Consider the following 57,671-nt stretch of genomic DNA (forward strand, 5'->3'; position numbering starts at 1 on the left):
CCGCTGTCTCCACGAACCAGATACGAGGTTTCGGGAAACTGCTCGTTATAATGCTCGATAACCGGCCGGATGAAATCGACGACGCCATTCGACGTATAGACATTGCCAGGACGCAGCTTTGCTTTGAGAAAGTCGCCTGTCAAGCCGTCGAACGCGACGAGCGGATGAAACCCGACCGTCTGGTAATGCGCGTTGTATGCAGCCTCTTCCTGTTGACCATACGTATCGGCATGCGAGGAATCGAGGTCTACAATCAGCGCTTGCGCCTGCCGGGCGCGGTGAACCTGGTCAAGCATCGTTTGGTTTGCTGCCTGCAACTGATCCAGCGCATCCGAATCAAACCGGTGAAAAAATCGGGACAAAGACGGCTGGGAAGCCAGCGCAGGCTTGGCGAGGATCTGAGTGAAAACCGGATCGGTCGTCAAATAATCCGCCGCATCGTCTTCCTGATAGCCAGCAATCAACTGATAGATTTTCTGTTGAAGCAGTTCATGGTTTTCATGGACGCAAAATGTGCGTTCATCGACGAGTTGGAGATGAGCTGCGATGGTTTGAGAAAACCCCAGTTTATCGTCAAATTCACGGAAGATGACGTGGCCAGTGTCGGAAGATAGTTCTCCTCCGTCGTTGGATAATGTAATGGAACGGTTGAATTGTAGGGTATTTTGCGTTAAAGTAGGCATCAGAAGAATCCTTTCTGTGATGTTTTGTTTGGTCGCAATCATCCTACCAGAAACGGATTCTTTTTTCATCTTTTAGGTGAACAAAAGAATCCCACTCAAAAGCCGATATGGATGCTTTTGAGTGGGATTTTATATTGGTTCGTGAATAATCAGGGTTTAATGGAAAAAGGTTAAGAATTAAGATCGTATACATATAATACGAAAATAGCATTGAAATAAGGAATACAAAAACACGTGTTGCGGCTAATTTCGGAGTGTAAGAATAGGCAGCTACCAAGGAAAGAATAAATATCCATACGCCTAAGTTACTTCCAATCAACCCTAAGAATGAAAGTTCGTTAGGAATTAAAGTCGAATCAAGTATTTTAGCAATAAGGCCTGATGCAAATCCAAAAATGAAAGAAAATAAAACAGAATTTGCTTTCTGCTTTTTGCCCATTTCATTAGTGGGACGTATTCCATTAAATTTTAAAAATACACTCATAATTAACCTTCCCTCTGGATTTAGAAACATATTTTTACGTCTGTCAAAGTTAATGTTTTCCCTTGCCACTCATAAACAAAATGGCCTGATTATTGAATAAACTGTCACTTTAATAATCTATTTTAACACAAGATTCCCTGCTCCCCTTTGATTGACAATATTTAACGGCCTGCATATACTATATACATTAACATATGAACAAACTTTCATGTATTCATATAATAACACAAGAGGTGATGTAAATGACTGAAAAGGAAGAAGTAAGAGAGGCAGACATGCTGAGTGAGGATTTGGAACAGGATGTAGCGAGTTTATTCAGCGCGCTGTCCAACCCGACGCGAATTAAAATTCTTTATCTTTTGAAACAGCAATCACTGACGGTGACGCAAATCTGCGACAGGTTGGATGTCTCGCAAAGCGCAGTCTCGCATCAGCTCCGGGAATTAAAGTTTGCACGGCTTGTCAAAAACCACAAACATGGCAGGGAAATGATTTATCAGCTGGACGATGACCATGTCCACCAAATCTTTGATGTGGCGATAGAACACGTAAAGGAGATTTATCAATATGAGTGAGCATTCCACGAATCACCGTGCGAGCTCCTGCAGTCATAACCATGACCATAATCACGAACATGGCGGGAACTTGGCAATTGTTTTATATCTGATCGGGCTGGGAGCGTTTTTGATCGGTTTAGTTGTCGGCTCGGATCTGTGGCAAATGATTTTATACCTCACAGCGCTTGTGATCTCAGGTTACCATATCATCATTGAAGGATTCTCAGATACGTTCCGGCAGACGGCGAGGAAAAAGAAATTCACACCGAACGTGCATATATTGATGACGCTTGCGGCTATTGGGGCGGTCATTATCCGTGAATATCGGGAAGCAGCGCTGCTCATCCTCATTTTTGCGGGCGCGCATTTTTTAGAAGAGTATGCGGAAAAGAAGAGTAATAAAGAGATTACGAGCCTGTTAAAATTAAATCCGACGTCAGCGAGAAGAATTCAGTCGAACGGGGAAGTAGAAACCGTTGATGTCTCCGAATTACAAATTGGCGACCGGCTGTCTATTTTAAACGGAGATCAAATTCCGACAGACGGTGTCGTCCTTTCAGGAAGTTCCTCTGTAGACCAGGCATCCATCACAGGAGAGAGTATGCCGGTAGAGAAAAAAGAGGGAGATATGTTATTCGGCAGCACGATTAACGGGGCGGGAACAATGACGATGGAAGTGACGAAGGACAGTTCGGACACGGTCATTTCGAAGATCATCCAGCTGGTCAGTCAGACGCAGAATAATGTATCGAGAACGGCTGCTTTCATCAAGCGGATTGAGCCGGTCTATGTCAAGATTGTCATTTTGCTGACGCCGTTGTTTTATTTATTGGGCTATTATGTCTTCCAGTGGACAGCATATGAAAGTTTCTACCGGACGATGGTCTTTCTGATTGCGACATCGCCGTGTGCGCTTGCGGCAACGGATATACCTGCGACTCTTTCGTCGATCAGTAACTTGGCGAAGCGCGGGGTGCTGTTCAAGGGAGGATCCTACTTATCGAATCTGGCGGATCTAAAGGCAGTGGCATTTGATAAGACAGGGACACTGACAACAGGAAAGCCGGTGGTCACAAACACCTATTTCGGGGACGGAGTGACGGATGAAGAGCAACAAGCTTTCATTCAGACGATTGTTTCAATGGAAAGCAAGTCGAATCATCCGCTGGCACAGGCGATTTTACAGTATTTCGATGAGGTGGCACCGTTAGAGATGGAAGTAGAAAACCTGATCGGCGTGGGTCTTATTGCAAAGGCTGGAGATGCTACTTACAAAATCGGCAAGCCGTCATCTTACGGGACTATATCTGCTGCACTGCAGAAACAAACCGAGGTTTTTGAAGAAGAAGGAAAAACAGTGGTGTATTTCGGATCTGAAGAGGAAGTGCTTGGACTGCTGGCAATCCAGGATGTGCCGAAAGAAACTTCATTGGAAGCAATCCGTTACTTGAAAGAGCAGAATATCCATACGATCATGATTACTGGAGATGCGAAGCGCACGGGTGAAGCGATCGGCCGGACGCTCGGGATTGATGAAGTGCGGGGCAATGTCATGCCGGAAGAAAAGGCGGATATTATTACGGAATTGAAAAAGACCTATCCGGTGACGGCGATGGTCGGGGATGGCGTGAACGATGCGCCTGCACTTGTGGCGGCCGATGTTGGAGTGGCGATGGGCGAAGGAACGGATATTGCGATTGACGTGGCGGATGCTGTGTTGATGAAGAGTGATCTGACGAAGTTTTCCTATACTCACCAAGTGGCGAAAAAGCTGCGGAAAATCGTTATGCAGAATATTATCGCTGCACTGGCGGTTGTCGTCTTCCTGGTCATTGTAAATATGACCGGCAATATGGATATGACATCTGCCGTCATCATCCATGAAGGCAGTACGCTCGCGGTTATTTTGAATGGACTTCGGATGTTGAAGGAAGTGGAACGGTAAAAAGAAAGGTAAAGTGTTTTATAAGAGTAACTGCCCTGCATGCTTGATCAATTGCAGAGGGCAGTTACTTTTTTATAATCTCTATGAATTGTTTTCTCTTTACGATTAGTGAATAATACTACATACAAAGACATTTAAAAATCTATTTTCTAGCAATATGAACGGAGGAACCATGCGATGTTAAAGATTCTGAAAAACTTATCGGCATATAAATGGCTGGTGGCGGTCATCTTCGGCCTGGTATTCCTTCAGTCGATGTCTGAGCTATATTTGCCGACGCTTATGGCTGATATTATTGATCACGGGGTGGTCGTCGGTGATATCCCGTATATATGGAAGATCGGCGGTTTGATGCTTGGTGTTTCTGCACTCAGTGCGATTGCTTCCGTCTCTGTCAGTTACTTTTCTTCAAAAACGGCGATGGGGCTCGGCCGCGATATTCGGCGGAAAGTGTTTACACATGTCGAAAGCTTTTCGCAGCAGGATTTCGACAAAATAGGCACGGCTTCATTGATCACCAGAACGACGAATGATATTACACAAATTCAGCAAGTCGTCATCATGATTTTACGGATGGTGCTGAGCGCGCCGATCATGTTCATTGGCGGGCTGATTATGGCGTTGTCAAAAGACGTCAAACTGTCGCTGGTCATTGTGGCGGCGATGCCTGTTTTAGTCGCCCTCATCTTCTTTGTGTTCCGGAAAGGAATGCCGCTTTTTAAAGCTGTTCAGAAAAGGATCGACCGTTTGAACTTGGTGTTGCGGGAGAATTTGACCGGAATCCGTGTCGTCCGCGCATTTAATCGGGAAGAGGAAGAACAGAAACGTCTGCGTGAAGCGAATGAAAATTTGCGGGTCGTGTCGATAAATGTTAACCGGGTCATGGCCTTTTTGATGCCGGTCATGATGCTCATCATGAACCTGACTGTTGTCGGCATTATCTGGTTCGGCGGCATTCGGATTGATAACGGCTCCATGCAAATCGGTGACCTGATGGCGTATATCCAATACGTCATGCTCATCATGTCTTCACTCGTCATGGCATCGGTCATGTTCATCATGATTCCGCGTGCAGCGGTTTCTGCCAACCGGATTAACGAAGTGCTTGAAATGCAGCCGACGTTCTTGGACGAAGGGACCGACAAAGCAGATAAAGAGCCGGGGTCCCTGGAGTTCGAACATGTTTCATTCGGCTATCCGGGTGCTGAAGAACTGGCGCTTGAAGATATTAATTTCAAGACAAAAGCCGGTGAAGTGACGGCCATTATCGGCGGGACAGGCGCCGGGAAAACCACATTGGTCAATTTGATCCCGCGCTTTTACGAGGCGACGAGCGGTACGATTCGCATTAACGGTGTGGATATTAGAAAGTCCTCCCAAGAGGAAATTCGCTCTAAAATTGGCTTCGTTCCGCAAAAATCCTTGCTTTTTTCAGGCACGATTGCAGAAAACATCCGCTACGGGAAACCGGACGCCACTTCGAATGAAATCGAATATGCTGCAGAAGTTGCTCAGGCGAAGGATTTTGTCGAGAGAATGCCGGATGGCTTTGATTCGGTCATTTCCCAAGGTGGTTCCAATCTGTCTGGGGGACAGAAGCAGCGTTTGTCGATTGCCCGTGCACTCGTACGGAAGCCGGATATTTATGTATTTGACGACAGTTTTTCTGCACTCGATTATAAAACGGATGCCAGATTACGGGCTGCCCTGCATGAAGAAACGGAAGAGGCGACAGTGGTCATTGTAGCTCAGCGTGTCAGCTCCGTCATGGATGCAGACCGGATTATCGTGCTGGATCACGGAAAAATGGCCGGCATCGGCACGCATGAAGAACTTCTTGAAACCAATGCTGTCTACCAGGAAATTGTGGAATCGCAGCTTTCAGAGGAGGATATCGCATGAGTGAACGAAAACAGCATCCGCACAGCGGCGGAGGTCCCGGCCATGGAAATATGATGATGGCGGGGCAGAAACCGAAGAATTTTAAAAAGACGTTCCGCCGGCTCCTTGGTTATCTGAAACCGCATCGCGGAAAATTGCTCGCTGTATTTTTTGCGGCGGTTCTCAGTACCGTGTTCATGGTGCTCGGTCCGAAAATTATGGGGAACGCGATAACAGAACTGTTTGAAGGCGCGTATGGCAAGTTCAATGGTATTCCGGACGCTTCGATTGATTTTGGCGTCATCGCAAAATTATTATTGCTGCTCGGAGGATTGTATGTCGTGAGCAGTATTTTCAGCTATATTCAGCAGTACATCATGGCCGGTGTCTCTCAAAGAACGGTCTTCGATTTGCGTGAAGATGTCAATCATAAGCTCGAGAAGCTGCCTCTGAAATATTATGACGGGCATCCAGTCGGCGATACATTAAGCCGCATGACGAATGATATTGACACGATCGGCAGTACGCTGCAGCAGACGATCACGCAGTTCATTACAGCAGTCGTGACAATTATCGGGATCTTGGTGATGATGCTGTGGATCAGTCCAATGCTGACGATCATTGCGCTCGTCACGCTGCCGCTGTCCCTATTTGTCATCCGTCCTTTCTTGAAACGGTCGCAGCAGCATTTCAAAGATCAGCAGCGGACACTGGGGAATTTAAACGGTCATATTGAAGAAATGTACACAGGCCATCAGGTCGTTAAAGTGTTCGGCCATGAGAAAAAGGCGATTGCTGAATTCGAAGAGGTCAATGAGCAATTATACGATGCGGGCCGGCGTGCGCAGTTCATTTCAGGTATCATCATGCCGATGATGACGCTGATCGGAAACTTAAGCTATGTGCTCATTTGTGTCATCGGCGGAATTTTAGTTACACAGCGCGCGATTTCCATCGGGGACATCCAGGCTTTCATTACGTATATGAAGCAGTTTACACAGCCAATTACGCAGACAGCTAATATCGCCAACGTCATTCAATCGACAATTGCTGCCGCAGAGCGTGTATTCGAACTGCTCGATGAGGAAGAAGAAGTCGAAGAAGTCACCACGGTCAGCCTGAAACATGCGAAAGGGGAAGTGGACTTTGAGCATGTGGACTTCGGCTATGGAGATGATTTGCTGATCACGGACATGAATCTTCACGTCGAGCCGGGCCAGACAGTCGCAATTGTCGGACCGACCGGAGCAGGGAAGACAACGATTATCAATCTGCTCATGCGGTTCTATGAGCTGAATGGCGGCACGATCAAAATTGACGGACTCGACACGAGGGAAATGTCACGTGAAGATTTGCGGACCACATTCGGAATGGTGCTACAGGATACTTGGCTGTTCAACGGCACGATCCGTGACAATATTGCGTTCGGCAATAAAGAAGCAACGGAAGAACAAATTATCGAAGCGGCACAAGTGACCCGTGCAGACCAATTCATCCGGACACTTCCAGAAGGCTATGACACTGTCCTGAATGAAGACGCGTCCAACGTATCGGCCGGCCAGAAACAGCTCATCACCATCGCGCGTGCCATCCTGGCGAATCCGTCGATCATGATTCTGGACGAAGCAACATCCAGCGTCGACACACGGACCGAGCTACTGATCCAGCAGGCCATGAACCGCTTAATGGAAGGCAGAACCAGCTTCGTCATCGCCCACCGCCTATCGACTATACAAGGCGCAGACTTAATTCTCGTCATGGATCGTGGCGAAGTGATCGAGCAGGGAACTCACGCAGAACTGCTCGCGCAGGAAGGTTTCTATGCGGATCTTTACTATAGTCAGTTTTCGGATAAACCGGCAGTATAATTTACCTTATAAAAGGGCAGTTTGGGAATTTTATCATTCCAAACTGCCCTTTTTTCAATTAAAACTCTCTGACTTTTCGTGTACGCTCATAAACTGTCTGCAAGCGCTCATTAACCACGGTTACGCGCTCATAACATCTTCACAAGCGATCATTGCGTCCCGTCAAATGCTCATATAGCAGCCATTCACGCTCATAAACCCCGTCTACGCGCTCATAGAGCAAATTATTCCACCTGGATTTCAGCGCTTCGCTTCGCATACCAGACGAAAAACTGTTCGGCATCGTCAATCGGCACATCTTTTAGCGTTTCATGGCGGACCGGCTGCGCTCGGTTGATGAAACCGATTGTCGCCAAGCCTATCCATTGCTGAAATTTTGTTCGCTTCACCGACACTTCGATGATTTTATCGCGGCGAGACAAGTATGTCGTTGTCTCCAATGCCCCTACTCTCACTTGGATCAGTCCGTCTGTCACCGCATATTTTGTATTCCAGTAATCCGCAATACGGCTTAGAACAAGAACGAGCAACAATCCCAATGAAGCCGTCCACCATGCTGCCTGAAAACCGAATGGCTCAGGTTTTATAAATGCCAGTATGACCGTCACCACAAGCCAGAACCAGTAAGGCCTCACCAATCGGACAGCCAGTGATTTACGCGGCAGCCGTTTTAGCTCGCTGCTCACTTTATAATCCGGCAGCAGTTCAGAGATGATGGAATTGGCGCGGTTGACAGGCAGAAAAGGATACAGCATACTGATTTCCTGCTCACCTTCGCCTAAACCGCCTGCGCTGATCAGCTTCACTTCTGCCAGTCCAAGCAGCCGTTTCATGAAGGATTGGGTAATCTCCACAACTTGCACGCGCCGCTTCAAAATCGAAAAAGCCGATTCATTGAGCACGCCTTTTGAAATATAGATGCGCGAATCATCCGAAGCAATCTCATATTTTCCATACGTAATAAAAGTCCGAATGAAACCTGCAGCGAAAGAGACAATAATCAGCACGATAGTAGCCACTGCAATCACCCAACCGGACGTCAATACTGCCAGCAGCCAGCCTTCCACTCTTTCTTCCACGTTAAATACCGCATCCAGTTTGGAAAACAACGAACCCGCGATGGCAATCAGGAATAGAAAGCTGAGTGATGTAAATGTGGCTTTGATCAGATCTCCGCGCGTAGGCGTGAAGTGGATGACACGGTCAGGTATTCTGACTCCAGGAACTGTTTCATTCGCCGTTTCTGCCGATGCTCGTTCAGCAGTAGTCCCATCCACCAGTGCCTCGAGGCGGTCGGCTTCCTCTTTTGTCAACACCGCAAATTCCACAGAAGCATCCGCACTGCCGGCTCCCGTTTCAAATGTTATGGATGTCATACGGAACAATTTATGTAAAAAAGAGGTTTGCCTCTGCACATTTTGGATTTTCTCATAATACACGGTCCGTTCAATTTTCGAGAAGATTCCTGATTTGATGTGAAAACCTTGGTCGTCTGTGGCGTATCGATTGGCAAACCACTTCATGACCAATGTGATGAGTGTGAGGGCGGTAACAGCCAGGAACCCCCATTGGCCGATTTGGATCAGTACAGACGTCGAGCCAAACTTAACGACAAACAGAAGAAAAGCAAAAATTGCTGTACTTTTAATAAAACCTGCCACCTCGAAAAGAATGGTGAGCGGATGATAGCGCTGAAAAGACATCATTCATCCGCCTCTTTAATTTTTGCGAAGTGAGCAATTTGATTGCGCAGATCAATCGCTATCTGTTTCGGCAGACCTGAAATCCCGTGGGTCGAACCCATCGTTTCAACTGCTACTGTATACAAGTTGTATTTGCGTAAGATCGGTCCCTGATGAGTTGAAACGGCTTGTATTTTAGTCATCGGCACCAGTTCGTGCTGCTCAACGAACGCACCGGTTTTTAACTGCAGGAATTCTTTGTCCACTCCATAACGTGTGTTTTTATAAGTATAAAGCGGCCGTAATCCGATAGACCAGACAGCGGAGATAACTCCGCAAACTGCAAAAGCAAGCAGAATCCAGCGTGACCAGCTGCCCAGTGAAAAATAAATACTGACAGCATATAAAACAGCCAAGACGATAAAGCCGGTCAGATGGCTGATCACCGAACTCCATCGCAAAGCAGGAATAATTTCTTTAACGAGCCGATTGGCCGGTTCTTGAATTTCTGTATACATGAGCCTGCCTCCTATAGAAAATCTGGTTACTACCTGTACGCAACCGGCCAATAAAAGTTTCATTGTTGGCTTTTAGTTCATAAAAATACAGCACTCTCTCCAAAGAGAAAGTGCTGTATGGTTTATTTCCAACCTGTCACATCCTGAAAAAACTTAGACTGCTCTGCTTGTTCAATCGGATATGAAAGCGGGTCGTAGGTAATAGTGACAGTCGAAAACGGTTTAATTTGTTCAACAGAGCCAGCAACCTTAAACCGGGCGAATTGATTTGATGCCTCCAATTGTTCTGGTGACATGCTGTTCACTAATTCAGGGTCTAAATCATAGACAGCCGATACCGTGTCTTCTTCCACCGAGGTCACCAGGACTTCCCAATCTACATAATTTGTGTCCGTAGATGGAGTTGTAATTTGCTTCTTTTTCATAAAAGAAACAATCTCTTTATCATGTTCCTGCATAAAACTGTCTAGCACTTCACGATGAGTCGTCATGTTTTCAGGCGGATGCTTGACCAGCCAATTTACAGCTTGGTTATAGCGGATTGTTTGAGGAATAATGTGCTCGAAATATTCATTATACGTATAGCCGAATGTTTCTAATTGCGATTGTTCAAGCGACTGCAGCTCTTCCGCCGAGAAACCATCATAAAAAGTTTGCTGCTGTTCTTTCGCCTCTTCTTCAATTGCCTTTGCATCTTCCTTATACCCTTTAGTTTTTGCATACTCGATCAGTGAATCAGCGTAGAGGACTTGAAGTAATAAGTTATATCGCATGATGCTGCCGGGCGGGTGTTCAAGTCCTTCATTCAGCAAGAGAAGATCATAATAAGTTTCATCTATTTCATATGCACCGCTTTGTTTGTCTGAGAATTCTCCTGTAAATATATTGAACGCAAAGAACATAACGGCGGCCAGGACAATAGCTGTAGCAACGAATGGAAATGGATTTCTTCTCTTTGGCTCGCGTCTCCCAGAAAGTATCCGGTGTTTTACTTCTTCTTTATCACCCGATACATTCCCGGCAGCTGCCTCCAAACTTCTTTTTACTTCATTCATCGGACAGCACCTCCCAATTTTCGTCTGTCAGTTGATCTTTCAGTAATTTACGTGCTTTAATCATCCTCGTTTTTACTGTGTTTTCTGAGAGGTGCAGAAACGCTGCGATTTCTCTCATGTTATACTCCTCATAGTAATAAAAAATAATAATTTCTCGATACTTTATGGGAAGCCCCAGCACCGCAACCGCAAGCTCAGTTCGTTCTTCCTGCAAAATTAATGCATCCTGTTCGGTATGTATACTGTCGATCCAGTTTTTACTGAGCTTTAAATGGCGGAATGACCAGCTCCGTAAATAATCTTTGCAGCGATTGATCGTCATTTTCGTCAAATAGGCCCGCAGCTTTCCCTGCTCTTCATAGTTCGGGTTATTGTAATAGGAGATAAATACATCCTGCACGATATCTTTCGCCGCTTCCCGATCCCGCAAATAAAAGAATGCCATTTTGAGTAAGTGCTCCCCGTATTCATCTACGGCCTGTTCTAATTCCAATGAATCCATCATTCTCACCGCCTCTCTACTACTATAACGAAGCTCAAACTGGAAAGGTTTTAAAATTAGGCAGTTGTTTAATTCAGCAAGATACAGGGCATTTGACGAATGAGAGGCTTCTTTTTTTAAATCGATGAACAGTTCGATATAATAGGGAGAGAGGTGTTATGAAATGAAAATCGGTATATTGGGAACTGGCAATATTGCACAGTATTTATTGGAAACGATTAATGCGGACGGACAGCTGGATGGCGAGATTTCTGCTATTTTCGGAAGGAACAGAGAAGTGGGATCCCGGCTGGAATCACAGTATCAGGCTGTATTTTATACAAATATACAGGACTTTCTGGATTCATCGGTAGACATAATAGTGGAGGCAGCGACAATTGAGGTGGCCATACAACAAATGGAGACGGTGCTGAAAAACGGCAAGGACTTAATCCTCAGCAGCATTGGCGCTTTTAAAAACGTGGATTTTTTCAATGAAATGAAAGAACTTGCCCGCTCAACCGGACAGCACATCTATCTGCCGTCCGGTGCAGTCGGCGGTCTGGACTTACTGCAGTCAGCCAATTCAGTCGGCGGCTTGAAAGAAGTCAGCATCACGACGAGGAAATCGTATGCCTCACTGGGTATGGATATGAAGCATGTGGAGGAATGTGTTTTTGACGGAATCGCACTGGATGCCATTGAAAGATTTCCGAAAAATGTCAATGTCGCACTGCTGATTTCACTTGCGGGACTGGGAGCGGATAGAACAAGAGTGAAAGTCATAGCGGATCCGAAAATTACGCGAAACACCCACATGATTGAAGCAGCCGGAGAATTCGGAAAGATGAATCTGACTATAGAAAACGAACCCATGCCAAATAACCCGAAAACCAGTTATCTGGCCGCGTTGAGTATTTTATCCATCTTGCGGAATAAAGGAAATGCTATTACGATCGGCAGTTAAACCGTATAACAAAAGCTGCCTGAACTGTCGACGGACCATGACAATTCAGGCAGCTTTTTTTGTTTGATTAGGTAAAAAACTGTGTTTGATCATAAACTTGCTGCAGGTGCTCATGAAGTTATTCAAGTACTCATAGCCGGTATGCAGCCGCTCATAAGCAACCCGTGAGTGCTCATAACTGGACTGAATTTGATCATGAAAACTCCACGGGCGCTCATAGAGCAAAAAAACAGCGAAACATGAATCGGAAACGCCAATCGGTCCGTCTATAGTGTAAAGGCAGGTGTGGTCGCGTGGATATCGAAAAAGTGCTCGAAGAATATGGAGATTATTTGCTTCGGGTAGCCTACTTATATGTGAAAGATGAAAATACAGCTGAGGACATTGTCCAGGATGTTCTTTTGAAATTTTACCAAAACGAAACGCAGTTCAAAGGGCAGTCGTCTTTGAAAACTTATTTAGTGCGAATGACGGTCAACCGGAGCCATGATTATTTGCGAAGCTGGAAAAGTAAAGGATTCATTCTGATGGAGAAGCTGCGAATCACTTCTCCCAGGCAGACACCGGAAGAGCAAATGATTCACACGGAAGAAAATCGGGTTCTGGTCAATGCGCTGTTTTCGATGACGCTCATTTACCGGGAAGTATTGGTTCTGTATTATTACGAAGAGCTGTCCACAGTGGAAATTGCAGAAATGCTCGGCTGCCCCGAAGCGACGGTACGGACAAGATTGCAGCGGGCACGGAGACAGCTGAAAAAACGGCTGCAAAATAGAGACGGAGAGGTGATGGACGATGGATGGAATGAAAGATAAGTTGCATGCCGAACTGCAAGATATGAAATTGTCAGATCAGCGGAAGAAGCAGATGCTTCGTGCCGTAAAAGAATCGGGACGAAAAAAGGTAAAGCCGTGGAAGTGGCGGTATCGTACGGTGCTGGTGAGTTTTGTGCTGCTGGCATTAAGTTTTACGTATATCAGCCTGGACAGTCCGCAGGGAAATCAGCAAGGAGTGAATTCTGCCGTACCTGCTGAGGAAACTGCATTCAGCATGACCGCACGGTTGCAGTCAGATCTGTTGAAAATTGTTATACTGCTTCTGCTATCATTGGCTGCCTATACGGTTCTCAGACGAAATATCCGGAAAAAGAACAGGACATTCCCGGTCTGTTCAAACTGCGGGGAGCAGTGGACGCGGAAACAATCATTTATGTTTACCAATCGGAAAACTTGTCCTTATTGCGGGAAAACACAGTATCAGTCCATGAAGTCTACTAGACAAATGCTGAAATTAAATATGTTCATTCCTTTTTTCCTTGTGATGTCCCAAATATTTCACGGCGCATTTTATGGAATCCTGATTGCCATCCTTCCTATTGCGGTAATTTATATACCAATTTCACCTTATTATGTAGAACTGCAATCCGAAAACCCGGATAAAGAGCCGCTTTGGTGATCAGTCAGAAGTATAATTGTCAGTCAATTTATGCTATAATAGCTAGAAGGAATTAAAATGAGGTGATTGGATGGATATGGACTCAGATAAAAAAAAGATGTTCACATATCAGGATAATAATCAGGAAGATTCGTCGAGTATAGCTGAAAATAAGATTCAACTTAATAGAAACGTGTTACGTGATAAATTGCTTGAGGAATCAGTCAGAGACAACAAAGAGCTTCTAGAACGATTATCGAGGACATGAGATGATGAAAGAGCAGATCGTGTATTTGGATAAAGAGGATATTTTAATTGCCCACCGTACAGGCTTTTCGCAATTCGGGGGTACGATATATGGTTTTGATGATGCGTGTGTAGAGAAGCGTGTGATTGAACCGCAAACAATGTATTGGGGAGAGGAACAGTATACGGGAGTATTCAAAAAGGCCGCTGTTTATTTATATAAAATATCCATTTCACACTGCTTTGCAGACGGCAATAAAAGAGCAGCTTTTCTCTGCACGGATTTATTTTTACGGTATAATGGCTATAAGTTTTCAGCATCTACAGAGGAACTCTATAACTTCTGTCTAAACGTTGCCAATCATGAAACCAGGCCAGAACTTGGTGAAATTGAAGAATGGATACAATCTAATATTGTCCCTTACAACGTAAATGAGCCTTCAAACTGATGAAACAATTCTCAGGTTGAAGGTTCGTTTTCATGCTTATTTGCTCCGCACTTTCGAAATCAGCCGCAATATCTCCAAATACAGCCATACCAGTGTCACCATCAAACCGAATGCACCGTACCACTCCATATACTTCGGTGCCTGCTGTTTGGCGCCTTCCTCAATGAAATCAAAATCCAGTACCAGATTCAGTGCAGCAATGACTACAATGACGGCCGAAATGATAATGCCGACCAAGCCGGTTTCATGAATGAAGGGAACATTCATTCCAAAGAAGCGCAGGATCAAGTCTGCGATATAGACGAACATGACTGCTCCGGTTGCCGCGAAAACCCCGAGTTTGAAGTTTTGAGTCACCTTGATCCATCCAGATTTATAAATGAACAGCAGCGAAAACAATGTTCCGAATGTCAGCAGGATGGCCTGCGTGGTGATTCCTGAAAACTGTGTTTCATACATGGCGGAAATCCCGCCGATTGCCAGTCCTTCAAGCAATGCATATAACGGTGCCGTGTAGGCAGCCATTTTCTTCACGAATATTGTAATAAGCGCCATTGCGAAACCGCCAATCAAACCGATCAGCATGAGCGGCTGTATATCAATGCCTGCAAAGTACTGTGACCACGTAAATGCGGCGGTTGCGCATAAAAGTATAAACAGAAGAAAGGTCTTATTTACCGTACCGTTAATCGTCATGACTTGCTGACCGCTGCCAGTTCTCAGGCCGCGAAATGTATCTTTACCTAAACTTGGATTGGATGATCTCATATGAATTCATTCCTTTTTTGTTTTGATTATCTACATATACGTGAAGCATGCCGCTCAGGTTTCATTATATTTTGAAGCGCGTGAGTTGATTCAGTTGAAACGGGGTAAGATGAACAGTAAGAGAAAACTATGTACAGTTCGGCAAAATAGACTAAACGACAGAAAAATGTCCTGGAGAGGTTGTGCATGTGATGAACAGCAGCTTACTGAAATTACATGAGATAAAGCGGGCCCTGAATGAGAAGTTTTATGAGCGAGAAAGTGAAGTGGAGGGAATTTTAGTCGCTCTGCTCGCACGCCAGCATATGTTGATGATCGGACCTGCAGGGACCGCAAAATCTGCGCTGTCTGCAGAACTTGCGAAAATTGTACAGGGCACGGAATATTTCCAGTGGCTGCTGACCCGGTTCAGCACGCCGGAAGAAGTGTTCGGACCGCTTTCATTGAAAGACCTGGAAGAAGGAGTCTATAAACGGAATACCGCCACGAAAATGCCCGAAGCCCATCTTGTGTTTTTGGATGAGATCTTCAAAGCAAACTCTGCCATCCTGAACAGTCTGCTGACATTGATCAATGAAAGGCTGTTTTACAATGATGGTTCGCCGATTGAAGTCCCGCTCATGTCCGTCATCGGCGCGTCCAATGAATATCCGGAAGACGGGGAAGGACTGGAAGCGCTATTCGATCGTTTCCTTCTGCGGTTCGAGATCGATTTTATTGCGGATGAATCGAATTTCGTTTCGATGATGAAAGATGAAGGCGCGGCTGTAGAAATGCCTGCGATGCAGCTGGATGAGCTGGTTCAGCTTCAGGAGTTAACTGACCAGGTGAAAATCCCGGATGAAGTCTATGAAACACTGTCATTTATACGCCGTGAGCTTCAGGATGAAGGAATCCAGCCATCAGACCGTCGATTCAAGCAGTCACTGGGGATTTTGCAGGCGAAAGCGCTGATCAATCAAAGGGAAACCGTGCAGATTGCCGATTTGGCGATACTGGAAAACGCACTCTGGGAAACACTCGATCAGAAAGAGGCCGTCTCCAATATAGTACGCAAATATGCGAAAGACCATGCGGCCCAGACGCTCGCATCGATAGAAACCGAAGCAAATGAAGTCTTTGACGCGGCGAAACGCGATCAATCGACAGAAGCTGGCATGGAAGCAATACAGAAATTCCAGTCGCTGGCCGATGATTTACTGAAGCTGAAAGAAACGGCACCGAACCGGGCGGAAGAAATCGACAGACTGCAGACGCAAGTGAATACGATGAAAAATGAAGTGGAAAGCAGCAGGCTAGATGTAGAGTACCTGGGGGCGACCAATCAGAAGAAGAATGGAACAGATGATCAGCACGGAGTCTTTTTCAGAATGTAAGGGGGCAGATTTTGATGAGAAGAAGTAAAGTAATCAGAGATCAGCGCTCCGTATTAAACACAGATTCATTCGATAAGAGACGCTTCAAGGAACTGTTCGAAATGTCTGAAGGGCTTCAGAGAGTCAGGGAGGAAGGCGAGCTGCCGACGATGGAATGCCTGCTAGGCGATATATGGGCGGCTCTGTATAAAATGAAGCCCCATCTGCAGAAAGATTGTGATGGCGGGGCTTTAACACCCAACCGTACATTGATGGAACGCATCATGTCGGATGAACATTTCGAGAATACCCGCAGCTATACGAAGTTGGACGACCTGCAGTCTGCGGTCTGCACAGTGAAATTTGCGGAGGTCATTAATACGTGGATTGCAGAGGAAACAGCGCTCGACAAAGAATTTCAGCAGCAACTCGAAGCAGTAGAGGCATTGCAGGAGGAGTTTTCGGCGGAGCAGACAGACGAACAGGAACATGCGGAGAGCGGGACGTTGCAGGAGCTGGAAGAAGCGAGCCTGAAATTGAATGAAAAGCTGGAATTGACACTGGAAACCAACAGCGAGCGTTTCATGCAGGCAATGGATGAGGCAGTGGAAGAAACGATTAAGGTTAAAGACAGCGTCATTTCATTGATGGGCGCGGGGATAGGTAAAGGGACTGCGGATTTGAAGAAAGTGCCGCTGCGCGATCAGCTGGCAGTGGCGGAACAGGTGGCTCTTGATCCTAAAATGCAAGAGATTTCTGACTGGGCAGGACGTTTCAAAGAAGTGGCCAGGCAGAAGCAGAAGACGAAATATATGGACGCCATGGAGCGAAGAGGCGTAACGCTCGGCAATGAGATGGAAAAACTATTGCCAATGGAACTGGGGCTCTATACGCATGATGCCACTAAAAAAGATTTTCTGCGCCGCTTTGCAGAAGGCGAAACGATGCAGTTCGATCAGAAAAAGCGTGAAGATCTCGGAAAGGGACCGATTGTATTTTGCCTGGATCAGTCAGGCAGTATGAAGTTGCTCGACAATCAAGCGAAGGGTTTCATCCTGGCGCTGCTGACCATCGCGAAAAAACAACATCGGGATTTATGCGTGCTGCTGTTTTCGACGGAGCTGCAGAGCGACACATTTCCAAAAGGCAAAATCACCTCAAAAGAATTGATTCGCTTGGCAAGAACGTACTTAGGCGGCGGAACCAATTTCGCACTCCCGCTGGAAGGCGCACTGCAAGTCATTGGGAAAAGTGCATTTACTCAAGCAGATGTGATATTTGTAACGGACGGGGAAGACGAGTTGGGAGAAGAATTCCTCGAAGAATTCAACCAGAAGAAGAAGGAAAAAGAGTTTCAGTTGCTCACGCTAGTTATTGGAAATGAGACAGATGCAGCAGAAGCATTCTCGGACTGGGTAATCCATATTACGGACTTTGAAGATGAAGGAAGTTTTACGGCTTTTGAAATATAATCTGCCTAATAAATCTACACACTCATATCGCTAATGAGTGTTTTTTTGTGCCGAACGTTAGGAATGAATGAATTGGGCCGGACATAGGATGGATAGGAAATCGCGTACATAGCAGAGGGGGTACAAGTTCCCGTAGAAATTTATGTTGCAGTAAGGGAGTTAGTTCATATTTACATTATATGTGATTAATGACACAATTTTAAAAAACACTTACATCGGAGGGATATTTTGGTTACTATTAAAAAAATCAGTGCAATAGTCGCTTCTTCAGCTTTATCGATAGGCATGTTTTCGTCTTTTGCCGATGCTTCAACACTAGGGAATGGACAACCAGAAAAGACTAGGATTCAATTAGCGGCTTCAGAAAATATTTTTACAAAAGAAGAGTTAATCCGGAAATTCCATCAGACATTCCCTACTCAATTTGATTTTTTGAAAGCTGGAGATTTTCAGATGAATAGTGCACATATTTATCAAGACGACGAAACTGTGCGATACGATCTTCATTTTACGAAGATTATAAACGGCAAGCGCCTATCCGGCAATGTCGGTTTTGTTGGTGAAAAACTGGAGATTGAGTATTTCTACTACCAACCGGCAACTGTAACTGATGCTTTGTTCCCGGCAAAAGTATCAAAAGAGGAAGCTGGCAAAATAGCGAACGAATTTATTACAAAATTCCTTGACGGAAAAGACTATCAAATGGGACCAGACTCTTCTCATTATTATCCGAGAAAGATTTTGACAGAACCAATCCGGCATTCATTCTCTTTCACCCAAACCAAAAACCAGGTACCGATTGCTGACCGTCAGATTGAAGTAACTGTTCTTGGGAACGGAGAGATTGCAAGCTTTTATAAAATGATTGCCAATCCGAAAAAATCCACTTTCGATGATCTCGCAAAAGTTAAAGGTAAAGAAGAAATGATAAAGAAAGTCAAGAATCACCTAGCTGTAGAATTGAATTATCAAATTCATTTTGATTATGAAACGGGTGAGCGGGAAGTACGTCTTGGATACCAGCCGACTACAAATTTGCAGGGAATCCATGCAGTTTCAGGGGAATGGAAAACAGAAAAAGGATTTTCCGCAGGTTATCCATCCAACTCCCAAATTGAAATGCTGGCGGCTAAGCCTCTTCCGCCTCGGCAGGACGGTATAACAATAGATGCAGCCAAGAAAATTGCGGAACAATTGCTTGCGACTGATTCGGATCAAGTAAAATTGATGATCGAATCTATACAAGAAACGACAGATCATAATGGGCAAGACATCATCAGCGTTCAGTATATGTATCAATTGCCGAATGGCGGTTACGGTTCAAACTTGGAAATCAATAAGCAGACTGGTGAAGTCATGCAATTCCAGAGCCTCCAGGAACATGTATGGAAAGAGCTGGGGAAAGATACCGCCAATAAAGAGGCCATTTCCAAAAAAGAGGCACTCAAGAAAGCAATCACCTATGCTAAGGAGTGGGCATCATCCTACTTGCATCATTATGCTATGCCGGTAACAGAAGCATATACCGATGAAAAAACTGGCTTGACTTACTTCTCATTTCCGAGAGTAGTAAATGGAATTATCGTATCAGGTGATCAAATTATTGTGGAAATTGCTGCTGACGGTTCTTTAAACAGCTTGAATGTCAATTATCAGAACATCGAAAACTGGCCGGCAAGTGAGGACGCAATCCCTAATGAAAAAGCCCTGTCAATCTTCAAAGAGTCACTTGGGCTGCAACTGTTGTACATGAAGCAAAAGGAAACCGAAACTCACTATGAATTAGTATATACTCCTGTATTCAATGGCAATTCAAACAGTTATCTGGACGCAGGCACTGGAGAATGGAAAAGCTTTTATGGCGATGCTTCCTCCCTTCTCATTTCACATCCATGGGCAGAAGAGGAATTAAATTATTTGCTTCATGCCAAAGTGCTGGACGTGAAAGATGTTAAAAACTTCAACGCAGATGCTTCCGTCTCCAAAGGGGAAGCATTGAAGATTCTGATGAATTCACTCACATATTTCTATCAAGGCAGTTATCCTTACGGGCAAGAACAAGGGTCTCAAACCTTTGAAAATATCGGCAGTAAACACCCGCTGTATCACGTGGTTGAACGTGCTGCAGAATTAGGAGTCATTAAACCTGAAAAGAACTTTAGTGCAGAGTCTACTATCACCAAAGAAGAGCTGGCTGTTTGGTATACACGCGTGCTGGGACTTGAGCAGGCAGCAAAAAACGGCAGTATTTATAAGCTGAACTTTACCGATGCCAATGAAATCCACTCTGACTATATCGGGTATGTGGCAATCGCAAATTCACTGGGTATTTTGCATGCCGATAAAAATCTATTCCAACCGAAACAGAATGTGAATTATGCAGAGCTGGCAGCCTCTACAATTCGTTTGGCACATGCCATGGCTGAAAGTGGACGGGATTTACAATAGGAAGAACAGCTAAAAAACACGCTTACTAAAAAAGCGTGTTTTTTTGACGTGGATGAATCACTAATTTTCCCTATTGCTTTCATTTCATAAGAATTTCTTTTCTGGGCAAACTAATGAAAATGCAAGTTGAGGTGATGGTATGCAGATTGAAAGATCGACCGAATGGAAAGAAGGATTTAGTAAGCGATTAGAGGATCTTGAGACTTGGGATAATTGGACACTATATAAGATGAGTTATGATATCACGAAAACTAGTTTAATTACTGAATTCAAGGGTCTTCAATCTTTAAAATATTTACCTCATGTTACACCGCTTGCTCACCAATTAGAAGCGGCGGAGCGCGTCATTGAGGAAATGAATGGAAAAGCAATATTGGCGGATGAAGTGGGGCTTGGGAAAACGATTGAAGCGGGTCTGATCCTGAAAGAGTATCTGATCCGGGGACTGGTAAAGAAGGCACTCATCCTGGTTCCGGCTTCTCTTGCCAATCAATGGGTGGAGGAGCTGCATCTGAAATTCCATATTCCTGCGCTGCTGTACCGCAAAAATTATGAACTGGATCATGTGGATGTCGTCGTCATGAGTCTCGATACAGCGAAACGCAGCCCGCACCGGGAAAAAATCTATGCGCAGGATTACGACCTGATCATTGTGGATGAAGCGCATAAATTGAAAAATCATAAGACGGTCAGTTATACATTTGTGCAGAGTCTGAAGAAAAAGTTCTGTCTGCTTTTGACTGCCACACCGATTCAGAATGATGTGTTTGAATTATTTTATCTCGTAACACTGCTGAAACAAGGTCATCTTGGCAATTATGAGACGTTTTCATCAGTTTTTTCGAAAGGCAGACGGGATGCAGAGCAGGATGAATACCTGAAAGAATTGGTCAGTCAAGTGATGGTGCGAAACAGACGGCAGGACACAGGAATTGAATGGACGAATCGGAAAGTACAGGTAATGCCGATTGAATTTTCAACTGAAGAACGTACAGCTTATCAGATGCTGTCAGGCTTAAAAGATCAACATTCTTTATTTTCAGATGCTTTTACAATGATTACTTTGCAACGGGAAATGTGCAGCAGCGGGCAGGCGACTATCGGTACATTGAGCAAACTGCATGCAGAATGCGGTAATTTAGAAGCTGCCGCATCGATAAAAAAGTTAATTCTCCTGCTGGAACGCTTGCCTGACCACTCTAAAGCACAGAAAGCGGCGGAATTGATTCTGAAAGCGGACGATAAAGTGATTCTCTTTACGGAATATCGTGCCACGCAAAACTATTTACATGAATATTTTTATTCGAAAGGTATTTCCAGTGTGATTTTTAACGGGAAGATGAGTAAAAATAGCAGGGAATGGGCCAAGCATCTGTTTAAGCAAAATGCACAGGTGCTCATTGCGACGGAATCAGGTGCGGAAGGCATCAACTTACAATTTTGTCATCATGTCATCAATTATGATCTGCCCTGGAATCCGATGAAAGTGGAACAGAGAATCGGCAGGGTACACAGGCTGGGGCAGGAGCATGATGTGCAAATTTATAATTTGGCGATTCAGGACACGATAGAGGATCATATGCTTCATGTGCTGGAAGGAAAAATCGGTGTATTTGAAAAGGTGGTCGGAGAATTAGATGATATTCTGGCGGCCAAACTGAAGGAGGGCACGTATGTATCCGCAGCAGATTCACGAGTATCTCCGTCAATTTTTCAATGAAACCAATTGTCCGATCATCCATGAAAGCGAGCATTTTCTGCAGATTCAGTTAACAGTAGAAATGGATAAAAAAATCATGAACCGGCCATTTTACTGGCGTTATGTGGAAAGTATCCAGGAAACGCCAAAGCCCGCGCAACTTACACTTATCACAGATATCCGGCAGCTAACTAACGGGATGAAAGGCGAAGTCGTTCATATGGGGTCTCCGAGGCTTCATCAGCTGTTTCAAGTAACGAAGGAATTAGGCTCTTATGTGAAAATGTTTGAGCAAGTCAATCGAGAAGATGCCACGCAGACCGTTCTAACTCCTTGGCTGGGCGTCAATTATCAAATTTCATACAGCTGTCATCAAACAAAGGAAGAACTGTATTCATTGGGAATGAATCTGATGACCGGTGCGGTTTTTCAAAATTTTCACGAGACATTGACAGCACGTAATTTGCATAATACACCGCCTGATCATGTATTTCAGCTGCCTTATATCATATCGCCAGTACGTGCGCTTGACCGGCTGGAAGATGCGGTGGATGGATTGATTCAGAAACAGGATCCAAGCTGGGCGGAAGAGGCGAGAAGAAGATGGAAAAAAGATCAGGCAGTGCTCGATTACTTTTACGAAGGGCAAGACGATATGCCGGAGAGTTATGTTCTGGAAAAGCAGGCGATGGCAGAACGTTTTACCCCCCGGATTCGAGTAGATATTGTAAATGGCGGGTTGTTTTATTTACAATAGCGCGGGTCGGACAGGGAGAGCGAATTGTCTAAAGCAAAGCAAAGGCAGTCCCGAGAGTCAGCGGGACTGCCTTCTTACTTTTTAAAATACGTATACATATGACTGATTTGTTAAACAGGAAGCGGATCTCGAATTCAGCAGCAATTCATTTCGTGCTCTACCGTGAAACGGAATATACAAAATAACTAGACAGAGCAGATGGTCAAAGAAACGGTAACACAAAAAGAGCCTTTATTTTCTCCGGAGAACGATAAAAAGGGATCCACAAAAATCGTAAACTTGTGAGGGCAGGCTGTTTTGCTTATAGTGGTAAGTAACATAACTAAAAAAAGTGTGGTGAGACCGCTGTTTACAATCATGCTGATTGAAGACGATCAAACATTGTTCACTGAATTAAAAGAGCGCCTGGCGCAATGGTCATATGAGGTTGTTGGTGTGAAAGATTTTTCGAATGTGCTGCAGGAATTTACAGCGAATAAGCCGGATCTTGTCATTATTGACATTCAGCTGCCGAAATTTGATGGATTTCACTGGTGCCGTATGATCCGTTCGCATTCGAAGGTTCCGATTATTTTCTTGTCTTCGCGGGATCATCCGACTGATATGGTGATGTCCATGCAGCTCGGAGCGGATGACTTTGTTCAAAAACCGTTTCATTTCGAAGTGCTGCTCGCAAAAATCCAGGCGATATTGCGCCGTGTATATAATTACAACGCGGAACAACAGCTGGAATTGAAAACCTGGCGCGGTGCGGCCCTGGATCTGATGAAAGGAACTGTCTCCAATACGGAGACATCGATTGAACTGACGAAAAACGAACTGTACATCTTAAAGTTACTTGTCGAGCGTAAAAATGAAATTGTCACACGGGAGGAAATCATCACGAGCCTGTGGGATGATGAAAGTTTCGTCAGTGATAATACATTGACGGTCAATGTCAACCGGCTTCGTAAAAAGCTGGCGGATATCGGACTGGGGGACGCGATAGAAACGAAAGTCGGCCAGGGCTATATGGCGAAGGACGATACCGTATGAGTAAAGAATTTATAAGAGAAAGAGCGAGCTGGATTCTATTTTTTTTATTTCTGCAGTTTCTCGTGCTGCTGATGGGCTATTTAGACACCAGTATTCCGATGCAGTCTGTTTTCTACATCACATTTTTGTCCACACTCTCTTTTCTGGCTTTTCTCTTTATCCGCTATTCAAAAGAAACCAGGTTTTACCGGGAATTGAAAAATCATCAGGATGTGTTGGATCTGACAGCAGTTCCCGAAGCCAACAGCCCTTTTGAACATATTGCTTCTCATAGAATGACGGAACAAATAGAAGCGTACAAAGATCGATTGGATAAATTGGAGATCAGCGCTGAGCAGGAGAAGGATGAAATGCTCAACTGGATTCATGAAGTGAAAACTCCTTTGACGACCATGCAATTGATGATCGATCGCAGTGAGGACAAACCGCTTCGTGCACAAATTATGTACGAATGGCTTCGAATTCATTTGCTGCTCGATCAGCAGTTGCATTCAAAGCGTATTCCTTTCATTCAGAATGATTTATATATTGAAGAGACCGGTTTGCAGGAGCTGGTGTTTCAGGAAATTAAGTCACTGAAGTTATGGTGTGTGCAAAAAGGAATCGGATTTGATGTGGATCTGCAGACTGACGAAGTGCTGTCGGATGGAAAATGGCTAGGTTTTATTATCCGGCAGCTGCTGACGAATTCAGTGAAATACAGTGAAGCATCCGATATACAAATTTGCAGCAGGGCGGATGGCGAAGTGAAGAAATTATTCATAGAAGATCATGGACGCGGCATCGACGCGAAAGACCTCCTCCGTATATTTGATAAAGGCTTCACGGGTACGGTCCACCATCAAGATCATGCAGCGACAGGTATGGGTTTATATTTGGCCGGGCAAGTGGCGGAATCTCTGCATATTAAGATACAAGTCGAATCATCAGTTGGAACAGGCACGCGTTTCACTTTACTATTCCCGACGAAAAATGAAATGGTGCGTATTGCAGGCATGTGACGACAATGTCACATGCCTTTCTTCATTGTCATATCAAAGGCGGGAGAAATTCTGCCGGGTTGTTTATGATGGAGTTACTAAGGAGTGAGAGACATGGTCATTTTAGAAGCTTCAAAAATTTCTAAGACATATGGTAATAAATTAAATAGGCAAGAAGTATTGCGCGCACTCGACCTGCAAGTGAAAAAAGGTGAATTTGTCAGTATAATGGGGGCGTCTGGCTCAGGAAAAACGACGTTGCTGAATGTGCTTTCGTCGATTGACCGGGTAAGTCAGGGGGCAATCGAGATTGAAGGGCAGAACCTCAATCAGCTGAAAGAGAAGCAGCTGGCAGAATTTCGAAAGCAGCATCTAGGCTTCATATTCCAAGATTATAATCTGTTGGATACGCTGACAGTGAAAGAAAATATTTTATTGCCGCTGTCTGTGCAGAAAGTGAAGAAAAAAGTGGCGGATGATAGATTCAACGCTGTTGCGGCGGAGCTTGGTATTTTAGATATCCAGAACAAATATCCCAATGAAATCTCTGGAGGGCAAAAACAGCGGACTTCTGCTGCACGGGCATTCATTCATGAGCCGAGCATTATCTTTGCGGATGAACCGACAGGAGCGCTTGATTCGAAGGCGGCATCTGATTTGCTGAATAAGTTGAGTGATCTAAATATAAAACGGAACACTTCAATCGTCATGGTAACGCATGATCCGCTGGCCGCGAGCTTCAGTGAACGGGTCGTCTTCATCAAAGACGGACAGATTTATACCCAGCTCAATAAAGGCGATCAGACGAGGAATGAATTTTTCTCGGACATCATCAAAACGCAAGGTGTGCTGGGCGGGGTGCAGTATGACGCTTAATCAGCTGATTTTTAGAAACTTCAAGAAAAACTTCAAGCATTATTATGTGTATATCTTTGCACTGGTGTTCAGTGTCGGCTTGTACTTTTCCTTTGTCACACTGCAGTTCGATCCGGCAATGGATGAAACGAAAGGGACGTTAAAAGGGGCGGCTGCGATGAAAGCCGGTTCAGTGCTGCTGATTGCCATCGTGGCAGTATTTTTATTGTATGCCAATAGTCTGTTCATCAAGCGCCGCGGAAAAGAAATCGGTCTTTTCCAGCTGATCGGCATGACGAAAGGGACGGTTTTCCGCATCTTGAGCTTCGAGAATCTGCTGCTGTATATCGTATCGCTGCTGATGGGTGTACTGCTCGGATTTTCGATGTCCCGACTGCTCATGATGATTCTTTTTAATGTAACCGGAATTGAAGATGTGGCGACCTTGCATTTTTCATTTGCCGCGCTGACACAGACACTGATCGTATTTGCTGCGATTTACGTATTGATTTTACTGATGAATTTCATTTATATCAAAAGACAAAGCATACTTGCCTTGTTCCGGTCGACTTCGGTTGCACAGGAGCGTGTCCAGCGGATGTCGTGGTTCCAAATCGTGATCGGCATAAGCGGACTGTTGCTCATCGGACTCGGCTACTATCTATCGAGTATTCTTTTCAGTAAGGTACTGATGATGCAGCAATTATTCTTACTGATGATCGCGATTCTCGCCTCCGTCATCATCGGTACGTATTTATTCTATAAAGGCTCCGTCAGTTTCCTATTCCAGCTCGTACGCCGTCGGAAAGGGGGATATCTGAACGTCCGCGACGTCCTGTCACTGACATCGATCATGTTCCGGATGAAATCCAATTCGCTGCTGCTGACGATCATCACATCGCTGTCCGCACTGGCGATCGGATTGCTGTCCCTCAGCTATATTTCGTATTATTCAGCTGAGAAAAGCGTCGAGCAAAGTATCCCGGCAGATTTCTCTATCGCAAAAGACGAAAATATCCCTGAGTTCACAGATGAACTGCAGAAAGAGGGCATTGCGTATGAAATTGATAAAATTGCCTTGCAGACTCTTCAGGCAGACATAACCGGGGCGGTGTCATTTGGATCAGGAGCAGATAATCCATTCGCCGAACTTGCTGAAGAGACGGAAATGACTGTCATCAGCGACCGCGACGTACCTTCAATAAAAGTCGGAGAGAATGAAGTGTATTTCATGAATCGAATGACATTGCTCGACAGTTTCCTGAAATTCCAGACAAACGGGGAAGTTATCTTTTCAGGCAAAGAGGGAACGTATCCTTTATTGCTGAAAAGTATATCCGAAGAGACAGTGCTGCCGACCCGTATTTCATCCGGTTTCCCGATTGCAGTCGTCAGCCAGAATTTGTATGAGGAAATGAGCAGGGATCTCGATCCGTCACTTGAACCGGAATTCACTCAATATACGGGCATTCATATCAAGGACCGTTCACAAGTGAAACAAGCGGATGAAATCTTCAGGGAGACGGAACTTCGGGTATGGGCCGGAAATGAATCGAAGTATGAGGAATTTACAAAGCAGAAGCAGAATATGGGAATGATCCTGTTCATTGTCGGCTTCCTCGGCCTTGCATTCCTGGTGACGTCCGGCTGCATTATCTATTTCAAGCAGATGGATGAAAGTGAGGACGAAAAGCCGAATTACACAATTCTGCGCAAACTCGGCTTTACACAGAATGATCTGCTGCAGGGAGTTCAGCTGAAACAGCTGTTCAATTTCGGAATTCCGCTTGTTGTCGGCTTGTGCCACAGCTACTTTGCCGTTAAATCGGGCTGGTTTTTATTCGGAACAGAAATGGTGACGCCGATGCTTATTGTCATGCTGATCTATACCGTATTGTATTCAATATTCGGTGTGTTGTCGGTGCTGAATTATAAGCGGGTTATCAAAGACGCGCTATAAATATATAGGAAGGAAAAAGCTGTCCCGATTTTAATCTTGGGACAGCTTTTTCCTATGAGACTGGCGGAGATGGCGGTGGCGCGCGCCAAAAAGATGCCAGATCGCGCCAAAAAGCTACGCGAGCGAGCCAAAAACGATCATAACCGCGCGTTTACAAAGTCCACAACGCGCCAAACGGTGTATTGAACGAACCAAGACAGCTGTTCACCGGACCATTCCGCCTGTCGTCTTCTGGCTATCAGACTAGCCGAGCTGTTTTGGCAGCATTTCGCTGATATAAAAAGACCCCGGCAAACACCAAGAATTCAGACACAGGGATCGCCAGCCAGATCCCGTTCAGACCAAACAATCTCGGCAGGATCATCAGGAAAATCAGCATAACGATAATTTCACGTGAAGCAGTGATCCAAGTCGCCATCCTTACGTTCCCGACAGATTGATAAAACGTCATCATGACAAAGTTCGTGCCTGTAAACAAGTAGGCAATGAAGAACAGATTGATGCCGGTGCTTGCTAAATCACGCACATCCTGGGGGAAATCACCGAAAATCGAAACGATTGGTCCGGCAGCAAATTGTCCAATGAGGAAAAAAACGGCTCCCGCCAAGACAACTGTCCACGTGGCTTTTTTCATCGTTTCTTTCTGCCGCTGAAGATTGTGCGCTCCGTGGTAATAACTGATCAGCGGCTGAATTGCCCCACCCATTCCTAAAAACAGCATGAGCATGACACTGTGAACATAATTCAAAATGGAAAATGCCGCAACACCTTCAGTACCGGCCATTCTTTCAAATGCGATATTATGTGAAATAGTAAAGACAGAAATCCCCAGCTCAGATAGGAAACTCGGGAATCCAATGATGATGATTGCCGTAAAGAGCTTTTTATTAAATGAAAAACGAATGATTTTCAGATTATTTGTCTTCTTTAAGAAGTGCGTGACTAATACAAGCATTCCCAAGAAGGAGGCGATGATCGTCGCCATAGCCGCACCTGAAACGCCCCAATCAAAAATAAACAAAAATACGTAATTCAATAAGATATTGACTACTGAAGTAACGATCAATCCGATCATCGACAGATTAGGAGCCCCATCATTTCGGACAAAGACACTGAATGTATTTTCCACTGTGAAAATAAATCCAAACAGCAGGATGACAAATAAATAGTCAGATACATAGGGAAATGTATCTGTATTCGCACCAAGCGCATAAGCGAGCGGATTTCGAAAAATGAATGCCGTCAGACCGAGCAGCAGCGTGAAGAATGCAATTGAAAAGATTGCATGAGTAAATATTTCCCGTGCTTTTTTAACGTCTTTTGCACCCATTGCCATCGAGTATTTTGTGGCGGCACCGACCCCGATCCAAAGTGAAATCGCAAAGAAAATCGTATAGACAGGGGCAGCAATTCCTACACCCGCCAGCGCTTCTGAACCCAGTCGGTTACCGACCATGATCCCGTCAGCTACGATATTGATCGCCATCAGCAGCATGCCGACCGTGGACGGAATTAAATAACGCAAAAAAATGCGTCCAACTGGTTCTGTATCCAATTGATTCATTTTGGATGAAGAAGAACTCATGCTAAAGGGCTCCTTTTCAAATCAAGTTCCATGACAAGACAAGGGAATTCGCCGACATCATCTACTTTTCCGTTTAACACGAATCCGAACTTTTCATACAGATGCTGTGCTTTTTTATTGTCTGGGTAGATGCTTAAGAAAATCATGTCACAAGAATACTTTTGCTGCATTTCTTTGAGTAATAATCCTAGAAAACGACTGGCATAGCCTTTGCCCTGATAATTTTGATCAATCATAAAGCGGTCCAGCCACACATTATTACTCGTTTTGTCACGGCCGTGCATCGCATAGCCGATTAATTCTTCTTTGTCATATAAACCGACTGATTTCCATTCCGGCTCAAATTTAGACTGAGCCAGAGAAAATGAGTTGCTTTCAATAAAGTCTTTCTGATTGTCATTCACTGATAAATAGGCGATATCTTCCCAATTTTCAGCTGTTACCTCACGTATGTGGAGGCTCATAATTCCATCTCGCTTTCAAAGTTGTTGTAAAACATAAAAACTTATTTTGTTTTATTGGTTTTTTTACTTAATAAAAAATCATAAATTCGTACTTTTCTTAACGAATCCAAACAGTAAAATATCGACAATCGAGTCAAGCGCTTCTGTCACTGTGATACTGTTTTCATAAAAGAACTGTCGATCCATAGTGGAGTTGGTCGCATCGATGATCAGCTTCATCAGCAGCGAAACATTTTGGTCTGCAATGATACCTTCGCGGATCCCTTGCTCAATCAGTTCGCGCAGCTCATCCCACTCGTTCAGTGCAGCATGGACACGTTCCCATTGTGCCGGGTGTGATTTACGCATTTGGTCAAGAATCTGCCAATTATAAAAGTCATTATATTTTGGAATGACCGTAATGACTTTTTTTATCTTTTCAATTAATGTTAACTCTGTATCCTGCATAATGACTTCCGTTTTATCGTCAAACTCCTGTAATGTGGAATCGATAATCGCATCAAGGATCTCCGTTTTGGAAGAAAAATGTTCATACAGAGTTCGTTTACTGATACCAAGCCGTTTAGCCAAATCATCCATTGTGAACTTCATGCTTTTCTCATGAACCTCTTCCAAAAAAGCTTTCATAATTCGTGCTTTCATTTATCTATCTCCTTCTAATAAGGAAAACTTAAAAAACAAATTTAGTTTCCTTGGTTCATTTTAATTATATAGAAAGGAAAGGCGAAAAGCAAAGGAAGATACTTTTCAAAAACTAATCGATAGGACGTAAAAAAATCCGGATTGCTGAATTTGTTCAGCAATCCGGATTTTTTATCGTCTGGAATGAACTAATTCGCCCTGTACCCAAACATCTTGAATATTCTCGGGACGAACTAGATAGAGGATCTTCTCGAAAAGATCTTGAAGATTTATTTCATCATCGAACAGCGGCAGGCGGGCTGTTGGGACAGTCGTATTAACTCGCTGCACATCCCACGCATAACCTTCTTCCAAACGTCCAATCGGAAGACTCAGGCTTTCTCCGCCGCCAGCTGTCAGATAATAGAATGCTTCAGTTAAAGTGATGCGGGATTCGTTGACCCCCCGCTGATCAGCAGGCAGGCTTGTATCCACACCATCTTCAAGCATACGTGAAGAGATAACGGCCTGACGGGCATTGTCATACAGACTTGGAGAAAAACCACCCGCGATGTCGGAACCAAGACCGATATCTACACCCATCGAACTGAATCGTGCAGCTGGCAGTACGCTGTTGGCAAAATAGGCATTGGATATTGGGCAATGTGCAATGGCGCTGCCAGTTTCAGCAAATAACGCCGCATCTTCATCGGATAAGAAATTGCAGTGTGCCATAACCGACTTATCCTGCAGAAGTCCGAACTCATTCAGCGCCTGTGCATCATTTTTACCGAGTCGCTGCTGCACATGCTGATGAGCCCAGTCACTTTCACTGCAATGCGACTGGATATGCGTATCGTGCTTTTGCGCAAGTTCACCAAGACCTTGAAGCACTTCATCGGTACAGCTCGGAATGAAACGTGGCGTTACAACAGGATAAACCCCTTGCTTCGTTGTTTTCCCCAGCTCTTTAACAGCCAGAATAAATTCCTCCGTATCCTGCAACGCACTTTCTGTACTCTCATCGCGGTAGGAAGGGGAAGTTTCATCGGGGTGATCCATGACTACTTTGCCGACTAGCCCTCTCTGTCCTTTTTTCGCGCAGATTTCTGCTAACAGTATAGAAGCTTCCTTATGGACAGTGGCGAAATAAAGGGCAGTTGTCGTTCCGTTGGCAAGCAGAGTTTCAACAATATCTTCATACACATTCTCTGCGTATGCCAAATCAGAGAAACGAGCTTCTTCAGAAAACGTATACGTACTCAGCCAATCGTTCAGCGGAATATCAAGAGCTGTGCCGGCTTGTGCCCACTGTGATGCATGATTATGCAAATCAATGAAACCGGGCAGCAAGTAAGAACCTTTTTCGACGCGGCGAAACGAATCAGTTTGTTCATAGTCTTTCAGCACGATTTGGTAATCACTTTCATCGGGCCGGACGATGCGGGCAATTATCCCTTCATCATCTATACAGAACAAGCAATCTTGCAGAATTTCAATTTCTTGTCGGGAACGGCTTGTAAATGCGGTTGCGAGAAATACTTGTGTGTATCTGGTCATTTATCCAAGTCAGCCTCCATTATATGAGTTTGGTAAGTGGGTAACGATTCATCTAGCATATCCTCAGTATGACTCTTCTTTTTGTTCTATGCAAACTAAAAAAAATCGTAAATAAACAAAAAACTCTCCAAAAGATGCTGTAAGACAAATTTTCTTCAGAAATTTCAGCAGATCAGCCGTGTTGCGCACCAAAAAAGCATTTCACCGCGCCAAAATGCTTTAGAAACGAACCAAAAACCATAAATGCCGAACATTTGTCATGCTCACACCGCACCAATCTAGATGTTTGCCGCACCAAAGTACAATACGTTTTCTTAGAAACTCCCTTTACAAGTAAAAAAAACTGCCCGATGAAGTCAAATGGATAAGACTTCCCGGACAGCTCCTGTATTCAGGCATTCAGACTTGCATGTTTTGCCTCGACGAGAGGACCGGCATTTTTTAAATACTTTTCTACGCCCTCAGCTGCACGGTAGCCAAGCGCTCCAATTGTAGCCGTCGGGTGATGACCTGCAAACTGTGGAAAAGCGGAACCGCCAACAACAAACAGATTTTCCATATCCCACATCTGCAAATAATTATTAACGGCAGAGGTGGCAGGATCAGCTCCCATTATAACACCGCCGGCATAGTGGCCGCCGTCGTACACGTGGTCAAACTGTTCAGGGTAGGAATCGGGGTCTATAATATCCGCACCCATTTCTTTCATGATTTCTGTACATTTTTCGATGCCGAACTTTGCGATATTGCGATCTTGGTCAGTATACTGGAACGTCACACGAAGCAGCGGATCTCCATACTCATCTTTATAGGTAGGATCCAAATCTAAATAATTGAACCACCATGACATAATGGCAGGTGTGTACCAGACCCGCAAATTGCGGTATGCATAGTGTATAGAGTTTTTCTTGAACTCGGGTCCCCATTTGGGCGTACCGTCGGGAACGTGGTTGCTTGCAATGGCTGCATCTCCGTATTGACGGATCTCAATCCCGCCTCCGTTAATGAAATCCAAATCTGTGTGATCAAAATTGTCGCCTGCAAAATCACTCATAGCAGCACCTAATGCACCGGCTCCCATGTACAAATTAAACTTTTTATCTTCGAAATAGCCTCTTGCTCCCTGAAACGTAATATTCGTCTGTGCATTAAAATTACGTCCTATTGTGCCTTTGCGCGTTTTCGGGTCGTATTGCTGACCGATTTCCGACAGCATTAAGAGGCGGTTATTGGAAAACGAGAAGGCGGCCAGGACGACGATATCAGCTGGCTGTTCAAATTCTTCTCCTGTACGGGTATCGGTATATAGCACACCTGTCGCCTTCCCACCACTATGCAGAACGCGGCGCACTTGGGAATTTGTCCTAATTTCACAGTTGTTCGTTTTCAGTGCGGTTGGAATTACTGTCGCCAGCGGATCCGATTTCGCACTGAAATCACAGCCGTACTGCGTACAATAGGAACAAAACATACAAGCATTCATCGCTTCACCGTCCGGGTTTGTATACGCCTGTGACAGGTTTCCTGAGGCAACTTGATATGGATGGTAACCCATTTTCTTTGTCGTATCCTTAAATAAACGCAAGGCGGGTGATTCTTTCATTGGCGGATTCGGATAGTCACTTGAACGTTTGTCACCCAGCGGATCAGGTTCTCCTGAAATACCGGCTGTCTTTTCCCAACGGTCATAATACGGTTCCATTTCATCATAAGTAATACCCCAATCTTGAATCGTCATGCCCTCAGGTATCTTATTTTTTCCGTAACGTTCGATCGTTTTCGAACGAATTTCAAAGTCATACGCTCTCCAGCGGTAAGTGGCCCCTGCCCAGTGAACACTTCCGCCGCCCAAATCCGTTCCTGCCATCATTTCTTTACGTGTGCGGACAGGCAATGCTGTTTCGTCCATCGTGACTCGGGATGTGATCGTTTCGCGAGAAAGATTTTGCATTAATTCGTAACGGTTTGTATAGCGAAGTTCGTCTTTAACCCCGATATAATCGGACCGTTCCTGTTTTTTTCCTCGTTCTAACAGCACAACTTTATGACCGGCTTTTGCCATTTCAGCAGAGACAATACCACCTGCCCAGCCGCTGCCGACTACGACAACATTTACTTTTTCTAATTTCTTTACCATAGAGATTCCTCCTTCTTAGTGTCCTTGATAACTGCGCAAACTTTCCGGTTTCATCACAATAAAGTCTTTCTTATCAATACCATCCGTATAGCCCATACGGGGACCGGGAAATTCCTTCATCCGCCAGGCTTCCATATTGCGATTGCCCCCGTATACCGGGTCTGCGTAAGTTCCTTCAATTGTCGTCTGTAAGAGAAGGTTAAAGAATGTCTCAGAAGATACGCCATTCATCTTGCCTTTCCCTTCATTAAAAAGCTGAAGAATTTCATCTTGCTGTGAAGCCTCTAATTTTCTGAAGTTGGTGTCATACTTTTCTTGTGCCGTCTGTTCAAGGGCCCGCACACCTTCCGTGAAAATCTCTGCTCTTGTCATAGGAGTTTGATATCTTGGTGTAGGGGCAGGCACTTGCGTCTCTGCGTTAGGTCCCTGTTCATCCTGTTGACGATCTTTATCTTCATAATTCGCTTTCTCAGCATTCTGCGGGAAAGGACCGCGCATATACTCTTTCGCATTCGTGCCCCATTCGCCGGAAAGTTGGCGGTCGATAAAGTAGGGAACGCCCAGTTCAATTGCACCGGGGCCCAGATCATCTTTCGGGAAGATTCGTTCAGCAGCAGCGGACAAGATTTCAAAATCTTCACTGCGGCTGAAGAACGTCCGCGCTTCCAGTAAGTTTTCTGTCGATGCTTCATTCCCTGTAGTTGGCTTTTTAACCTGGTTAGTCACCAATCCGCCCAGTAATGAACCACCTACTAAACCGCCGGCTACCAAACCGGTATTCTTCATAAAGTTCCGGCGGCTCATTCCTTTTTGTTCCGTTTCAGGCTGTTGTGGTCCTGTCACTTATATCTCCTCCTCATGAATGTAGGGTTACACATTTTTTCCAATCAACTATGAGTCATCTTGTGGTGATTTAGCTGAAACTATACCTGTAAGTTGAAATTTATACAGAAAAAAACCCCGGGCTGTCCAGGAATGTCTGGAAAGCTCGGGGTTTACTTATTTACGTAAAAGATTGTTTATTTTGTAGTATCTGTGCTGTCAGTTGTACCTGTTTCACCAGTTGTTCCAGTATCGCCAGTTGTGCCTGTGTCACCAGTCGTATCGTCTGTTTCAGCGTCATCGTTCATATCTACATCCAAATCTACATCGTCATTAGGTGTTGTATCAGCAGGCTGGTCGATATCTACATCATCATTATTGTCAATAACGGGATCGTCATTATCGTCACCGCAAGCACCCAGTACGCCTATAGACAATATTGCCGCTGCGCCTACTTTTAGTAAGTTGTTGTTTTTAAATTTTGTAAGATCCATGAAAGATCTCCTCCTCTGGTTGAGTAATTGCTATTCGCTTCTAGACTAACAATAGCCGAATTCAGTGATTGTAAACCTGTTAGAAGAAAAATGGGACATAGGTATGATAGTTCATATACAGGAAGAGGAAGTCTACGCGTATTTTCGACATTTCAATGAAGGAGTCTTTCATCAGACGGGAAAATTTGAAGGGACAGTTGAATTCGAAGCTGCTGAAAAACGGGATGTGCCGAGTATATTTAATTTGATTCAAAATGAAAACGGTATCTGGCAAGTTGCTTTTATGCCGATACAATAAAGATGCCTTGGAATCGATTTTTTATACATTCAAGAAGGAATTGTGGCAAGCAGTGATGAACTAGGTGTAAATGGTGCAATTAAATTTATAAAAAAGAGGTGCAGTATGCCAATCATTCAAGTGCAAGTTTTAGAAGGAAGAAACGCAGACCAGATCAAAGGATTAATTGTCGATATCACGGAAGCAGCTGTCAATAATCTGGACGTGAGACATGAACAAGTCCGAGTGGTCGTAACAGAAATACCTGATACAAATTGGGGAGCAGGCGGATCGACAATGAAAGAGATCAAGGCGGGACGTCAATTATAAAAACGTGAAAAAAGCGAACTGTCCATCGGGCGGTCCGCTTTTTTACTTATAAATATAATCCGTCCGCATACATGGCGGTTAAGGTATTAGCAATTTCATCAATCGAAGCTGTATTGGTTTGGTTTACGACTTCCCATTGATAGTTTTCATTGGCAAAGAACCAGAAGCGTGCAACTAAATTCGCCTGGAGGTCCGTCCGAGCCAGTCCGTGCGATTGCGAATACGAAATGTCTCTCGTAATATAATGAATATTTGCCTCGCGTATTTCGTTCCACTTCGAGTTCACAGCTGAAGACAGACCGATTGCTTCCGAAAATACTCTCATGATTTGATGATTTTCATGCGCCATATTCAAAAACATATGAACTTGCTGATGAATCAAACCTTTCGCTTCCTGTTTAGTAATAGGAGTGAACGGCATGTTCGCCATGTCAAGAAACTGTTGCATTACGTCCTCTATCAGCATGATTAGAATATCATCTTTCCCGCTGAAATGTACGTACGCTGTGCCGTATCCCGTCTTTGCCTTTTTGATAATTTGTGTAATGGTTGTTTTTTCAAAACCATTTTCATAGAAAAGTTCTTTAGATGCTTCAAGCAAGCGTTTCCTAGTCGCGATGGATCTCAAACTACGCCCATCCGTAACTTCCTCTCGTTGCATCAGACAGCCCCTCCTTCACTTCGAGATTTGTACTCATTGTATCGTATAGTAATTCTTCCGACAATGGAGCAATGAATTCTTTTTTAATCAATTTAACCAAAAAAGATATTGACACAGTGTCAACTACATACTAATATTAAGTAAATTCTGATTATTGGAGGCGCATACATTTATGGACAACAAAGGTGTAATCACTAGAGAGAAAGCTGGAGAGTTTGATGCACAAGACGAGTTTCAACAGTATCGCGAGGAATTCTTTTTGCAGCCAGGTCAAATTTATATGGATGGTAATTCGCTTGGACTGATGTCAAAGCGGGCAGAAGGGAAAGTATTAGAGCTCATGGATTCATGGAAGACTCTGGCAATTCAAGGCTGGACAAAAGGAACCTATCCTTGGTTTTACCTCCCTGAAAAGTTAAGTGAAATGTGCGCACCCCTCATCGGCGCGGACAGCAAAGAAGTGATGATCTGCGGATCGACAACGAGCAATATTCATCAAGTCATCTCTACGTTTTACAAGCCGAATGGAAACAAGACAAAGATTGTGGCTGATGAATTGACATTTCCTTCAGATATTTATGCGCTTCAAAGCCAAATTAAACTGCAGGGATACGACCCGGATGAACATTTGGTTCGTGTGAAGAGCCGGGATGGGAAAATGATCGAAGAGGAAGATATCATTGCTGCCATGACGGATGATGTAGCTCTTGTTTTCTTGCCGACTGTATTGTATCGAAGCGGACAATTACTAGATATCGAACGGTTGACGAAGGAAGCACACAATCGAGGAATTCAAATTGGTTTCGATGCTTGCCACTCTATCGGGGCGGTATCCCACCAATTTAGTGATTGGGGTGTGGACTTTGCCGTCTGGTGTAATTATAAATATTTGAATGGCGGCCCGGGATCTGTAGCAGGTCTATACGTAAACAAAAAGCATTTTGGCATCACCCCCGGACTGACGGGCTGGTACAGTTCCAAGAAAGATACACAATTTGATATGAGCCATACATTGGATGTGGAAGAGTCAGCTGGCGCATTCCAAGTCGGAACGTCACATATTTTAAGTTTAGCTCCGCTCATCGCTTCGTTCGAACTTTTTGCCGAAGCGGATATTAAAAAGATACGGACAAAATCTCTCCATATCACCCGCTTCATGATGGTATTAATTGACCAAGAATTAGATGGGTTGGGCTATTCAATCGGTAATCCAACAGACGATGATCGCCGCGGCGGACATATTTGTTTGGAACATGATGAAGCAATTCGAATTTGCAAAGCAATGGTTGAAGAGGGAATCATTCCAGATAACCGTCCGCCGAATATTATCAGACTAGCACCTATTGCTTTTTATACCTCATATGAAGAAGTCTTCGACACAGTGCAAATTCTTAAGAAAATTGTACTTGAAAAACGATATGAACAATATGGGAAAGAACGTAATGTCGTGTCATAAAAGAAGATGAGGGGGAAAAGGGATGGGTAAAAAAGAAGCAGATTTTCAAGATATCATTGAACGGGAGAAGGGCTTGAACCGCAGTTTAACTACAGGTCAGCTGGCAATGATTGCGATTGGAGGAGCAATAGGGACGGGGTTGTTTCTTGGAAGCGGTTTAGCCATTGGTTTGGCGGGACCCAGTGTAATTGTGAGTTATGCAATCGGTGCTTTAATTGCGCTGCTGTTGATGGGATGTCTCTCTGAAATGACAGTGGCCCATCCAGTGACAGGCTCATTCGGGGCCTATGCAGAAAAGTATATTAATCCATGGGCTGGATTCTCTGTCCGTTATTCTTATTGGTTCAGTTTAGTATGTGCCATTGGAACGGAAGTCACGGCTGTAGCAGTATACATGAAGTATTGGTTTCCGACAGTACCGGCTATCGTTTGGATTCTGCTGTTTGCGGCAATTTTGATGTATGTGAATGCCACTACCGTTAAGATGTTCGGAATTGTGGAATATTGGTTTTCTTTTATCAAAGTCGTGGCTATCACAGGTTTCATTATCTTAGCTGCCTACGTCATAGTAGGAGCGGATGCGACTTCTTCCATTGGAATTCATAACTATACAGCCGATGGCGGATTCTTCCCGAATGGTTTTTATGGCATGTGGATTGCGGTCTTTATCTCGCTTTTCAGCTACTTAAGCATTGAAATGATTGCGGTGAGTGCCGGTGAGGCAAAAGATCCCGAAAAAGCGGTTCCTATTGCTTTGCGTTCCGCTGTTGTTCGTTTGATTGTTTTTTACTTGATCACTCTTTCGTTGATGCTGATGATTGTTCCCTGGAATATGGCGGGTGCCGATAAAAGCCCTTTCGTTAAGGTTATGGAAATCGTCAATATACCCGGAGCTGCAGCTATTATGAACTTCGTAGTATTAATTGCGGCATTGTCGGCTATGAACAGTCAGCTATATATCTCTACAAGAATGATGTTTTCTTTATCGCGGGGCGGATATGCTCCTAAAACTTTAGGAAAGCTGAATAAGAAGTCTGTACCATCCAGAGCATTGCTGGTATCAGTAATTGGTATTGTGTTCGCGACATTCTTTACGGTCGTGAAACCGGACACTGCATTCGTCACCATGATTTCTTTATCAAGTTTCGGCGCAATGTTTGCCTGGTTTATGATTTTTGTCACTCATCTATTTTTCCGAAAAAGATGGGATGAATCGAATGGAAGAAAGTTACCGGTTCGGATGATCGGCTATCCATACCTCACTATTTTTGGGGCATTATTGCTGGCCAGTGTGGTATTGTCGACCTGGTTCTCTCCTGACTTCAAAGCTACTCTTCTGTTAGGATTCCCATGGTTGCTGTTCATCACGATTTGCTACTTTATCTGGAAACGTACGATAGGTAAACGAAAACTCGAAAATCCAGAGCTTGATGAAAACGCTGAGTCTTGATGTGGAAAATGAAATAGAAGGTCTATTTCCTAATTAAAAAGCCCAACTTAATCCCAAGATATAACTTGATTGAAAAAAGTAAATCAAGTTATATTTTTTCCTGATAAAATTGCTAACTTGATAGTTTGCTAATTATTGAAAAAGTTTCATAATATGAAATTTGGAGCTTGTTATATAGGGAATACCCTCGTATACTTCTAATTACTACTTAAATATGACAAATTGTAATACAGTGAGATATAGAATTTACCAAACAGGAATACCGCTGATAGATTGACAAATGGAAATTATTTTACTTTTTATTGAAAGCGTTTACACGTTAGGTTTCTAATCAAGATTGCATCCAGCCGGAGAGGAGAAAAAAACGTGATAGAATCTGTTAAAAAGGCATGCTATATTATCAGTTGTTTTTCCAGTGAGGAACCAGTTCTAGGGAATGCAGAGATTGCAGGAAAACTGGGGATGAGTCCTAGTACGACCCATCATTTAATCAGTACATTATGCAATGAAGGTGTATTGATGAGGGACCAGGATAGACGATACCGTTTAGGATGGAAGTTGCTGGAATGGAATAACAATGTAATGTTTCAACAAGATATATATGATAAGGCTATTCCTCTTGTCAAAGACTTGATTAGCAGATTTACGGGCACTGCTCATATCGGGATGTTCGATAAAGGAGAAGTTGTATTTGTTTTAAAAATCTCTTCTCAGGCTGCATCACCTGTTCACACTTATATCGGTTCGAGGAAACCTGCGTATGCAACTAGTACAGGAAAAGTATTGCTGGCTTACAATAATAGCTATCTAAAAGAGACAATTGAAAGAGGACTATCATCGCAAGCTCCCAATACAATTACAGATATAGATATGTTAAAGGAAGATCTGCAAAATGTACGAGAACTGGGATATTCCATAAGTAATAATGAGAATACTTCGGGTACCTATGCAATTGCTGCACCTATTCTATCCTATTCAGGTAAGACCATCGCCGCCGTGAATCTAGTGGGGCCAATTTCCTATATGCAAGGAAGCGACCAGCAAATGATTCGACGAAGTGTGATTAAGACGGCTGACTCCATATCCAAAGAACTAGGATATATAGAAGTGTAATGTAATGTATTTCAGTAGAAGTAATAGTGAAGGGAGGGGAACAGAAACAGATAGGTGTACTTATTTAATTGCAAAAGAAGAGAGTAAATTTTTAGATTGAATTTACGGAATATTGGGATTAATTAAAGAGAAAAAGGGGAGTTTATAATGACGAAAAAAAGTGGATTTTACTTTTTTATCATGACAATCGTAGCAGCATTGTTTTTAAGTGCATGTGGTGATGATACGGATGAGGCAAAAGCAGACGATACAGGTAAAGCAGGAGATTCAGGCCAGACGTATAACTTTAAACTTGCGCATATTGCGCCGCCTGATCATATTTGGAATGAAACCGCTGAAAAATTTGGCGAGGAATTAGAAAAACGCTCAGATGGACGGATGAAACTTGAGTTATATCCGGGTGGACAGCTCGGTGGAGAGCCTGATATGGTTCAACAGCTAGAGACCGGTTCATTGGATTTCGGATTTATTACAACTGCTTTCCTGACTTCAAGATCAGAAGCGTTCAGTGCATGGTTTGCACCTTATTTGTTCGATTCTTATGAGGCTGCATTCGAAGCTAAAGATTCAGATATTGCAAAAAAGCTCTTGGCTACACTCGACGACCAAGGCTTACGAGCGAAGAATTACTTCTTCTCCGGAAATCGTACGATGATGTTCAGAGAAAAAGTAGAATCTCCTGCAGATATTAAAGGGCTTACTTTACGTGTAACTCCAAGTCCAGCATTACAAGATTGGTATCGATTGTTAGGAGCTAACCCGGAGTCTATTTCATTGCCGGACGTGTACCAAGCAGCACAAACAGGGGTAATTGATGGAATGGAAATGGACTTAGATGCAGCAGTCACATCGAATTTCAATGAAGTAACCGGTTTTGGTGCACTGACAAATCATATGGTTTGGCCTTCCGTCATGATTGCAAGCGGTAAGAAGTTTGATGCAATGCCTGAAGAGGACCAAAAAATTATTGAGGAGGCAATGGCTGCGGCTTCAGAATACGGAACAATGAAACGTGCTTCTTTAGAGGAAGAATATATGGATACTTTGAAAGATAGGGGAATGGAATTATATGAAATGGACGAGTCTTTGTTCGATCCATACAAAGAAGAATATGATGAGCAATATAAAGCCAAGGATCCATTAATCAAAGAATTTATTGAAACGTTCCGTAAATAGGGGGAAAGCGCAGTATGAACAAGCTGAGCAACTGGATAGAAACACTTGAAAAATTTATGGCAATGATCTTGATTGCTGCGATGACAATTATTATTGCAGCCGCCGTATTGTTCCGTTACTTTTTAAACGCCCCTATCTTTTGGGCAAGTGAAGCAAGTATTTTCATAATGGCATGGGTTACATTTATCGGGGGGAGTTTGGGACTTAAATATAAGTCCCAGGCTTCTGTTACCTTTTTAGTAGATCGACTATCAGATAAGGGGAAAAGATACTTAGAAATAGTTTCTTATATAATTATTCTAGTGTTTATTGGAATTTTACTATACTTGAGTTATCAATGGCTGGGGTCCGTTTCCAACCAAACCTCATCTTCTATGCGAATTCCGATGTGGATACCATATGCTTCGGTTCCGGTAGGTCTAAGTTTCGCATTTATTCATTTATTGACTCACCTGGTGAATTTGTTTAAGACACGGGAGCAAGGGGGACAAACGACATGATGTTTGTTGTCATTTTACTATTTTTACTGTTTCTAGTGATTGGTATACCTATTTCGCTAGTATTGGCGATTACATCCCTCAGCTATTTGCTTCTTTCCAATATGACAACACTTATGAGCTCGGCGCCTCAAAAGATGTTTTCGGGAATCGATAATTTCGGACTTTTAGCCATCCCGCTATTTATGTTGGCGGGAGAGTTAATGAATGGCGGGGGAATTACGACACGGCTCGTGTCATTTGCAAAGGTGCTGATTGGTCATTATCGCGGAGGTTTAGCATATGTAACGGTTATTGCAAATATGTTTTTGGCGTCGATATTAGGTTCTGCCAATGCGCAGGCTGCCATGATGAGTAAGGTTATGGTGCCTGAAATGGAAAAGGAAGGTTATCGTCGGGATTTCTCTGCAGCGATTACGCTCGCTTCTTCTATCGTGGCTCCGGTCATTCCGCCAAGTATGTTATTTATCATTTATGGTACTTTGACAGGCGCCTCCATTGCTGATTTGTTTATGGCTGGTGTGATTCCCGGTATATTGCTCGGTGTAGGTTTTATTATCGTAATTGGAATCATGAACCAAAAACAGCAATTTCCCAGAAGTGAGAAAGCGACGTTTCAAATGATCGTCAAATCATTTTTTCGGGTACTGCCTGCAATGTTAATTCCTTTTACTATCATTTTCGGTATTTTAGGCGGTGTCTTCACACCAACTGAGTCAGCGGCCATCGCATGTGTCATCGCGTTCGTTATAGGGCTGGCATACCGAGAATTAAAATTGAAAAGCATGCCGGAGATCTTAGTGAATACGGTTGTCAATACAGCAACGATTTCGTTCTTAATTGTCACAGCCAATTTATTCGGTTTCATTATAGCGTATGAGCAAATACCTCAAATGGTGGCAAACTCTATGCTTGGTTTGTCGGAAAATCCGTTAGTCTTCTTGCTTTTGGTTAATATTTTCTTATTATTGATTGGTACTGTCTTAGACGGCATTGCGGCATTAATTATTTTAATTCCTGTCATGCTGCCATTGCTTGCTACATACCAGATCGATCCAGTTCATTTCGGAGTAATAGTATGCATTAACTTAACTATCGGTCTACTAACACCGCCGGTAGGAACAGGGTTATTCATCGTTTCATCTATAGCTAAGGTGAAATTTGAAGATCTCATAAAAGCCATTATGCCATTCCTGGCAATGGCGATCCTCGTGTTGCTCATCCTGACGTATTGGGAAGATGCTGCATTATGGATTCCGAGCCTATATAAAGACTGAAACGTTTAGAGAGTTCTCTAAACGTTTTTTTATATTTAAAAATCTTCATTAAATATTCTTACTATTTCATATAGTGAAATATGAAGATGGTGACAAAATGATGGATTAGGTATATTACAGATAAGTTAATTGAAGTGAAGACGAGAAGAGCTGAAAAGCTTCCTTATTAATTTCTCATAATTTTTTTAAAAGGACGAAATGAAAGGGCTTACAAGTCTTCGTGTATCAATGAAGAAACCACCATCATACTATCAACATATGGGAGGAATACACAATGGGTATTAGAACAGGTGAAGATTACATTAAAGCAGTCAAATCACGTCAGCCAGAAGTATATTTAGGAGGTCGCCGCATTACTAACTTAGCGGATGAGCCCGTTTTCAAGCAACCTATTAAAGAAATGGCCAGACTATATGATTTACAGCATGATCCGAAGTACCAGGAAGAAATTACACATGTGTGTGAGGAAACAGGCGAGAGAGTGAACAATGCATTTCTAATGCCAAAAAGCGGAGAGGATTTACAGGCGCGCAGAAGATTGTTTGAAGTGTGGGCGGAAGCGACGTTTGGTCTGATGGGACGTACTCCTGATTTCTTATCGACTGTAGTGACAGCTATGGCGGGTAACGATTGGTTCTTCAGACAGTATGGAGAGCGCTGGGGAGATAATATTGTAAACTACTATAAACATATACGTGACAATGATTTATTCTTGACTCATGCTATTATTAATCCGCAGAATGACCGCAGTAAAGCTTCCAATGAACAAGAAGATGAGTTTACACATTTAGGCGTTGTGCGCGAAACAGAAGAAGGCTTGATTGTTCGCGGATCTAAGATGTTAGCAACACTTGCTCCTGTGACAGATGAAGTAATTATTTATTCGTATCCAAGTTTCAAGCCTGGTGATGAAAAATATGCAATCTCATTTGCTGTTCCTATCGACACACCGGGACTTCGCATGTATTGCCGGGAAGAAACACAAAATGGTTTGCGTTCTGCCTGGGATCATCCGCTTGCCAGCCGTTTTGAAGAAATGGATGCAGTGCTTGTGTTTCACGATGTGCTTGTGCCGTGGGATCGCGTATTCATCAATCAAAATGTGGAAGCTGGGAACTTATTATATCCTAAAACAGGGATCAACTTGCAACCTTCCCATCAGTCAGCTGTGCGCGGCTTAACAAAGATTTCATTTGCAACGGAAGTTACGTGTGCAGTTGCAGACGCAGTAGGAGTTGATGGATTCCTGAACGTGCAAAATCAATTATCTGAACTGATTCAAGGTGTTGAAACCATTCGTGCTCTAGTGCGTGTAGCTGAGCAAGAATATGTCATAACGCCATATGGAGAAGCGCTTCCTGCCATCGTGCCGTTAGAAACGATCCGAGGAATTTTGCCGACACTATATCCGCGTGCAATGGAAATTCTGCAGACTATTGGAGCAGGCGGATTGTTGATGTCGCCAACAGGAGCAGACTTTGCAAATCCTGAAACAGCCGAAGACATGGCTAAATACTATGGTGGACGTTCAGGTGTATCGGCTGAACAGCGCGTGCGTCTATTTAAGCTAGCTTGGGACCTGTGCGGAGAAGCATTCGGTCAGCGCCTCGTTCAATATGAACGCTATTATTCCGGAGATCCGGTTCGTAAATTGGGTATGTTCTATAATACACATAAGCGCAATAATCCAACATATGAAATGGTGGACAAAGCATTGAAAGATTCTTTGGAAATGACGAAAGATACTGTAGTCAACTAATTAAGAGATATGTGAAAAAAGCATTATCAGGTAAGCGGATTTTACTTTGATAGTGCTTTTTCATCTATTGTTTTGGTATGACAGTTATTAGAATAATGTCTATTCAATAGTTAGTTACGATGAAGTACAAACGAGCTTATGCTATACTTTCTATGGATTGATATAAAAAGAATAATTAGTAGGGAGAGATAATAATGAATAAAGAAGAAAAACAACAAGTCTTTAAAGATATTATGGGGAATTACCCTACAGGTGTAACCATTGTGACGACAACTACAGGCGATGGAGTACCGGTCGGATTAACAGTTAACTCATTCGCATCTGTTTCTCTGGACCCGCTTATGCTGCTGTGGTCAATTGATCATAGAGTCTCTTCGTTAAAAGAGTTTACTGAAGGAGGAAAGTTTGCTGTGCACGTCTTGGCGGGGGAACAATCCGAACTTTGCAAAACATTTGCGAGCAGCCATGAAGATCGTTTCAGCACATGCGGATGGCACCAGTCGGAAAATGGTCTGCCTATCATCGACGGCGCCTTTGGTGTGTTTGAATGTAAGACATTCAAAGCGATTGAAGCAGGAGACCATACCGTATTAATTGGGGAAGTTGTGGACTTGAAAGTGGATAGCTCAAAAGATCCTATGCTGTATCACCGCAGAGTATTTGGTTCGATACCGGCGGAGTTTTATTCGGTGAAATAAATAGTGATAATGATTTAGGACTCTACACCAAAATCTGTTCTTGACCCTGTCGCGTGCGTATTGCAAAATCTTGCTGAAGTTTGTCAGGGGGTGGATTTGTGCGGGTTTCGTTGCTCGACTTTGCAGTTTGAACCCACTTCGGCGCTGGGGGATTGCCTTTCGCGATAAGCCTACTGGCGAAGAGCATGCCACCAGTCTCATCGCAACGGCCGACCCCGCAGTTGCGCCTACGCTGGTATTGCAGGAAGTATGACATGTTGCTTTTTTGCAGAGAGCGAGTTTAGTTGGTGTAGTTTCGTTTCTCGACTTTGTAAACGCATTGACCAAAGGAATTTAGGTAATTGCAGAATGATAAGTAGTGCATGAAACACCGCTACTATCATTATAGTCTCAAACAGTATGCTCATACTACTACCTACTCACATAAAAAGTCCTGAAAAACCAGCCTAGTGTACCGGAGTGGAAGGCGGCGACTCCGGGAGGATCAGCCTGATAGGATGAGACAACTAAAGGGAGCGAAGCGACCAGTTGGCTCACCGAGGGCCCTCCGGAACGCGTCCGCCTGGAACGCAGGGAAACGGTGTCCTCCCACTTACCATCCTATACTGCGCAATCACGAAAAATATTAAACTGCTCATCAATTAAACTGTCAAGCACATGTTTTGGTGAAGACCCTGATTTAGACAACTTGAATTTTTCATGGTCAAATGAAAAACCTAAAGTTCTCACAACTTTTTAGCTTTTAATTGTCTTGATAGGTCATCTAATTAGATTGGATAATTTAATCGAACGGTTGAAATGTAGGGCGTTGTGGTTAAAGTAGGCATCATAAAATTCCTTTCTGTAATGTTTTGTTTAGGCGTAGTAACCATATCAGAAATGGATTCCCTATTAATTGTTGAATAATCAAGGAACAATATAGACATTTATGTTATTAGTCTATATTGTCTTTTTGCGTTGTTCTGAAATTATATAATGATTTTTAAAAATCTAAATACTAAAATACTTTCTTGTATTATAATAGATAGGTAAGGACTTAGCTTATTGTGAATAGTGGGATGATACTTTCTTTTAGGTGATTTAGCATGCAGTAAAAGAATAGTAACTTATTATAATACAGGAGGTATTACTGTCAATGAAACATATAGACTCAAATGCTTTTGAACTAGAATTTCTAAACTTTGTTAATCACTATGTTAAAGATGTGGGAGGAAAAGGACCAAAAAGGGCCGAAGTACGTGTGGCTGGAGATACACTTATCTATTTTCTTCGTGGGATACTAACAGAGCGTGAGAAGGAACTAATAAAAAATCCAGAAGGCAGACGATTAGTAACAGAGACAAGGAGAATGTTTTTAGATCTCAATAAAGAAAATAGAATGGCGGCCTTTCAGAGCTTTTTAGATTGTGAAGTTATAGAAAACTATGAGTCATGGGACTTTGATAACGATTCAGCAGTGGCAGTTCTAGTTTTGAACAATAAGTTATTTTAATTTTTTAAAAAAATCTATTTACAATAGTTGAACTATTTGATATATTTAGAGTTATAAAAGGTGATCAGTGTTCCTGCGCACTAACTATGAATAGGCATTGGGTGGTCTTTAAAAGAAGACAAACCATAGCTGTTGAGATACCGCTCTTTTAAGAGGGTATATACAGCTATGGTTTTTTATGCGTTTTTCGATCGATATAAGGAGAGATATGTATGATTCAAGAGGATATTATTATTGAAAAAAATATTGTCTATGGAAAGGCTGAAAATGAGTATTTAACTGCAGATACGTTTAGATTGTCAAACTGCTCAGAAAAATCACCTGTACTTGTATTAATTCATGGAGGAGCATTTCAAACAGGTTCAAAGGAGATGTATACAGAATGGGGAGAGCGACTGGCTCGAGAGAACTATTTTGTGATGGCTATTAATTATAGGTTGGCTACATCAACCTATGCTAGTTATCCCGAAGTGCTGGAAGATATAGAAGAAGCAATGAACTGGCTAGTTTTACACTCCAATCGATTAGACATAGATGTTAGCCGTATTAGTATGATTGGTGATTCGGCTGGAGCATATTTGGCAGCATTATTTTCTCTGAGAAAACAACCATTTAGTTATAGAATATGTGCAGTTGTAGGAGTATATGGTCCTTATGATTTGGTTATGGAATGTAAGAGTTTAAAAGCAGAACGAAAGATCCAAATGTTTGAGCGATTACTGGGGTTAACTTTTGAAGGAAATGAAAGGGCTTTCAAAGAGGCGTCTCCCATTTCCTTTATCAATGCTGCTGCTACTAGACCGACATTTGACACAAGCTTTTATTTGATAACAGGAAAAGAAGATAATATCGTTAACTCTTTTCAGTCTAGAATCTTTTTTGAAAAATTGAAAGGAGCAAATATTGATGTGGAGTTAACGGAAATTGACGATATAGGTCACTTTTGGTTTAACTATATACCTGGAATTAAGGGAGGGGGAGTAGAAGATTATCCGAACAATATAATTTATCCAGACATTATTTCTTATTTGAAGAAAATAAATACTCAGGCTTGTAATGGAAACTTCTCAAGGAGACAAATTATTTCAATAGCTAAAACAGAAAATCTTCAAATATCAGATGATAAATTGGAAAAGGAGAGATAAAAGTATGAAAATAGTTAATTTTAATAAACTAGCGGTTTTCACTTTGTTATGTACAATTGTATTTTTGACAGCTTGTTCTTCAGAAGGAGAGTCAGTTAATAAAGAAGATGGAGAAAATATCTCTATCGATATGTCATTATTCTACACAGAAAATGATGCATTCAGTCAATCATTTACAAAGTGGACTGAACTTGTTGAGAAAGAAACAGAAGGAAGAATTGTTTTCAACCCCCACTACTCAGCTTCTTTAGTATCTTTATTTGACACAATGGATGCTGTAAGAAATGGATCCGTAGATGCTGGCGTGTTATCAGCAGGCGCAATTTCTGGTGAAATACCTGCAATGGGTTTGTTAGAGGTGCTTGGAACATTCCAGAAAGAAGAACAATTCAAAGCTAGCTATGAAGATATAACATTACTACTAGGTGATATCTTAGCGAAAGAAAATCTCAAATTACTATTTTGGTCTCCAGGATCAACAGATGTTTTAGCAATACACAATAAAAAATTGCTCAAAGAAGTAGATCAGTTTAAAGACATGAAGATGAGAACTGCTGGACGCTGGCAAAGTGAGCAAATTCAAAGACTAGGCGCATCACCAGTCAGTATGGATCCTAGTGAATTATACTTAGCTCTGCAAAATGGAACAGTAGATTCAACAATACAAGCAGTCAGTTTAGCAAATTCACAAAATCTATATGAAGTTACACCAAAAATGGTGTCTTTGGGAGCTTCTTCTAATGTGATTCCATATGTTGTAAATCAAGATATCTGGGATAAAATCTCACCTGAAGATCAAGAAATTATTGAAAAAGTATCAAAACAAGTAGGTGAAGCAACTTATAGTGATTTAGGGCAAAAAGAACAAGAAGCTATTGAAAATATGAAGAAAGAAGGAGCAGAAATATATTTACTAACTAGTGATGAACAAGAAGCTTTTCAAAAAATATTCCGAAGTGTCTATGACGAAATCGCGAAAACAGCTGGAGAGGACGGACAAAAACTCCTTGAAGTATTAAAAAACAATGAAGAGGAGTGATTCATATGAACAAAATTGAAACTAACATAGAACCTAAATTTATTATTGTTGTAGAGCGTATTATGAAAAAAATAAATAATGTTTTTATAGCTTTAGCAGCAGTAATGATTATGGCATTAGTTATCATTATTGTCCAAGAAGTGATAAGGCGTTATTTCTTTAATCAACCGTCAACTTGGGCGTTGGATATCTCTAGATTTCTATTAGTCTATGTATTTTTTCTTTCACTTGCTCCAGCTTTACAAAGCGGGGCGCATGTTAGTACTGATATGGTTACATCCAAATTGTCTCCTACTATGCAATGGATATGTAAACAAATAGCTTACTGTTTGACGATAATTTACGGAATAATTCTATTTTGGCAAGTACTTATGCCTACTATTCAAGTATTTTCCAATAATCGTATTTTTCCAATAGTCATTGAAGTACCAATGAAATATGTTTATGTAATTGCTCCCATTGGAACAGCACAATTTGTGATAACATCAATAATTTGTTTAATACTCACTTTTTATCGAGAACGAATATTATTGAAAAACCTCAACAAGTCAATTTAGAGTAAACACCATGGGTTGTTGTGATTATAGATTGGAGTGAGTAGGTTGGAGTCATTTCTTTTGTTTTTAGCTTTTATTATTGTTTTGATGATCTTTTTATCAATTGGATTACCAGTTGCTGTTTCTATGGGATTAGTAGGAACTCTGGGAGTCTTTATATTCTTTTCCCCTAATGTATTAAGTCAATTGGCAACTATTACCCTTGCACAATCCAGTAGTTTTATCTTAGTTGTTGTTCCGTTATTTATATTAATGTCTGAGATAATTTCTGCTTCACCAATTGGTTCACAATTGTTTCGTACTACTCAACTATGGCTCGGACGTGTACCGGGTGCTTTAGCAATGGGAACAATATTAACTAGCACTGGTTTCTCAGCAGTTTGTGGTTCAAGTCCGGTAACAGCTGCGACTGTTGGTAAAATGGCAGTTCCTGAGATGATTAAAAATGGTTATGACCCAAAGTTAGCTTATGGATCTACAGCCGCTGGGGGAACGTTAGGGATTTTGATCCCACCAAGTGTGGCCTTAATTATGTACGGTGTGATAACGGAAACTTCAATAGGAGATTTGTTTATTGCAGGATTCTTGCCAGGTCTGATGATTGCAGGTTTACTTTGTTTGACGATTTTAGTAATGATTATGCGTAATCCGAGCTTAGCTCCTGTTCAAAAGACGAAAAGTAGTTGGAAAGAGCGTTTTGTTTCCTTGCGATCTGTCTTACCAATTCTAGTTTTAGTAGTTTTGGTAATGGGTTCTATTTATACGGGAGTAACTACCCCAACAGAGTCCGCGGCGGTAGGGGCAGCAGTAGCATTTGCAATTGTTGCGGTAATGGGTTACTTTTCCAGAAAGAATTTTAAGCAAATATTCGTAAATACCGTGCATACAACGGGAATGTTTCTTTTTTTAATTATAGGAGGAATGTTTAGTTCTTTTATTTTAAATCGTCTGGGTATACCGCAAGGCATGGCTGAAATGCTATTAGGATTTGATTTAGAGCCTTGGATGATCCTTGTATTAATCAATGTACTATTAGTTATTTTAGGGATGTTTTTAGATCCAATGAGCATTTTAGTAATCATTATTCCAATCTTTTTCCCAACTGTAATGGCGTTAGGTTACCATCCGGTCTGGTTTGGAATTATGGTAACGATTAATGTGGAAATTGCGGCAATAACTCCACCCGTAGGTTTTAATATATTCGTATTAAAGTCAGTTCTACCAGATGCTAAGTTATCAGATATTATTAAGGGATCCCTTATATTTGTCATACCGTTAGTAATAGGTTTAATTCTCATTATATTGTTCCCGGATATTGTTCTTTATTTACCGAACAAAATGTAATATGAGAAAAAAATGATTGGAAATATTTTTTAGGATAATTCTAACTATTTCACATGGTGAAATATTGATATAGAATGATGTATGCGTTTTCATTTATAGTTAGAGTACAGCTAGTAAAGTAAGAGAGGGTGTTGTGTTTATCGTGATTCTGCATTAGTGAAGGCACAAAACATATTCATTCGGCTTACAAAAAATAAACTAAAATAATGGAGGGTTTCAAATGACAACTTCAACAATCAAAACTTTAAAGGCGTTCAACCTATTACAGTGGATCGAGGACAATAAAGATGCGCTGCAGCCACCAGTCAACAACAAGGTTTTATGGGAAGATTCAGAATTTATTTGTATGATTTTAGGCGGGCCAAACAGACGGCGCGATTTTCATGTGGACCCTTCTGAAGAATTTTTCTATCAAATTAAAGGCAGCTGCTTTGTCGAAGTGATCAACTTTGAAGGCAAGCGTGAAGTAGTGGAAGTGAAAGAGGGGGAAGTATTCATGCTTCCAGCTATGATGCCGCACTCCCCGCACCGTATTGCTGATACGTACGGGCTTGTAATTGAGCGTAAACGCGATCAAGGTGAACTGGAAGATTTTGTTTGGTTCTGTGAAAACTGTGACCAAGAGATGCATAAAAAGACTATTCAACTAACTGATATTGGAACACAGGTTAAAGCGGCAATCGAAGAGTTCAACGGCAGTGAAGAATTACGTACATGTAATCATTGCGGTCACGTAATGTCTGAAGAAGTAGGGTTGTGGAAATGAGAGTAGACTTCCATACACATATCATTCCTGAAGATATTCCTGATTTTGTGGAAAAGTTTGGCGGCGGACGCTGGCCGACTTTAGAAAAAACATGTTCTTGTGGAGCTAATATTATGGTGGAAGGTAAAGTCTTCCGTGAAGTGACAGATCAAGTGTGGAGTCCTGAAAAACGTATTGAAGACATGGATGCTGAAGGCGTGGACATTCAAGTCTTGTCTCCAATCCCTGTGACATTTTCTTATTGGGCAGATGGCAAACAAGCAGAAGAAATGTCAAAAATCCAAAATGACTTTATCGCAAAAACGGTTAAACAGTATCCAGATCGTTTTATCGGTCTGGGAACGGTCCCCTTGCAAGACGTGGAAGTATCCATTCGTGAAATGGAAAGATGCGTTAAGGAGCTTGGATTGAAAGGCATAGAAATCGGTACCAATATCAATGGAAAGAACTTGGATGATCCCGATTTCACGAAGTTCTTTGAAATGGCAGAAAAGTGGGAAGTTCCATTGTTCGTACATCCATGGGAGACTCTCGGTAAAGACAGAATGCCGCGTCATAATTTCATGTATACAGTAGGAATGCCAAGCGAGACGGCGTTAGCTGCTGCGAGCTTGATCAACGGAGGCGTAATGGAAAAGTTTCCGAAGCTGAAAGTTTGCTTTGCGCACGGCGGAGGCTCCTTCCCGTATATCTTGCCGCGGTTAGACCAAGGCTGGAAGGTTTGGCCGCATTTGAGACAGACGAAAGAACTGCCTAGCTTTTATGCAAAGAACTTTTACTTTGATTCTTTGAATTATGATCCGTTAAATCTTAATTTTATGATAGATCGCTTTGGTCATGAAAAAATTGTGATGGGTTCTGACTATCCGTTCCTGCTGCGGGAAATACCGCCGGGGAAAGTAGTTGACGACACGGTGAATCTTTCTGATAAACAAAGAAAAGCGATCCTGGGCGGAAACGCACTGGATTTCCTAAACATATCTGTAAAGGAAGAGATGAAAAAATGACGCCTGAAGAAAAATTGAAAGAGTTAGGGTTGGAACTGCCTCCATTACGTCCTTCACATGGAGATTATGTTCGATGCGTACGTACAGGAAACTTATTATTCACAGCCGGACAGGGCGTAGATCAGTACCACGGAAAACTGGGAAGAGACCTAACTGTCGAAGAAGGATATTTGGCAGCCCAGCAATCGATGTTGAACTTAATCAGTGTAGTGAAAGAAGAAATTGGTGAACTGAGCAAAGTGAAGCAATTCGTGAAAGTTCTAGGCATGGTCAACAGCACAGAAGATTTCACGGATCAGCCGAAAGTGATGAACGGTGCTTCTGACTTAATCGGCAAAGTGTTTGGTGAAAAAGGAAAGCATGGACGGTCGGCAGTTGGAATGTCGCAGCTCCCTAACAATACTGCAATAGAAATTGAGATGATCATCGAGATTGAAGACTAGGAGGAATACCGTGGCCAAAGAATTAGTAGCGGACAACACGACTGTCCAGGATGCAAAACTATTTATTGACGGACAATACGTAGATGCAATTTCAGGAGAAACATTTGATACGATCAATCCGGCAACCAACCAAAAACTTGCTACAGTCGCCAAGGGCGGAGAAGAAGATGCCAACCGTGCGATCGAGGCGGCACATAAAGCATTCACAAGTGGAATCTGGAGTAATATGCCGGTTGAAAAACGTTCAGAAATCCTTTGCCGTATGGCAGATTTGATTCTTGAAAATGTCGAAGAACTTGCGTATGTTGAGACATTAGATGTCGGAAAACCAATTCGTGAAAGCCGTGAGTTCGATATTCCGCGTGCCGCATCTAACTTCCGCTTCTTTGCTGAAATGGCGAAATATATGGTGCACGAACATTATGACATGGCAAACCATATGTCCTATGTACAATACGCTCCGGCAGGTGTAACAAGTTTGATTATTCCTTGGAATCTACCGTTCATGCAAATGACGTGGAAAGCATCCGCTGCACTCGCGGCCGGAAATACAGTCGTCATCAAACCGGCCTCTGATACACCATTAAGTGCAGTATTGCTTGGGAAGATTGCGAATGAAGCCGGTTTGCCTCCAGGTGTTCTGAACATTATTACAGGTCCGGGAAGTACAGTTGGAACTGTAATGGCGAAGCATCCATATGTTCAGCGAATTTCATTTGTTGGCGAATCAGAGACAGGGAAGACCGTTATGCGTAATGCTGCGGAAAACCTGACACCAGTTTCATTGGAATTAGGCGGGAAGTCAGCAAATATCGTATTTGAAGATGCGGATTTGGATGAAGCGGTCGAAGGATCGATCGAAGCGATCTTCCGTAACCAAGGCGAAATTTGTCTGGCAGGTTCACGAATTCTGGTTCAAGAAGGAATCTACGAAAAATTCCTTGAAAAGTTTGTGGCAGCAGTGAAAAACATTAAAGTCGGCGATCCGACAGACGAGTCTACAGATATGGGAGCGCTTGTTTCAAGAAGTCATTTGAAAGAAGTTGCGGACTATGTCCAAATCGGACTGGATGAGGGCGCCAAACTTGCTTACGGCGGTAAATTGGTAGAAGGTTTGCCTGAAGGCAACTTTTATGAGCCGACAGTACTGTATGATGTAAATAATAAAATGCGTGTCGCACAAGAAGAGATTTTCGGGCCGGTACCTGTCATCATTCCTTTCAAGACAGAAGAAGAAGCGATTGATATTGCTAATGACTCTATCTATGGATTAGCTGGAGTGGTTTGGACGAATGATCTTCGACGCGGCCAGCGTGTAACGTCTCAAGTACACTCAGGTTTACTATGGGTAAACTGCTGGTACGTCCGTGATCTGCGTACTCCATTCGGAGGAGCAAAAGCAAGCGGAATCGGAAGAGAAGGCGGCCGCCACAGCTTTGATTTCTACACAGAGGCGAAGACTATTACAATTAAAAAATAAAACGAACAGCGAAAGGTGGCATTGCGCCCGCCTTTTGTTGTTTTCGAGCAGGAGGAGGAAGTACCTTGTCTACTAAAATTGAAGAGTATGCATCAGAACTATTAGAAGCTGAAAAAACACGCGAAGGGATTGCACCTTTGACGGAAAGAGACAGCTCGTTAACAGTGGAAGATGCTTATTATATACAGCTGGAAATGGTGAAGCAGAAATTGTCTGAAGGAAGGACGATCATCGGCAAAAAAGTAGGTCTTACAAGTGCAGCGATGCAAAAAATGCTGAATGTTGATGAGCCGGATTACGGTCATCTTTATGATGATATGGAATTGAAAAATGAAGCGGTGGTCAAAGTGGATTCAATGTTGGCGCCAAAAGTTGAAGCAGAAATAGGTTTTGTATTATCTGAGGATTTAGCCGGACCTAATGTAACGTTTCTGGACGTCATGATGGCTACGAAATATGTTGTGCCGACGATTGAAATCATAGACAGCCGGGTAGCTGATTGGAAAATTAAATTAATTGATACAGTTGCAGATAATGGATCGAGCGCAAAAGTGGTGGTCGGTGATAAGCAATCTACGTTGGAAATGCTGGATTTGCGAACAAATAGTATGGTGCTTTATAAAAATGACGAGCTGATTGCAACAGGCGCAGGAGCTGCAGCGCTTGGTCATCCTGCACATGCTGTTGCCTGGCTTGCGAATAAACTGCATGAATTCGGCATTTCATTGAAAAAAGATGAATTGATTTTACCGGGAGCGCTGTCAGGAGCAGTTGTAGTGGAAGCAGGAGACACGATTAAGGCGGATTTCGGTCCTGTCGGTGCTGTCACTGTACACTTTGAATAAATACTACGCTGGTAGGAAGGGAGTATGACGATGGAAAAAATAAAAGCAGCCATCATCGGTTCCGGGAATATCGGAACTGATTTAATGTACAAACTGGAACGCAGTGATGTTATAGAGTTAACAGCTATTATTGGAATTGAGCCAGAATCTGATGGACTGAAGAGGGCGAAAGAGAGAGGTTATCAAACATTTTCTACTGGAATTCAAGCAATTACCGACAATCCTGAAATGGCAGACATCGTGTTTGATGCAACTTCTGCCAAAGCTCATCTTCATCATGCCGAAGTACTGAAGAGCTTAGGGAAGCTGGCAATCGATTTAACACCTGCAGCCATTGGACCTTTCTTTTCGCCTGCTGTAAGCAATGAAGAAAATGCAGGTGAGCTGGATAACGTTAACATGATTACGTGTGGCGGACAGGCGACGATACCCATTGTGAATGCCATCAATAAGGTAGCGGATGTTACATATGGAGAAATCGTAGCGACTATCTCGAGTTTGAGCGCCGGTCCCGGGACACGCGTGAACATTGATGAATTTACGATTACTACACGCAGAGGAATTGAAGAAGTCGGCGGAGCGGATAAAGGGAAGGCATTGATTATCTTAAATCCTGCTGATCCGCCCATCTTAATGCGAGATACGATTTATTGTGAAGTGAAGAATATGGATGAAAAAGCGATTCAGGAATCCATTGAAAATATGGTGGCAAAAGTGAAAGAGTATGTGCCTGGATATCGTTTAAAGCAAGCACCGCTATTCGAAGGGAATGTCGTCACCGTTTTTGTAGAAGTGGAAGGGGCCGGCGATTACTTCCCCGAGTACGCGGGGAACCTTGATATCATGACAGCGGCAGCTACGCGTGTAGCGGAAGATTTTGCCCGGTCGATGCAGGAGAAAAAGTCGCTCATCTAATGAAGAGGAAGGAGTAACGCACATGACAAAGAAACCAATTAAAATTACAGAAGTTTGCTTACGCGATGGAAGTCATACGGTAGCGCATCAATTTACCGTCGAACAAGTACGAAATGTTACCCGAGCTTTAAATGATGCGGGTATGCATTATATAGAAGTAAGTCATGGAGACGGCCTTGGAGGCTCTACTGTCCAGTATGGAAAGTCCTTAGTCAATGAAATGGAATTAATTGAAGCTGCAGTTGATGAATGTACGGATTCAAAAGTAGCAGTCTTGCTTATTCCGGGTATCGGCACGATGAGTGAACTGAAACAAGCACATAAATTGGGCGCGGGTCTTGTGCGGGTAGCAACTCACTCAACGGAAGCGGATGTATCTGCACAGCATATCAGTCAGGCACGTGAACTTGGAATGGAAGCTTTAGGATTTCTGATGATGGCGCATTCGGTGCCTGTAGATAAATTAGTGGAGCAAGCGAAACTGATGGAGAGTTATGGAGCGCAAGCCGTTTATGTAACCGATTCAGCTGGCGCACTGCTGCCTCATCAAGTGAGTGAACGAATTAAAGCGCTGCGCGGCTCGTTGGATATCGAAGTCGGTTTCCATGCACATAATAATTTATCATTGGCTGTCGCGAACACATTGGCCGCTATTGAAGAGGGAGCCACCCGTATTGACGGC

General features: G+C 43.0%; 54 protein-coding genes (1 of these 54 running past the window's edge). 39 read left to right on the forward strand and 15 right to left on the reverse strand.

Annotated elements, in window-relative coordinates; all coding sequences use genetic code 11:
- Both GDZ68_RS12880 and GDZ68_RS12885 read right to left on the reverse strand, forming a co-directional pair.
- Positions 1-683, reverse strand: a 683-nt coding sequence (locus tag GDZ68_RS12880) for an IS1380 family transposase (RefSeq protein WP_153722715.1), incomplete at its 3' end; no start/stop codon positions are given.
- A gap of 43 nt (positions 684-726) precedes the next feature.
- Entirely contained in the window at positions 727-1,167 is a 441-nt protein-coding gene (locus GDZ68_RS12885; RefSeq protein ID WP_153722716.1) for a hypothetical protein, read from the reverse strand.
- 242 nt (positions 1,168-1,409) lie between these two features.
- On the opposite strand from GDZ68_RS12885, the gene GDZ68_RS12890 reads away from it, so the two are divergent.
- The 4 genes from GDZ68_RS12890 (at position 1,410) to GDZ68_RS12905 (ending at position 7,418) form a co-directional block, all read left to right on the forward strand.
- A complete protein-coding gene (locus GDZ68_RS12890) occupies positions 1,410-1,742 on the forward strand; it encodes an ArsR/SmtB family transcription factor (RefSeq protein WP_153722717.1) in 333 nt (110 codons plus the stop codon).
- Positions 1,735-3,669, forward strand: a complete 1,935-nt coding sequence (locus GDZ68_RS12895; protein WP_153722718.1) for a heavy metal translocating P-type ATPase — start codon at positions 1,735-1,737, stop codon at positions 3,667-3,669. The genes GDZ68_RS12890 and GDZ68_RS12895 overlap by 8 nt, the downstream gene beginning before the upstream one ends.
- A 177-nt stretch (positions 3,670-3,846) precedes the next feature.
- Complete coding sequence (locus tag GDZ68_RS12900) at positions 3,847-5,571, forward strand: ABC transporter ATP-binding protein (protein WP_153722719.1); 1,725 nt, start codon at positions 3,847-3,849, stop codon at positions 5,569-5,571.
- Positions 5,568-7,418 (forward strand): ABC transporter ATP-binding protein, encoded by a 1,851-nt coding sequence (locus GDZ68_RS12905; protein WP_153722720.1) that lies wholly within the window; start codon positions 5,568-5,570, stop codon positions 7,416-7,418. The genes GDZ68_RS12900 and GDZ68_RS12905 overlap by 4 nt, the downstream gene beginning before the upstream one ends.
- A gap of 224 nt (positions 7,419-7,642) precedes the next feature.
- Here the strand turns inward: GDZ68_RS12905 and GDZ68_RS12910 are convergent, their stop codons facing one another.
- From GDZ68_RS12910 to GDZ68_RS12925, 4 genes are all read right to left on the reverse strand, one after another.
- On the reverse strand, positions 7,643-9,124 hold the full coding sequence (locus tag GDZ68_RS12910; RefSeq protein WP_153722721.1) for a PH domain-containing protein: 1,482 nt from the start codon (positions 9,122-9,124) through the stop codon (positions 7,643-7,645).
- Entirely contained in the window at positions 9,121-9,618 is a 498-nt protein-coding gene (locus tag GDZ68_RS12915) for a PH domain-containing protein (protein ID WP_153722722.1), read from the reverse strand. Before GDZ68_RS12915 ends, GDZ68_RS12910 begins: the two co-directional genes overlap by 4 nt.
- A gap of 122 nt (positions 9,619-9,740) precedes the next feature.
- Positions 9,741-10,673: a hypothetical protein gene (locus GDZ68_RS12920; protein WP_153722723.1), complete on the reverse strand. Its 933-nt coding sequence runs from the start codon at positions 10,671-10,673 to the stop codon at positions 9,741-9,743.
- The gene (locus GDZ68_RS12925) at positions 10,666-11,178 is read right to left on the reverse strand and encodes a sigma-70 family RNA polymerase sigma factor (RefSeq protein WP_153722724.1); all 513 of its coding nucleotides are present in this window, start codon (positions 11,176-11,178) and stop codon (positions 10,666-10,668) included. Before GDZ68_RS12925 ends, GDZ68_RS12920 begins: the two co-directional genes overlap by 8 nt.
- Before the next feature lie 160 nt (positions 11,179-11,338).
- Here GDZ68_RS12925 and nadX point away from each other — a divergent pair, with 160 nt between their 5' ends.
- From nadX to GDZ68_RS12945, 4 genes are all read left to right on the forward strand, one after another.
- Positions 11,339-12,121, forward strand: a complete 783-nt coding sequence (gene nadX / locus GDZ68_RS12930; protein WP_153722725.1) for an aspartate dehydrogenase — start codon at positions 11,339-11,341, stop codon at positions 12,119-12,121.
- Between the two features lie 293 nt (positions 12,122-12,414).
- Complete coding sequence (locus tag GDZ68_RS12935; RefSeq protein WP_153722726.1) at positions 12,415-12,936, forward strand: sigma-70 family RNA polymerase sigma factor; 522 nt, start codon at positions 12,415-12,417, stop codon at positions 12,934-12,936.
- Complete coding sequence (locus GDZ68_RS12940; protein WP_153722727.1) at positions 12,917-13,576, forward strand: TIGR04104 family putative zinc finger protein; 660 nt, start codon at positions 12,917-12,919, stop codon at positions 13,574-13,576. Before GDZ68_RS12935 ends, GDZ68_RS12940 begins: the two co-directional genes overlap by 20 nt.
- Before the next feature lie 248 nt (positions 13,577-13,824).
- Positions 13,825-14,250, forward strand: a complete 426-nt coding sequence (locus tag GDZ68_RS12945) for a type II toxin-antitoxin system death-on-curing family toxin (protein ID WP_153722728.1) — start codon at positions 13,825-13,827, stop codon at positions 14,248-14,250.
- A gap of 36 nt (positions 14,251-14,286) precedes the next feature.
- Here the strand turns inward: GDZ68_RS12945 and GDZ68_RS12950 are convergent, their stop codons facing one another.
- A complete protein-coding gene (locus tag GDZ68_RS12950; protein WP_153722729.1) occupies positions 14,287-15,018 on the reverse strand; it encodes a Bax inhibitor-1/YccA family protein in 732 nt (243 codons plus the stop codon).
- A gap of 191 nt (positions 15,019-15,209) precedes the next feature.
- Between GDZ68_RS12950 and GDZ68_RS12955 the strand changes: the two genes are divergently transcribed.
- From GDZ68_RS12955 to GDZ68_RS12995, 9 genes are all read left to right on the forward strand, one after another.
- Positions 15,210-16,394 (forward strand): AAA family ATPase, encoded by a 1,185-nt coding sequence (locus tag GDZ68_RS12955; RefSeq protein ID WP_194841165.1) that lies wholly within the window; start codon positions 15,210-15,212, stop codon positions 16,392-16,394.
- Positions 16,395-16,408: 14 nt separating this feature from the next.
- A complete protein-coding gene (locus GDZ68_RS12960) occupies positions 16,409-17,845 on the forward strand; it encodes a vWA domain-containing protein (RefSeq protein ID WP_153722731.1) in 1,437 nt (478 codons plus the stop codon).
- Positions 17,846-18,073: 228 nt separating this feature from the next.
- On the forward strand, positions 18,074-20,293 hold the full coding sequence (locus tag GDZ68_RS12965; protein WP_153722732.1) for an S-layer homology domain-containing protein: 2,220 nt from the start codon (positions 18,074-18,076) through the stop codon (positions 20,291-20,293).
- Positions 20,294-20,432: 139 nt separating this feature from the next.
- Positions 20,433-22,013, forward strand: coding sequence for a DEAD/DEAH box helicase (locus GDZ68_RS12970; RefSeq protein ID WP_153722733.1), 1,581 nt, complete (start codon positions 20,433-20,435; stop codon positions 22,011-22,013).
- Positions 21,967-22,749, forward strand: a complete 783-nt coding sequence (locus GDZ68_RS12975) for a YqhG family protein (protein ID WP_153722734.1) — start codon at positions 21,967-21,969, stop codon at positions 22,747-22,749. Before GDZ68_RS12970 ends, GDZ68_RS12975 begins: the two co-directional genes overlap by 47 nt.
- Before the next feature lie 345 nt (positions 22,750-23,094).
- Positions 23,095-23,784 (forward strand): response regulator transcription factor, encoded by a 690-nt coding sequence (locus GDZ68_RS12980; protein ID WP_153722816.1) that lies wholly within the window; start codon positions 23,095-23,097, stop codon positions 23,782-23,784.
- Positions 23,781-24,785 carry a sensor histidine kinase gene (locus GDZ68_RS12985; RefSeq protein WP_153722735.1) on the forward strand — a complete coding sequence of 335 codons (1,005 nt, stop codon included), beginning with the start codon at positions 23,781-23,783 and terminating at the stop codon, positions 24,783-24,785. Before GDZ68_RS12980 ends, GDZ68_RS12985 begins: the two co-directional genes overlap by 4 nt.
- 93 nt (positions 24,786-24,878) lie before the next feature.
- The gene (locus GDZ68_RS12990; RefSeq protein WP_153722736.1) at positions 24,879-25,640 is read left to right on the forward strand and encodes an ABC transporter ATP-binding protein; all 762 of its coding nucleotides are present in this window, start codon (positions 24,879-24,881) and stop codon (positions 25,638-25,640) included.
- Positions 25,630-27,579 carry an ABC transporter permease gene (locus GDZ68_RS12995; protein WP_153722737.1) on the forward strand — a complete coding sequence of 650 codons (1,950 nt, stop codon included), beginning with the start codon at positions 25,630-25,632 and terminating at the stop codon, positions 27,577-27,579. The genes GDZ68_RS12990 and GDZ68_RS12995 overlap by 11 nt, the downstream gene beginning before the upstream one ends.
- Positions 27,580-27,817: 238 nt before the next feature.
- Here GDZ68_RS12995 and GDZ68_RS13000 read toward each other — a convergent pair whose 3' ends face one another.
- The 7 genes from GDZ68_RS13000 to GDZ68_RS13030 form a co-directional block, all read right to left on the reverse strand.
- Positions 27,818-29,164 (reverse strand): MATE family efflux transporter, encoded by a 1,347-nt coding sequence (locus GDZ68_RS13000; RefSeq protein WP_153722738.1) that lies wholly within the window; start codon positions 29,162-29,164, stop codon positions 27,818-27,820.
- Positions 29,161-29,628, reverse strand: a complete 468-nt coding sequence (locus GDZ68_RS13005; protein WP_153722739.1) for a GNAT family N-acetyltransferase — start codon at positions 29,626-29,628, stop codon at positions 29,161-29,163. Before GDZ68_RS13005 ends, GDZ68_RS13000 begins: the two co-directional genes overlap by 4 nt.
- Positions 29,629-29,706: 78 nt before the next feature.
- Positions 29,707-30,270: a TetR/AcrR family transcriptional regulator gene (locus GDZ68_RS13010; RefSeq protein ID WP_153722740.1), complete on the reverse strand. Its 564-nt coding sequence runs from the start codon at positions 30,268-30,270 to the stop codon at positions 29,707-29,709.
- A 171-nt stretch (positions 30,271-30,441) separates the two neighbouring features.
- Positions 30,442-31,809 carry a guanine deaminase gene (guaD, locus tag GDZ68_RS13015; protein ID WP_153722741.1) on the reverse strand — a complete coding sequence of 456 codons (1,368 nt, stop codon included), beginning with the start codon at positions 31,807-31,809 and terminating at the stop codon, positions 30,442-30,444.
- A 391-nt stretch (positions 31,810-32,200) separates the two neighbouring features.
- Entirely contained in the window at positions 32,201-33,946 is a 1,746-nt protein-coding gene (locus tag GDZ68_RS13020) for a GMC family oxidoreductase (RefSeq protein WP_153722742.1), read from the reverse strand.
- 15 nt (positions 33,947-33,961) lie between these two features.
- The gene (locus tag GDZ68_RS13025) at positions 33,962-34,789 is read right to left on the reverse strand and encodes a gluconate 2-dehydrogenase subunit 3 family protein (RefSeq protein WP_153722743.1); all 828 of its coding nucleotides are present in this window, start codon (positions 34,787-34,789) and stop codon (positions 33,962-33,964) included.
- Between the two features lie 176 nt (positions 34,790-34,965).
- Complete coding sequence (locus GDZ68_RS13030; RefSeq protein ID WP_194841162.1) at positions 34,966-35,262, reverse strand: hypothetical protein; 297 nt, start codon at positions 35,260-35,262, stop codon at positions 34,966-34,968.
- A 103-nt stretch (positions 35,263-35,365) separates the two neighbouring features.
- Between GDZ68_RS13030 and GDZ68_RS13035 the strand changes: the two genes are divergently transcribed.
- Both GDZ68_RS13035 and GDZ68_RS13040 read left to right on the forward strand, forming a co-directional pair.
- Entirely contained in the window at positions 35,366-35,560 is a 195-nt protein-coding gene (locus tag GDZ68_RS13035) for a hypothetical protein (RefSeq protein ID WP_153722744.1), read from the forward strand.
- A gap of 42 nt (positions 35,561-35,602) precedes the next feature.
- Positions 35,603-35,869 (forward strand): 4-oxalocrotonate tautomerase, encoded by a 267-nt coding sequence (locus tag GDZ68_RS13040; protein WP_228551099.1) that lies wholly within the window; start codon positions 35,603-35,605, stop codon positions 35,867-35,869.
- 46 nt (positions 35,870-35,915) lie between these two features.
- On the opposite strand, the gene GDZ68_RS13045 is transcribed toward GDZ68_RS13040, so the two are convergent.
- Positions 35,916-36,530, reverse strand: coding sequence for a TetR/AcrR family transcriptional regulator (locus GDZ68_RS13045; protein WP_153722746.1), 615 nt, complete (start codon positions 36,528-36,530; stop codon positions 35,916-35,918).
- A gap of 172 nt (positions 36,531-36,702) precedes the next feature.
- Between GDZ68_RS13045 and kynU the strand changes: the two genes are divergently transcribed.
- From kynU to dmpG, 20 genes are all read left to right on the forward strand, one after another.
- Positions 36,703-37,986: a kynureninase gene (kynU, locus tag GDZ68_RS13050; RefSeq protein WP_153722747.1), complete on the forward strand. Its 1,284-nt coding sequence runs from the start codon at positions 36,703-36,705 to the stop codon at positions 37,984-37,986.
- Positions 37,987-38,008: 22 nt separating this feature from the next.
- Positions 38,009-39,436, forward strand: coding sequence for an amino acid permease (locus GDZ68_RS13055; RefSeq protein WP_153722748.1), 1,428 nt, complete (start codon positions 38,009-38,011; stop codon positions 39,434-39,436).
- 366 nt (positions 39,437-39,802) lie between these two features.
- The gene (locus tag GDZ68_RS13060; protein WP_153722749.1) at positions 39,803-40,549 is read left to right on the forward strand and encodes an IclR family transcriptional regulator; all 747 of its coding nucleotides are present in this window, start codon (positions 39,803-39,805) and stop codon (positions 40,547-40,549) included.
- Positions 40,550-40,696: 147 nt separating this feature from the next.
- Positions 40,697-41,725 carry a TRAP transporter substrate-binding protein gene (locus tag GDZ68_RS13065; protein WP_153722750.1) on the forward strand — a complete coding sequence of 343 codons (1,029 nt, stop codon included), beginning with the start codon at positions 40,697-40,699 and terminating at the stop codon, positions 41,723-41,725.
- A gap of 14 nt (positions 41,726-41,739) precedes the next feature.
- Positions 41,740-42,225: a TRAP transporter small permease gene (locus GDZ68_RS13070; RefSeq protein WP_153722751.1), complete on the forward strand. Its 486-nt coding sequence runs from the start codon at positions 41,740-41,742 to the stop codon at positions 42,223-42,225.
- Positions 42,222-43,499 carry a TRAP transporter large permease gene (locus GDZ68_RS13075; RefSeq protein WP_153722752.1) on the forward strand — a complete coding sequence of 426 codons (1,278 nt, stop codon included), beginning with the start codon at positions 42,222-42,224 and terminating at the stop codon, positions 43,497-43,499. Before GDZ68_RS13070 ends, GDZ68_RS13075 begins: the two co-directional genes overlap by 4 nt.
- Before the next feature lie 274 nt (positions 43,500-43,773).
- Entirely contained in the window at positions 43,774-45,258 is a 1,485-nt protein-coding gene (locus tag GDZ68_RS13080; RefSeq protein WP_153722753.1) for a 4-hydroxyphenylacetate 3-hydroxylase family protein, read from the forward strand.
- Between the two features lie 194 nt (positions 45,259-45,452).
- Positions 45,453-45,956, forward strand: coding sequence for a flavin reductase family protein (locus GDZ68_RS13085; protein WP_153722754.1), 504 nt, complete (start codon positions 45,453-45,455; stop codon positions 45,954-45,956).
- A 1,135-nt stretch (positions 45,957-47,091) separates the two neighbouring features.
- Positions 47,092-47,448, forward strand: a complete 357-nt coding sequence (locus GDZ68_RS13090; RefSeq protein WP_153722755.1) for a Na-translocating system protein MpsC family protein — start codon at positions 47,092-47,094, stop codon at positions 47,446-47,448.
- A 212-nt stretch (positions 47,449-47,660) separates the two neighbouring features.
- Positions 47,661-48,593 (forward strand): alpha/beta hydrolase, encoded by a 933-nt coding sequence (locus GDZ68_RS13095; RefSeq protein ID WP_228551100.1) that lies wholly within the window; start codon positions 47,661-47,663, stop codon positions 48,591-48,593.
- Between the two features lie 4 nt (positions 48,594-48,597).
- Positions 48,598-49,632, forward strand: coding sequence for a TRAP transporter substrate-binding protein (locus GDZ68_RS13100; RefSeq protein WP_194841163.1), 1,035 nt, complete (start codon positions 48,598-48,600; stop codon positions 49,630-49,632).
- Between the two features lie 5 nt (positions 49,633-49,637).
- Positions 49,638-50,189, forward strand: coding sequence for a TRAP transporter small permease (locus tag GDZ68_RS13105; RefSeq protein ID WP_153722757.1), 552 nt, complete (start codon positions 49,638-49,640; stop codon positions 50,187-50,189).
- A 45-nt stretch (positions 50,190-50,234) separates the two neighbouring features.
- Positions 50,235-51,533, forward strand: a complete 1,299-nt coding sequence (locus GDZ68_RS13110) for a TRAP transporter large permease (protein WP_153722758.1) — start codon at positions 50,235-50,237, stop codon at positions 51,531-51,533.
- A gap of 220 nt (positions 51,534-51,753) precedes the next feature.
- Positions 51,754-52,299: a 3-hydroxyanthranilate 3,4-dioxygenase gene (locus GDZ68_RS13115; RefSeq protein WP_153722759.1), complete on the forward strand. Its 546-nt coding sequence runs from the start codon at positions 51,754-51,756 to the stop codon at positions 52,297-52,299.
- A complete protein-coding gene (locus tag GDZ68_RS13120; RefSeq protein ID WP_153722818.1) occupies positions 52,296-53,306 on the forward strand; it encodes an amidohydrolase family protein in 1,011 nt (336 codons plus the stop codon). Before GDZ68_RS13115 ends, GDZ68_RS13120 begins: the two co-directional genes overlap by 4 nt.
- On the forward strand, positions 53,303-53,749 hold the full coding sequence (locus GDZ68_RS13125) for a RidA family protein (RefSeq protein ID WP_153722760.1): 447 nt from the start codon (positions 53,303-53,305) through the stop codon (positions 53,747-53,749). Before GDZ68_RS13120 ends, GDZ68_RS13125 begins: the two co-directional genes overlap by 4 nt.
- 10 nt (positions 53,750-53,759) lie before the next feature.
- Complete coding sequence (locus GDZ68_RS13130) at positions 53,760-55,229, forward strand: aldehyde dehydrogenase (protein WP_153722761.1); 1,470 nt, start codon at positions 53,760-53,762, stop codon at positions 55,227-55,229.
- Between the two features lie 65 nt (positions 55,230-55,294).
- Positions 55,295-56,074 carry a 2-keto-4-pentenoate hydratase gene (locus GDZ68_RS13135; RefSeq protein ID WP_153722762.1) on the forward strand — a complete coding sequence of 260 codons (780 nt, stop codon included), beginning with the start codon at positions 55,295-55,297 and terminating at the stop codon, positions 56,072-56,074.
- 30 nt (positions 56,075-56,104) lie between these two features.
- Complete coding sequence (locus tag GDZ68_RS13140; RefSeq protein WP_153722763.1) at positions 56,105-56,989, forward strand: acetaldehyde dehydrogenase (acetylating); 885 nt, start codon at positions 56,105-56,107, stop codon at positions 56,987-56,989.
- A gap of 22 nt (positions 56,990-57,011) precedes the next feature.
- Positions 57,012-57,671, forward strand: partial view of a 4-hydroxy-2-oxovalerate aldolase gene (dmpG, locus tag GDZ68_RS13145; protein WP_153722764.1) — the 5' portion only. 366 nt of this gene lie beyond the right edge of the window; 660 of the gene's 1,026 nt are visible here — the first part of the coding sequence; it begins with the start codon at positions 57,012-57,014; the stop codon falls past the right edge of the window.

Source organism: Sporosarcina cascadiensis (assembly GCF_009650995.1).
GTDB lineage: Bacteria > Bacillota > Bacilli > Bacillales_A > Planococcaceae > Sporosarcina > Sporosarcina cascadiensis.

Excerpts from the sequence above, each read along its gene's own strand:
- GDZ68_RS12885 (WP_153722716.1), bottom strand. The coding sequence starts at position 1,167 with ATGAGTGTATTTTTAAAATTTAATGGAATACGTCCCACTAATGAAATG.
- GDZ68_RS12890 (WP_153722717.1), top strand. The coding sequence starts at position 1,410 with ATGACTGAAAAGGAAGAAGTAAGAGAGGCAGACATGCTGAGTGAGGAT.
- GDZ68_RS12895 (WP_153722718.1), top strand. The coding sequence starts at position 1,735 with ATGAGTGAGCATTCCACGAATCACCGTGCGAGCTCCTGCAGTCATAAC.
- GDZ68_RS12900 (WP_153722719.1), top strand. The coding sequence starts at position 3,847 with ATGTTAAAGATTCTGAAAAACTTATCGGCATATAAATGGCTGGTGGCG.
- GDZ68_RS12905 (WP_153722720.1), top strand. The coding sequence starts at position 5,568 with ATGAGTGAACGAAAACAGCATCCGCACAGCGGCGGAGGTCCCGGCCAT.
- GDZ68_RS12910 (WP_153722721.1), bottom strand. The coding sequence starts at position 9,124 with ATGATGTCTTTTCAGCGCTATCATCCGCTCACCATTCTTTTCGAGGTG.
- GDZ68_RS12915 (WP_153722722.1), bottom strand. The coding sequence starts at position 9,618 with ATGTATACAGAAATTCAAGAACCGGCCAATCGGCTCGTTAAAGAAATT.
- GDZ68_RS12920 (WP_153722723.1), bottom strand. The coding sequence starts at position 10,673 with ATGAATGAAGTAAAAAGAAGTTTGGAGGCAGCTGCCGGGAATGTATCG.
- GDZ68_RS12925 (WP_153722724.1), bottom strand. The coding sequence starts at position 11,178 with ATGATGGATTCATTGGAATTAGAACAGGCCGTAGATGAATACGGGGAG.
- nadX (WP_153722725.1), top strand. The coding sequence starts at position 11,339 with ATGAAAATCGGTATATTGGGAACTGGCAATATTGCACAGTATTTATTG.
- GDZ68_RS12940 (WP_153722727.1), top strand. The coding sequence starts at position 12,917 with ATGGATGGAATGAAAGATAAGTTGCATGCCGAACTGCAAGATATGAAA.
- GDZ68_RS12945 (WP_153722728.1), top strand. The coding sequence starts at position 13,825 with ATGATGAAAGAGCAGATCGTGTATTTGGATAAAGAGGATATTTTAATT.
- GDZ68_RS12950 (WP_153722729.1), bottom strand. The coding sequence starts at position 15,018 with ATGAGATCATCCAATCCAAGTTTAGGTAAAGATACATTTCGCGGCCTG.
- GDZ68_RS12955 (WP_194841165.1), top strand. The coding sequence starts at position 15,210 with ATGAACAGCAGCTTACTGAAATTACATGAGATAAAGCGGGCCCTGAAT.
- GDZ68_RS12960 (WP_153722731.1), top strand. The coding sequence starts at position 16,409 with ATGAGAAGAAGTAAAGTAATCAGAGATCAGCGCTCCGTATTAAACACA.
- GDZ68_RS12970 (WP_153722733.1), top strand. The coding sequence starts at position 20,433 with ATGCAGATTGAAAGATCGACCGAATGGAAAGAAGGATTTAGTAAGCGA.
- GDZ68_RS12975 (WP_153722734.1), top strand. The coding sequence starts at position 21,967 with ATGTATCCGCAGCAGATTCACGAGTATCTCCGTCAATTTTTCAATGAA.
- GDZ68_RS12985 (WP_153722735.1), top strand. The coding sequence starts at position 23,781 with ATGAGTAAAGAATTTATAAGAGAAAGAGCGAGCTGGATTCTATTTTTT.
- GDZ68_RS12990 (WP_153722736.1), top strand. The coding sequence starts at position 24,879 with ATGGTCATTTTAGAAGCTTCAAAAATTTCTAAGACATATGGTAATAAA.
- GDZ68_RS12995 (WP_153722737.1), top strand. The coding sequence starts at position 25,630 with ATGACGCTTAATCAGCTGATTTTTAGAAACTTCAAGAAAAACTTCAAG.
- GDZ68_RS13000 (WP_153722738.1), bottom strand. The coding sequence starts at position 29,164 with ATGAGTTCTTCTTCATCCAAAATGAATCAATTGGATACAGAACCAGTT.
- GDZ68_RS13005 (WP_153722739.1), bottom strand. The coding sequence starts at position 29,628 with ATGAGCCTCCACATACGTGAGGTAACAGCTGAAAATTGGGAAGATATC.
- GDZ68_RS13010 (WP_153722740.1), bottom strand. The coding sequence starts at position 30,270 with ATGAAAGCACGAATTATGAAAGCTTTTTTGGAAGAGGTTCATGAGAAA.
- guaD (WP_153722741.1), bottom strand. The coding sequence starts at position 31,809 with ATGACCAGATACACACAAGTATTTCTCGCAACCGCATTTACAAGCCGT.
- GDZ68_RS13020 (WP_153722742.1), bottom strand. The coding sequence starts at position 33,946 with ATGGTAAAGAAATTAGAAAAAGTAAATGTTGTCGTAGTCGGCAGCGGC.
- GDZ68_RS13030 (WP_194841162.1), bottom strand. The coding sequence starts at position 35,262 with ATGGATCTTACAAAATTTAAAAACAACAACTTACTAAAAGTAGGCGCA.
- GDZ68_RS13035 (WP_153722744.1), top strand. The coding sequence starts at position 35,366 with ATGATAGTTCATATACAGGAAGAGGAAGTCTACGCGTATTTTCGACAT.
- GDZ68_RS13045 (WP_153722746.1), bottom strand. The coding sequence starts at position 36,530 with ATGCAACGAGAGGAAGTTACGGATGGGCGTAGTTTGAGATCCATCGCG.
- kynU (WP_153722747.1), top strand. The coding sequence starts at position 36,703 with ATGGACAACAAAGGTGTAATCACTAGAGAGAAAGCTGGAGAGTTTGAT.
- GDZ68_RS13055 (WP_153722748.1), top strand. The coding sequence starts at position 38,009 with ATGGGTAAAAAAGAAGCAGATTTTCAAGATATCATTGAACGGGAGAAG.
- GDZ68_RS13065 (WP_153722750.1), top strand. The coding sequence starts at position 40,697 with ATGACGAAAAAAAGTGGATTTTACTTTTTTATCATGACAATCGTAGCA.
- GDZ68_RS13070 (WP_153722751.1), top strand. The coding sequence starts at position 41,740 with ATGAACAAGCTGAGCAACTGGATAGAAACACTTGAAAAATTTATGGCA.
- GDZ68_RS13075 (WP_153722752.1), top strand. The coding sequence starts at position 42,222 with ATGATGTTTGTTGTCATTTTACTATTTTTACTGTTTCTAGTGATTGGT.
- GDZ68_RS13080 (WP_153722753.1), top strand. The coding sequence starts at position 43,774 with ATGGGTATTAGAACAGGTGAAGATTACATTAAAGCAGTCAAATCACGT.
- GDZ68_RS13085 (WP_153722754.1), top strand. The coding sequence starts at position 45,453 with ATGAATAAAGAAGAAAAACAACAAGTCTTTAAAGATATTATGGGGAAT.
- GDZ68_RS13090 (WP_153722755.1), top strand. The coding sequence starts at position 47,092 with ATGAAACATATAGACTCAAATGCTTTTGAACTAGAATTTCTAAACTTT.
- GDZ68_RS13095 (WP_228551100.1), top strand. The coding sequence starts at position 47,661 with ATGATTCAAGAGGATATTATTATTGAAAAAAATATTGTCTATGGAAAG.
- GDZ68_RS13100 (WP_194841163.1), top strand. The coding sequence starts at position 48,598 with ATGAAAATAGTTAATTTTAATAAACTAGCGGTTTTCACTTTGTTATGT.
- GDZ68_RS13105 (WP_153722757.1), top strand. The coding sequence starts at position 49,638 with ATGAACAAAATTGAAACTAACATAGAACCTAAATTTATTATTGTTGTA.
- GDZ68_RS13115 (WP_153722759.1), top strand. The coding sequence starts at position 51,754 with ATGACAACTTCAACAATCAAAACTTTAAAGGCGTTCAACCTATTACAG.
- GDZ68_RS13120 (WP_153722818.1), top strand. The coding sequence starts at position 52,296 with ATGAGAGTAGACTTCCATACACATATCATTCCTGAAGATATTCCTGAT.
- GDZ68_RS13125 (WP_153722760.1), top strand. The coding sequence starts at position 53,303 with ATGACGCCTGAAGAAAAATTGAAAGAGTTAGGGTTGGAACTGCCTCCA.
- GDZ68_RS13140 (WP_153722763.1), top strand. The coding sequence starts at position 56,105 with ATGGAAAAAATAAAAGCAGCCATCATCGGTTCCGGGAATATCGGAACT.